Annotated in this window: 27 protein-coding genes and 1 other RNA gene; 10 read left to right on the forward strand and 18 right to left on the reverse strand. The window is 58.5% G+C overall.

Translation table 11 applies throughout. From position 1 onward, the window contains the following. Together QEH54_RS21205 and QEH54_RS21210 are read right to left on the reverse strand one after the other, a co-directional pair. On the reverse strand, positions 1-1,446 hold a 1,446-nt coding region (locus QEH54_RS21205; RefSeq protein WP_309020726.1), incomplete at its 3' end, for a VCBS repeat-containing protein. A 240-nt stretch (positions 1,447-1,686) separates the two neighbouring features. Next, a complete protein-coding gene (locus QEH54_RS21210; RefSeq protein ID WP_309020727.1) occupies positions 1,687-5,436 on the reverse strand; it encodes a TonB-dependent receptor plug domain-containing protein in 3,750 nt (1,249 codons plus the stop codon). A gap of 462 nt (positions 5,437-5,898) precedes the next feature. Between QEH54_RS21210 and QEH54_RS21215 the strand changes: the two genes are divergently transcribed. Next, on the forward strand, positions 5,899-6,447 hold the full coding sequence (locus QEH54_RS21215; RefSeq protein ID WP_309020728.1) for an AAA family ATPase: 549 nt from the start codon (positions 5,899-5,901) through the stop codon (positions 6,445-6,447). Between the two features lie 20 nt (positions 6,448-6,467). Here QEH54_RS21215 and abc-f read toward each other — a convergent pair whose 3' ends face one another. Together abc-f and QEH54_RS21225 are read right to left on the reverse strand one after the other, a co-directional pair. Further along, positions 6,468-8,093 (reverse strand): ribosomal protection-like ABC-F family protein, encoded by a 1,626-nt coding sequence (gene abc-f / locus QEH54_RS21220; protein WP_309020729.1) that lies wholly within the window; start codon positions 8,091-8,093, stop codon positions 6,468-6,470. Between the two features lie 99 nt (positions 8,094-8,192). Further along, positions 8,193-9,296, reverse strand: coding sequence for a fatty acid desaturase (locus tag QEH54_RS21225; RefSeq protein WP_309020730.1), 1,104 nt, complete (start codon positions 9,294-9,296; stop codon positions 8,193-8,195). A 184-nt stretch (positions 9,297-9,480) separates the two neighbouring features. Between QEH54_RS21225 and QEH54_RS21230 the strand changes: the two genes are divergently transcribed. Beyond that, complete coding sequence (locus QEH54_RS21230; RefSeq protein WP_309020731.1) at positions 9,481-10,137, forward strand: HAD family hydrolase; 657 nt, start codon at positions 9,481-9,483, stop codon at positions 10,135-10,137. A gap of 168 nt (positions 10,138-10,305) precedes the next feature. Further along, on the forward strand, positions 10,306-12,513 hold the full coding sequence (locus QEH54_RS21235; RefSeq protein WP_309020732.1) for an ATP-dependent RecD-like DNA helicase: 2,208 nt from the start codon (positions 10,306-10,308) through the stop codon (positions 12,511-12,513). Positions 12,514-12,540: 27 nt separating this feature from the next. On the opposite strand, the gene QEH54_RS21240 is transcribed toward QEH54_RS21235, so the two are convergent. Together QEH54_RS21240 and QEH54_RS21245 are read right to left on the reverse strand one after the other, a co-directional pair. After that, the gene (locus QEH54_RS21240) at positions 12,541-13,809 is read right to left on the reverse strand and encodes a beta-ketoacyl-[acyl-carrier-protein] synthase family protein (RefSeq protein ID WP_309020733.1); all 1,269 of its coding nucleotides are present in this window, start codon (positions 13,807-13,809) and stop codon (positions 12,541-12,543) included. Positions 13,810-13,962: 153 nt separating this feature from the next. Continuing rightward, a complete protein-coding gene (locus QEH54_RS21245) occupies positions 13,963-14,838 on the reverse strand; it encodes a phosphopantetheine-binding protein (protein WP_309020734.1) in 876 nt (291 codons plus the stop codon). A 201-nt stretch (positions 14,839-15,039) separates the two neighbouring features. Here QEH54_RS21245 and QEH54_RS21250 point away from each other — a divergent pair, with 201 nt between their 5' ends. Together QEH54_RS21250 and QEH54_RS21255 are read left to right on the forward strand one after the other, a co-directional pair. After that, complete coding sequence (locus QEH54_RS21250) at positions 15,040-16,230, forward strand: glycosyltransferase family 4 protein (protein WP_309020735.1); 1,191 nt, start codon at positions 15,040-15,042, stop codon at positions 16,228-16,230. Between the two features lie 31 nt (positions 16,231-16,261). Next, entirely contained in the window at positions 16,262-16,672 is a 411-nt protein-coding gene (locus QEH54_RS21255) for a thioesterase family protein (protein ID WP_309020736.1), read from the forward strand. Positions 16,673-16,738: 66 nt separating this feature from the next. On the opposite strand, the gene queG is transcribed toward QEH54_RS21255, so the two are convergent. After that, positions 16,739-17,932 (reverse strand): tRNA epoxyqueuosine(34) reductase QueG, encoded by a 1,194-nt coding sequence (gene queG, locus QEH54_RS21260; RefSeq protein WP_309020737.1) that lies wholly within the window; start codon positions 17,930-17,932, stop codon positions 16,739-16,741. Continuing rightward, on the reverse strand, positions 17,929-18,468 hold the full coding sequence (locus tag QEH54_RS21265) for a shikimate kinase (RefSeq protein WP_309020738.1): 540 nt from the start codon (positions 18,466-18,468) through the stop codon (positions 17,929-17,931). The genes queG and QEH54_RS21265 overlap by 4 nt, the downstream gene beginning before the upstream one ends. Before the next feature lie 57 nt (positions 18,469-18,525). Here QEH54_RS21265 and QEH54_RS21270 point away from each other — a divergent pair, with 57 nt between their 5' ends. Next, on the forward strand, positions 18,526-20,223 hold the full coding sequence (locus QEH54_RS21270) for an FAD-dependent oxidoreductase (RefSeq protein WP_309020739.1): 1,698 nt from the start codon (positions 18,526-18,528) through the stop codon (positions 20,221-20,223). Here QEH54_RS21270 and QEH54_RS21275 read toward each other — a convergent pair. From QEH54_RS21275 to QEH54_RS21315, 9 genes are all read right to left on the reverse strand, one after another. Continuing rightward, positions 20,201-20,698 (reverse strand): cupin domain-containing protein, encoded by a 498-nt coding sequence (locus QEH54_RS21275; RefSeq protein WP_309020740.1) that lies wholly within the window; start codon positions 20,696-20,698, stop codon positions 20,201-20,203. The two genes, QEH54_RS21270 and QEH54_RS21275, sit on opposite strands and share 23 nt — an antisense overlap. A gap of 100 nt (positions 20,699-20,798) precedes the next feature. Continuing rightward, on the reverse strand, positions 20,799-25,622 hold the full coding sequence (locus tag QEH54_RS21280; RefSeq protein WP_309020741.1) for a PQQ-dependent sugar dehydrogenase: 4,824 nt from the start codon (positions 25,620-25,622) through the stop codon (positions 20,799-20,801). A 366-nt stretch (positions 25,623-25,988) separates the two neighbouring features. Next, positions 25,989-28,181: a DNA polymerase domain-containing protein gene (locus QEH54_RS21285; RefSeq protein ID WP_309020742.1), complete on the reverse strand. Its 2,193-nt coding sequence runs from the start codon at positions 28,179-28,181 to the stop codon at positions 25,989-25,991. Positions 28,182-28,256: 75 nt separating this feature from the next. Beyond that, positions 28,257-28,556: a hypothetical protein gene (locus QEH54_RS21290; RefSeq protein ID WP_309020743.1), complete on the reverse strand. Its 300-nt coding sequence runs from the start codon at positions 28,554-28,556 to the stop codon at positions 28,257-28,259. Between the two features lie 176 nt (positions 28,557-28,732). After that, positions 28,733-28,915: non-coding RNA, 6S RNA (gene ssrS / locus QEH54_RS21295), on the reverse strand. Positions 28,916-28,971: 56 nt separating this feature from the next. Further along, the gene (locus QEH54_RS21300; protein WP_309020744.1) at positions 28,972-29,472 is read right to left on the reverse strand and encodes a hypothetical protein; all 501 of its coding nucleotides are present in this window, start codon (positions 29,470-29,472) and stop codon (positions 28,972-28,974) included. Further along, on the reverse strand, positions 29,465-29,959 hold the full coding sequence (locus QEH54_RS21305; RefSeq protein WP_309020745.1) for a hypothetical protein: 495 nt from the start codon (positions 29,957-29,959) through the stop codon (positions 29,465-29,467). The genes QEH54_RS21300 and QEH54_RS21305 overlap by 8 nt, the downstream gene beginning before the upstream one ends. After that, entirely contained in the window at positions 29,946-30,254 is a 309-nt protein-coding gene (locus QEH54_RS21310) for an ATP-dependent Clp protease adaptor ClpS (protein ID WP_309020746.1), read from the reverse strand. Before QEH54_RS21310 ends, QEH54_RS21305 begins: the two co-directional genes overlap by 14 nt. A gap of 87 nt (positions 30,255-30,341) precedes the next feature. Then, positions 30,342-32,111: a proline--tRNA ligase gene (locus tag QEH54_RS21315; protein WP_309020747.1), complete on the reverse strand. Its 1,770-nt coding sequence runs from the start codon at positions 32,109-32,111 to the stop codon at positions 30,342-30,344. A gap of 154 nt (positions 32,112-32,265) precedes the next feature. On the opposite strand from QEH54_RS21315, the gene QEH54_RS21320 reads away from it, so the two are divergent. Next, complete coding sequence (locus QEH54_RS21320) at positions 32,266-32,988, forward strand: hypothetical protein (protein ID WP_309020748.1); 723 nt, start codon at positions 32,266-32,268, stop codon at positions 32,986-32,988. Positions 32,989-33,122: 134 nt separating this feature from the next. Next, a complete protein-coding gene (gene argA, locus QEH54_RS21325; RefSeq protein ID WP_309020749.1) occupies positions 33,123-34,439 on the forward strand; it encodes an amino-acid N-acetyltransferase in 1,317 nt (438 codons plus the stop codon). Between the two features lie 141 nt (positions 34,440-34,580). Here argA and QEH54_RS21330 read toward each other — a convergent pair whose 3' ends face one another. Next, positions 34,581-34,799 (reverse strand): hypothetical protein, encoded by a 219-nt coding sequence (locus tag QEH54_RS21330; protein WP_309020750.1) that lies wholly within the window; start codon positions 34,797-34,799, stop codon positions 34,581-34,583. 121 nt (positions 34,800-34,920) lie between these two features. On the opposite strand from QEH54_RS21330, the gene QEH54_RS21335 reads away from it, so the two are divergent. Both QEH54_RS21335 and QEH54_RS21340 read left to right on the forward strand, forming a co-directional pair. Then, positions 34,921-35,742, forward strand: coding sequence for a metallophosphoesterase family protein (locus tag QEH54_RS21335; RefSeq protein ID WP_309020751.1), 822 nt, complete (start codon positions 34,921-34,923; stop codon positions 35,740-35,742). Positions 35,743-35,924: 182 nt separating this feature from the next. Next, a partial coding sequence (locus QEH54_RS21340; protein WP_309020752.1) for a putative Ig domain-containing protein occupies positions 35,925-41,308 on the forward strand: 5,384 nt, incomplete at its 3' end.

The following is a 41,308-nucleotide window of genomic DNA, read 5'->3' on the forward strand; positions in this document are numbered from 1 at the left end:
CCCGAAGCTCACGCCCACCTCGTCGAGCCCCCAGTCGCGCTCCACGCGCTCGAAGCGCAGATCGCCTAGGTTGCGGAACGCGAGGTTGCTCTCTTGCATGACCGGGCTCGAATTCATGATACGCATACGGGCGCTGGGATGCTCCGCTCTGAAGATCCGCTGGCGCAGATCGTCATTCTGAAACTCTCGCACCATGCCGTTGGTGACGTGCAGATCGATCAGCCCGTCGCAGTCGAGATCCTCGAAGCGCACCGACCAAGTCCAATCGGTACGGGCCAGCCCGGCCAGCCATGCAGCTTCCATGGTCACGCCCAAGCCCGTGTTGAGATGAAGCACGTTGAACATGAACTGGGGGGCGCCCTCTTCGCCTTCGTTGACATCACGCATGGTGTATCGAGTGACTCCCATGCCTCTCATATCCATTTCATGGTCTGTCGGAGCCATTTCTGCCACCAGCACGTCTATGTGACCGTCGTTATTCACATCGCCAAGATCGGCTCCCATGGATGAATGCGTTTGACGACGCACGACCTGATCGACCACTTCGACAAACCGGATTTCGCCGTTGGCGCACTCGTTGCGATAGAGCTGGTCAGGCGCTGCGAAATCGTTGGCCACCAGCAAATCTGGCCAGCCATCCTCGTCGTAGTCCCACCAAGTCGCGGAGTGGCCTAGGGTTTTGCCGCTAACGCCCGCTTGCTCGGTCACATCCTCAAAGTATCCGTCTCCAGTATTCAGATACAATCTATCGCGACTGCCTTCCGGACTCTTCCTGGCATCGAGCATATTGGTCTGCACATAAACGTCCAGCCATCCGTCGCGGTTGAAATCGCAAAAGTGCCCCATCCCGCTGGCGCTCGTCAGGTCAAGTCCTCGCCCGCCCTCGGCTTCCAGGAAAGTCCCATCTCCTTGATTGATGAAAAGCTGATTTGGAGCATCGAACCGGCAGACGTACAAGTCGAGCCAGCCATCATTGTCGACGTCTGCAAAGGCGGCGCCCTGTTTCCAAACGCTTTCTCCCTCCGCTTTATCATCGGAACCAAACCAGCCGGAAACCGAATCGAGCCATCCGCCTGACTTCTCCCCAAGCCCAGCCTGCTCCGTTACCTGCTCAAATCTCCAGTCACCAAGATTTCGATACAGTTGCGATTGGCCTGTTTTGTTGACGAGAAACAAGTCCACGTTTCCGTCCTTGTCGTAGTCGGCTACCGCGACGCCTGTTCCGATGGCGCCAAGGGCGAACTCGTTATAGAGCTCGTTCCACATTCGCGAATCCGCGTATTCGTTCACCATGGAAATCCCCAGGGCTTTCGGATCGAGCTTGGTGAAGAGCGTTTTCCCTTCGCTCTGGGAACGCGGATCCAAAGCGTAGGCCTCCAGACCAGGCATCGACTCGACCGACTCTGTGGCGCTGCAAAGCCCTGCTCCGGCAAACAAGGCTGTCATTGAAAACATACTACGCATCATCATACGAAGAAATAGAGAAGGCATCGGCAGAAACGATTCGTCATGAGAATAAAAGGACAATGGAGAGCCGGTCCAGTTCATCCGGCTTTCGAACTAGGCGATCCTTGAAATTGGGGCTTTGATTGCAAACTGGTTCGGACCGAATCCCTGAGCAGATCAAAAAAAAAGACGCCCTTGGCCTAAACCAAGGGCGTCGAAGAATCAAATCGGTCAGCCAGTCTAGAAACTAAACGTATTTCTGACCGACCATGTCCGTGCCGGGGCTATGCGGTAGCCAGCTGGTGTACCATCTGGTTGCACCGTGATCGGAATCAATCCCTCATCTGAGAACGCGTTTCTCACGTTGAGCTGGATTCTCCAATCTAGCCTATCGGTGAGCGCCTTTTCATAACCGACCCAAAGGTCCACATTCGTCTCCGATGGTCCTGTATATGGGTTGTCGATTTCGAATCCGGCACTACCATCATCCTGATAGAATGGAGGATAGCCGATAACGATTTCGTCCTGCCAGCGTAGACCACCACCAACACTCAGGCCCTTGAAGGCGCCATCCGTGAAGTTGTAGTTGGTGATCGCATTGGCACGCCACTTACGAAGCTCAGGAACGTTAGTGCCTTCCTGCAACGCGCGCTGGGTCCACTCGGAACCAACGTTACCGTTCCACTGGAAGAGCGCGGTTTCATTACCAGCGCCACCCCACCAGATACGGAGGTCGCCTGCAGCGGTTGTATTCAGAGTTTCGCTGTAAGCATTCATGAACTCAGCGAGGTTTGCACCACCGATATTCTTACGAGACGCTTCCGTCTTGGCCGCATTGAACGCAATGCTCCAGTTTTCAGTCGGGTTAGCGAGAAGCTCAAACTCATAACCTTCAGAGGTGCTGTCTTCTGTCAGAGCAAATCCGTTTGGAGCACTCGCAGACATTGTTTCACCTCTCAAAGGAGCTTCCAAGTCGATCCCCCAAGCGGCATAGAAACGAGGGTCGACTTCGCCCTGCCACTGACGCCATGCAGCGATTGCCGCCGCCTCACGGGCTTGAGCGTCTTCGAGTTCCTCGCCAACGTCCACACCGTAGTTGTACATGGAGTTGCCAGGATCAGGATCCTCTACAGCATTATCGATCGTGTCACCAGTCCAGTCATACTCGAAGCGGTTGACCCAATTTCCGGACCAAACCTGAGAGTTACCGATGAACCACGCGCCGTCGAGACCACCGCTGTTCGCGTTGGTCGCTTCAGTTTCATACTTGTTCACGCGGAGCGAGTAGCGGCCGTCCTTGGTCGCCAAGATGAGACCGATATCTTCGGTTTCACCTTGCGGCAGAGGAATGCCCTCTCCGTACACATCCGTACGAAGCGCTTCCGGCTGGAAGTTGGTGGAGTGGCTGTAGCTCAGGGAGATGTCGATCGGAAGGCTGTCATTCAGGAACTCGTTCAAGTGAGCGACTGCGCTCCAGCTAGTCGATGTTTCTTCGACAACACTGTAGCTAGCATCCGGCGCTTGAAGGTTGTAGACGCTGGGATCGAGGTTCAGATGCTTGTACTGGAGCAAGTAACGAGCTGCACTGTCGGTGTTTTGGGAATGCTCCCAACCTTCAGCAGTGTCCTCACGACGACCGTACGTACCGACGAGAGCTCCTCCGAAGAGGTGTCCCTGCCAAACGAGGGCCTTGGTCTCGACCTTGCTTCTCTTAAGCTCAGCGCTTGTGGTGAGAAGATCACGATTGGCTTGAGAGTCTTCAGCGTGGGTTACGTTGAAGGGTACTGGTCTCCAACCAACGTAGTTCGCTGGATTCCTGCTCTGGGTCGAGTAGTAAGGACCACGATCGTCCGGATCATCGGGATCCCCTTCTTGGAAGAGAGGATGATCGGGGCCTACGTGGTAGTTATTTATCCATTCGGCCGCGGGATCGACGTATCCTGCCGCATTCGGATCGAGCGGATGCGCCCAAGTCGAATCAAAGGCCATGATGGTGCCTGAGTTCGGACGGTAGCGCGTCTTGGTCGCTGGCAAGTTAGCGCCCGAGAGACTGCTGCGATTGCTCAGGTTCGGGCCCATGTAGATCACCGTATTGACGGCAAACAAGTTGCTGTCGAAGTCAGCTTCGGAGGGCTGTGGAGCGATGAATTCACGATACGCCTCATCTACGATGGCATAACGCAAGAAGTTGCGTTGGTCCGTATCGCGTTCATCACGGCCAAGCAGACCAGTGAAGGTATGCTTGCCGAGCAGCTTGTTGAGGAATGAGTCGCTATCGTTTTCCTGGAAGTCGTAGGTCGCGAACGCCGTCATACGGGTAGCGCTACGATCAGACAGGAACGTATTGTTGCCGAACTGGCCACGGTCGCTGATGAACGCACGGCCCACGTTTGGATTTGGAGTACCGTCCTGGAATGGCTCACCATTGAGTCCTTCGGGAGTACCATCCGCGTGAACAGCCATCATATCGATGTAGATGGCCTGTTTAGAGCCAGACAGGAGGCTGTACTGCCCATTGTCGTAGCTCTGCGTGTGGTGCGACAATTCCCAACCAACCTTGTTGTTCAGGTAAGTCTGAGCCAAGCTGGCCTGGAACATGTCGAAGTTCTGGAACTCGTTCTTGTTCGGACCATCTAGGAGGTTGTTGTAGAAGTCGAATGCAGTCGGATCAGTGATCTGGTTGTTCTTGTAAACACCGAGATCAGCGTACGGCTGACCGGAGTTGAACGCCCAAGCCGACTGAGTCGCGATTCCCACCGGACGGTGGAACGACACGATCCCTTGGTTGGGAGTAACCACGCCCTCTTCGTTGATACCACGGCGCTGCCGCCATTCCTGCAACCAATAGGTGGGATTTTCCGGATCGCCAGTGAAGTAACCGAGCGGGCCACCAAAACTATCAGCGAAGTTGCCGACGTATGGATTGTACGCTGGGTTCGGCTGACCTGCATTCGGTCCACCATTGATGGTGGGACGCTGCTGGCCATGGTTCGGACGACCTGTGTTGTCATCCTGCACCTGGAACGGGTTGTAGGTAGCGCGATTGATGTGATTGAAAGTGCGAGTCCCGTCTCCGTTTTGGTAGGTGCCAGAGTAGAACCAAGGGCTGATCAAGTCGACTGGTGGCAGGGAGCGAGGGTTGTTGCTCTCTACTTCTCCAGTTTCGAACTTGGCCTTGAAGTTCGTCGTCATGTTTTCCCCATTCAGGAAGCTTGGGTCGTAACGCAGAGCGGCGAACAGTCGCTCGTCGAGATTGTACGCGGGATCCTGCTTGAACTTTTCGTCGTCGCGAAGGGCCGTGATACGAATCGCAAGTTCATCCTCCAGGATGACCTTGTTGAAGTCGAACACGGTGCGAAGACTGCCGTGTTCGTCGAAACGAAGTTCCACTTCCCCTTCGTTCTCCCACGAGGCGTTCTTAAGCCCGACGTTGATCAGACCGGCAGGACTTCCCAAACCGAAGAGAATCGAGTTAGGACCTCTCTGCAGCTCGACGCGGTCCACGTTGTATCCATCCCAAGGAATGTCGGAGATGAAGTAGTCGCGAGAGTTGTCGGCGTTGGTCAGTCCGCGGACACGCGTGTTCGCGTTCGGGTTGATGAACTTGCTCGACTCGTCGAGAAGAGCCGAGTCGCCGGCCCCTGCATAGTTACCCTCGATACTGCCTACTTCCGTACCGACGGTGTACTGCAGAAGGGTCGTGTTGTCCGTGGCGCCGGTGTCCTCGAGAAACTGCTCCGTTACCACCGAGATGGCGCTACCAACGTCGCGCAATTCGGTGTTGAGGCGGTTACCAGCGAGGGTGGAGACGGCTCGATAGCCCCCTCCTTCTTCTGCCGTCACCTCAAATGGCGACAGCTCGAATATTTCCTCTTCCTCATCTTCTTGAGCATGGACAAGAGGGGCTACTAGGAGCATGGCGCCGCAGAGCATCGTCCGGGTGCCGTACCTAGGTAGGTATCTATTTGTCTGTTTGATATGTTTGTTCATGGTTGTCTTTGCGGTAGCATGGAGCCTTCGCCACATGAACGGGCCGAAATAAAAAGCGGCCGATCCATGGCGAAAGCGCCAAAGAGTCATCAGGGTGCGGGGTAGATCGTACTCAGGTAAAGGGGCATGTAAGTTGCGGCAGTCTGAAGATTTTCCGAGGTAGCGTCAGCGAGGAAAATCAGAGACCTAGATCTTCGAACGAAGGCCATTGAAAGGGCCGCTATTTAGGGGTGTCAAACTTTATGGCCGGGCGGGACTCCTCAATCATTTAGACGTTCAAAGAAATCCTAAACATTTCGTATTACGTTGTCATACAGCGACTTGGAAATCTGTTTTGTAAAAACGATTTAACGTTAGAAAACCCTCGTTTTCTCTAGATTTCAAACTTCTATGAAAGCGTCCTTACTCACACATTAGAATAGTGGATACCCCGAGATTTTCAACCGGAGACAAACGAAACTCATGATGAAAAAAGCGCTAAATTTGGTGGTCGGAGCGCCAGCTTCAGGTAAAACCACCTTCGCTCGAAGGCTCGCGACTCGGCGCAAGGCGGCGCTATTCGACATCGACGAATGCACCGAAACCTTGGTCCGAGCGGCGCTGACGGCCATGGGAGAATCGCCCGACGATCGCGACAGCCCAGTCTTCAAGACAACCTTCCGCGACCCGATCTACCAGAGTCTCATGGACATGGCTCGAGGCAACCTCGGCCATGTCGATGTGGTCGTCTGCGGACCTTTCACCAAGGAGATGCGAAATCCAAACTGGCTGCAGGATGTGCAAGCGCAAATCGGGCTGCCCTGCTCGGTCCGGGCCTACTTCGTATACTGCGACTCCGAGGTCAGGCGCAGCCGAATGCTCGCTCGCGGAAACCCGCGCGACGCATCCAAGCTGGCGGACTGGAGCGCCCATGAAGCGTACTACTTGGGAAGCCCGTCCCCTCTCTACCCCCATGTCGCGGTCGATACCGCTAGCGAGGAATCGATCGAGCGCTCCCTGAGGGTAGACTAAGCGCCCACTGCCATCGTTCGCTAGCTACCGGATTGCTCCTGCTGCAAGCGCTCGATATATTCGCTCACGTTGCAGGTGAGCAAGCGGGTGCCGTCCTTGCGGACCTCGAGCACCTTGTTCACCAAGGGGTCGAGAAAGTCGCGGTCGTGGCTCACCAGAATCACCGTGCCATCGAACTCGCGAATCGCGTCCTGAAGCGTTTCCTTGCTCAAGATGTCCAAGTGATTGGTCGGCTCGTCCAAGATGATGGTATTGGCCCGCCTCATGAGGATCTTAGCCAGCGCCAGTCGATTGCGCTCTCCACCGGAGAGCACCGTGGTCGATTTGAAGACGTCGTCCTTGCGAAACAGCAAGGCGCCCAGGACGCCGCGTGGATTGGTATCCTCGTGCCCGGCTTCGGCAGCCGCTTCCTCGACCTCCTCGAGCACGGTCTTTTTGGGGTCCAGCTCCTCGGCTTGCTGCTGGGCGAAGTAAGCGAGCACCGTATTGATTCCTACAATACGCTCCCCTTCTTGAAACGGCTCCACTCCGGCGAGCACGCGAGCCAAAGTCGACTTGCCCGCGCCGTTGACGCCCACGATCGCGATGCGGTCCCCCTTGTCGATGTGGAAGTTGAAATTGTCGAACACCGTGAGGTCGCCATAGCGCTTCGACATCCCAACCAGCTCGATCACCTTTTGACTGCTCGGCGGCGGTTCCGGAAAACGGAAGAAGATCTTCTTCTCGAACTTCGGCAGTTCGATCGGTTCGATTTTCTCCAAGGCTTTGATTCGACTTTGCACCATGGAAGCCTTCTTCACGTTGGAACGGAAGCGATTGATGAAATCCTTCTGACGTTGGATCTCCTTCTCCTGATTGGCCTTCTGCTTGCGGAGGGCATCCAATCGGGCCTGCGACTCCTTCACGTAAAAGCTGTATCCACCTTTGTAGGACTCGATGCTGCCCATGCTCAAGTGAAGGGTGCGATCTGTCACCGTATCCAAAAAAGCCCTATCGTGCGAGATCACCATGATGGCCCCCTCGTATCGGGTGAGGTAGTCCTCGAACCAGTTTTGGGCGATGATGTCGAGATGGTTGGTCGGCTCGTCCAGCAGCAGCAGCGATGGCTGGCGCAGCAGCAGCTTGGCTAGGGCGATACGCATCTGCCACCCGCCGGAAAACTCTCCCGTATCGCGATCGAAGTCGCTCTTCTCGAAACCGAGGCCCATCAGCACGCGCTCGATCTTGGACTTCATCTTCTCCGGCTCGTATTCCTCCAGCTTGTGCTCCCAGCCCCCGATCGTGTCGATCATGTCATAGTACTCCTCGCTGCTGGTATCCATTTCGGCCAGTTTCTCGTCCGCCTCGTCGATCTTGGCTTGGAGCTCCAGGGCGTCGTCGAAGGCGGTCTCCACCTCGGCGTACAGACTGCGTCCGCGAACTTCGATGCCATCCTGCGGCAGGTAGCCTAGGGTGACCCAATCGGGCCTTTCCAATTCTCCCCCATCGATCTCCACTTCGCCAAGCATAAGCTTGAGCAGGGTGGATTTGCCCGCCCCGTTGGAGCCAACGAGTCCAATGCGGTCACGCGAGTTGATGGTCAGCGTGACATCACCGAAAATGACTTTTTCACCGTAGCGTAGATGGAGATTCTTTAGACCGATCATAACTGAAAAGCGGCGACCTTAAGAAGGCCGTATGAAAAAACAACGGCTCATTCGAAAAAATGAGCCGTCAAAGTAAAAATGGGTGAAGCGCCTGGGAAGCTAGTGAGCGTGCCCGAGCTCGTAGCGAGAGGACATGAACTCGGTGAGCGAGATCCAGGACTTCCACATGGCGTGCAGCTCGTGCTTGAGCTGCCTCACCTCGATCTCGAGCAGTTTGCGACGCTCCTCGGTGGCGTTTCGCATCTCCTTCAGCTTGGCCATCAGGGCCGCCGCCTTCGACTCGAAGCTTTCAGAGAGGTGCTCCAATCGATGCTGCAGCTCCTTCGAGGTCTCGTCCAACTCCTGCCGGATGCGATCCATGAGCAAACTCTTGTCCTTCTTGACCAGGATTTGGCGCAGTTTCACGTCGTTTACCCAACGCAGATCCGAAACCAGTCCCAGCTTCGAAGAGAGCCAGATCAGCCACTTGGTGGGATCGAAATGGTACCAGCGAACGCCGTTGCGGTAGTCGTTCGCCATGGTGTGGTGATAGTTGTGGTAGCCTTCTCCGAAGGTGAAGATGGCGAGAATCGCGTTGTCCACCGCGGATAGCTCCTTGGCGTAGGTGCGAGCGCCCCAAACGTGGCAGAGGCTGTTGATGAACCAAGTGCAGTGGTGAATGGCGAACAACCGGGCCACGCTGGCGAACAGAGCCGCCACTGGATGCATGAAAAGACAGCCGAGGCCGAAAACCGCCAGATTGACGAAAGCCGTCATCAGGATGTAGTGGCGATGCTGGAACATCACGCGAGGATTCTTCATCAGGTCCTTGACCAGTCGCTCGTCTATCGGCTCGTCATAGGTGAACATCCACCACATGTGGGCATACCAGAAGCCCTTCTTGATGCTGTACGGGTCCTTGTCGGTATCCACGTGGCTGTGATGGATGCGGTGGTCGTGCGACCATTGCAAAGCCGAGGCTTCCACGGCCAAGCTCGAAGAAAGCAGGCAGCCCCACTCGTAAACCGGTTTCGCCTTGTAGGTGTTGTGTGAAAACAACCGATGGTACCCCGCCGTGATGGAAAAGACCGAAATCGCCCAGGTGACGGCGAAAAAGATGACGGACGCCCAGCTGAAATGCGGCAGGTACGCCGGCACGAGAGCGATCAGCAGGACGTGGTAGCCTGCTACAAATGCGAAAATTCCCCAGTTCTTGATACTCATTGGATAGTGACGAAAAGCGATAAGAGGGCATGCATTCACGCCCATGGCCAGCTTATCTTGTCCATAAGATAATTATTTAACAACTTTCCCTGAGCCTCGTTCCACGACTTATCGGCTTTCGTCCGGGCAAAACGATTGCCATGCCCTGCGATCCGCGCCACCCACAACGCGAATCGTACAAGCCATGCTCCCAGACGCGAAAGAAATCAAAGGCCTCCTCTTCGACATGGACGGCACTCTCATCGATCACCTAGCGACCTTGACGCGCTGCTTCCAGCTCGCCTGTTCCGAGCTCGGCTACCCGGAGCCCTCGCTCGATCGCGTGAAGCGAACCATCGGCGGCTCCATGCCGATCACCATTCAGAAGTTTCTCCCCCCCGAGAAGGTCGAAGATGGCAAACGCATCTGGACGGACGCCTTCGAGCGCTTCCACCTGGAAGGTGTCGTGGTGCTGCCAGGAGCGGAACGGTTGCTGAACCTTTGCCGCCAAACCGGTCGCAAGACCGGCGTATTCACCAACAAGACCGGTCGCCACACCCGGGCCATTCTGGAAAACGAAAACCTGCTTGGCCTGGTGGACTTCGCTCTGGGAGCCGAAGACACGCCCTACCGCAAGCCCCAGCCGGAGTACTCCCAAGCCGTCATCGAAACGATCGCCCTTCCGGCCCCCCAAGTCGCCATGGTGGGCGACTCCCCCTTCGATATCCAGGCCGCTCAAGCCGTCGGCATGCGCTCGCTTTGCGTCACTACCGGCTCCCACACCCGCCAGGAGCTCCAAGAGGCCGGCGCCGATCAGGTTTTCGAAACCATGGAACAGATAGCCGACTGGCTGGAGAGCTAGATTCATTTTCATTCTCACCCCCTTCCCCGCGGCAGGCCACACCCAGGGCCACGCATTTCACGTAAGACCACAACGCTGCAGTCTAGCGCCGGGCTCCTAGGCGTCTCCTGGGGCGCGAGGCGCAGCTAAGGCTCGCGTTGCAAGATCCCGCTTGCCGCGGGGGCGCCCATGTCTTCTTTTGGAGCCACCTTGCCAAGCTCCCCGCAAAACTCCGATTCCCTTTCCGGCGTCCTGGAACGCATCATCTTCTTCAACGAGGAAAACAACTTCACCATCGCCGAGCTTCGTCCGGAAACCGGCAAGGACAAGGTGACCATCCTTGGACCGCTGGGCGGCGTGCAATGCGGCGAAACCCTGAGCATCCAAGGAGCCTGGTCGAAACACCCGACCCACGGCCCGCAGTTCAAGATCCAATCCTTCGAATCTCGGCTGCCCGCCTCCATCTACGGGATACGCAAATACCTGGGCAGCGGACTGGTGAAAGGCGTTTCCAAGGGTCTCGCCGAGCGCATCGTCAAGCGCTTCGGCAGCGATACCCTGCGCGTCATCTCCGAGGAATCTGCCCGACTGCAGGAAGTGAGCGGCATCGGCAAGCAGAGAGCCCGCTCCATCAAGGAAGCCTGGGACGAGCAGGTCATCCAGCGCGAGCTCTTCATTTTCGGCCAGACCTATGGGCTCACACCCTCCCTGTGCCTTCGCGTCTTCAAGCAGTTCGGGACCGAAGCCGTATCCGTCCTGCAAAACGAGCCCTACCGGGCGGCCCGCGAAGTGCACGGAGTGGGTTTCAAGACCGCTGACAAGATCGCCATCAACACCGGCGTCCCAAACGACAGCCCACAGCGCATCGACGCTGGCATCGAGTTCGTGCTGCAGGAGCTGCAGGACGAAGGCCATACCGCCTTCCCTATCGAGGAACTGGCCAACCAGACCTCCGAAACGCTGGATACGGACGTCACTCTGGTGCAGGACGGCATCGAACGGCTGCTCGAGTCGAAATCCATCTGGAAAACCGATTCCCACAACGGCATCGCCTACGCCCAGCTTCCGCACAATTTCTTCGCAGAGGAAAAGATCGCCAACGCCGTCCGGCGCCTGAAGGAGACGCCCAGCGGCTTGCCGCCCATCAAGCGCGAGATCGCCGTGGACTGGGCCCAGGAAAAGGCGGGTTTCGAGTTCGGCGAATCGCAAAAGGAAGCCGTCAAGGGCAGCCTCGCCCACAAGGTCTTCATTCTCACCGGCGGTCCCGGCACCGGCAAGACCACCATCCTCAGAGCGGTCGTTTCCATCCTCAAAGCCAAGAAGGCCAAGATCCTGCTCGCCGCCCCCACCGGCCGAGCCGCCCAGCGACTGTCGGAATCCACCCGAGCCTACGCCCAGACCATTCATCGCCTGCTCAAGTTCGATCCGGCGCAGGGCGGATTCGTGATGAACGAAAACAAGCCGCTCTCCGCTGACGTGGTCATCGTAGACGAAGCCTCCATGCTCGACGCGCGCCTCGCCGCGGCGCTGTTCCAAGCCATCCCATCGAAGGCTCACCTGATCCTCGTCGGCGACGTTGATCAGCTACCGTCCGTGGGAGCGGGAAACGTTTTGAAGGACCTCATCGCGTCGAGAACGATTCGCTACGTGACGCTCGATGTGGTGTTTCGTCAAAAGAAGTTCAGCAGCATCGTTCACTACGCCCACGCCATCAACCGCGGCGAAGTCTCCTTGCCGACACCACTGGAAGACCCGCGCCAGCTCGACCCGAAAAAGGACTTTCAGTTTCTCGCCGCCAGCGACCAGCAGGACGCGGCCAACAAGGTCGCCGCCGTCTTCAAAGACTTCATCGCGGGCGAGCTGGCCCTCGATCCGATCTCCGACGCCCAAACCCTCGCCCCCATGCACAAGGGCCTAGCAGGTGTGGGCAACCTCAACCAGACCTTGCAGGAAACGCTCAACACCCGCAGCGAGGCCATGCCGTTCGGAAGCCTCAAGTTCAAGGTCGGCGACAAGGTCATCCAAACCCGCAACAACTACGACAAGAACGTCTTCAACGGCGACATCGGCATCGTCAAAGCCCTCGACGGCGTCAACGGACTCATCGACGTGGACTTCGACGGCACCGAAGCCACCTACGACAAATCGGAGATGATCGACCTGCAGCTCGCCTACGCGGTGAGCATTCACAAGTCTCAAGGCAGCGAATACCCGGTTGTGGTCATCCCCCTCCTGAAAGCCCACTTCATGATGCTGCAGAGAAATCTGATCTACACCGCGGTGACCCGCGGAAAAAAGAAGATCGTCATCGTAGGCGAGTCCGCGGCCTACGCCATGGCCGTTCGCAACAGCGACGCCAAGTCTCGCTGCACCTTGCTGCAGGAGTTTCTGCGCTAGACGGCGCGCTCGCCCGCCCTTCGCCCCCTACACCTTGCGGAAGGCTAGGGTCACATTCGCTCCGCCAAATCCGCTGCTGTTGCTCAAAGCGACTGCGGGCGCGACCGCTTCGGTTTCGCGAATCACATTCAAGTCGCCAAAGACCGGGTCGAGCTCCTTCAGGTGGGCCGAGCCAGGCGTGATGCCTTCTTTCATGGAGAGCGCGACGAAGGACGCCTCCAAAGCGCTCGCCAGCGAAAGCCCATGCCCAGTCAAGGCCTTGGTGCTGGACACCTTCGGTCGGTAGCCACGCTTTCCGAAAACCTCCGTCAAGGCCTTGCCCTCGCTCAAGTCGCCGATCACGGTCGAGGTCGCATGGGCATTGACGTAATCGACCTCGCCCGCTTCCAGACCGGAGCTCTCAAGCGCTCGCCTCATGGCCTCGATAAGGCCTAGCCCTTCGGGGTGCGACATCGCCACGTTGTGGCCATCGCTGGCCTGTCCCCAGCCGAGAAGCTCCGCGAACGGGGCCACCCCTCGCCGCGTCGCCTCCTGCTCGCTCTCCAAAACGAGCACCGCTCCCCCGCCCGTGCTGACAAATCCATTCCGCTCCTTGTCGAACGGACACGACGCCCGCCCAGGATCGTCCTTCAACGACAAGGCCCGCATACCGGCAAAAGGAAGCACGCTTTCGTCGTTCAGGTCCTCGCCAGCCACCACGAACATGCGCTTCTGGCGCCCTAAGGCGATATCGTCGAACGCGTAGCCCAAGGCATGCCCCGACGAGGCGCAGGCGGACGAGAAACCACAGGAGTTTCCTCGGATCTTGAAGGCCGCCACAAGATTGAAGCTCAAAGTGCCAGCGATAGAGGAAACAATGCCCGTCGGAGGGCAACGCATGGGACCGAGCTGATGCATGCGCGACATGTTGTTGTGCACCAGCCGCATCGAACCGCCGGACGCTGTGTACATGCCAGTATCCAAATTTGAGATATCATCCTCCTGCAACCTGGCCGATTCGATGGCCTGCTCGAGGGCTGCGTAGGCGTAGACGCCATGCGGAGGCAGAGAGCGCAGCTTGTCGCGGCGAATCCTGTAGCGGGACGGAAACTGCCAGTCCTCGAAGTCGCTCGAACTCAGGTCGAAATCCTTCACCGTTCCAGCGAGCTTGACCTCGCCTTGCAGCTTTTCGTTTTGAGGGATGAAAGGGGCGAACCCATGGGACAGGTTTCGCAGGCTCCGCAGGACGCTGCTCACGTCGTTGCCGATGCTGCTGATCAATCCAATGCCTGTTACAAAAACCCGTTGTCGACCCATAACGCTATTATCGAAAAGATGATACGCTCGCTAGAGCAATCGATCTCTTCCTCACAAGTCGAGGTTTTATCCTCATCCCCGGGAAGTCGCCCCGAGTCGCGAAAAAAGCGAACGGCTGCAATCCGTTCGCCATCAAAGCCCGCGAGCTCCTTCTCAGGACGCGGCAGCGCTTTCGCTGGCAGTCTCGTCAGCGAAGACCAGGGTGATCTCCTCCGCGGTGACCGCTTTTTCGTCACCCACCATGATCTTGCCCGAGTAGACCACCATCGGATCGCGGCGACGCTTCAGCTCGATCGAAAGAGCCAGGGTTTCGCCAGGACGGCAAACCCTATGGCAGCGCACTCCGTCGGCCCCAGTGAAGTAGATGGAGAGCTTATCCGCAGACGTCTCGCCTGCTTGCGTCTTGAGGAAATGAAACACGCCGAGCTGACCGAGCGACTCCAGCATAATGGACGCGGGAAAGACCGGATCGTGCTTGAAATGCCCCGCCAAAAAGGCTTCCGAACCGGAAATCTCGTACACGCCGCTAGCCGTTTCCCCAGAAATCTCCGCAGACTGCAAAAAGAGAAACGGCTCCTGCTGGGGCATCGTCGCCGCGACCTGCTCGATCGGGTAGAACTTGGCGCTTTGAACAGTCTCCTCCCCGGTGATCTTGGACGCGATGAAAACCTTGAGGTCGCCTACCGTACGTAGATCCCACAATTCCTCATTCTTGATGCTTACCCCCAGCGATTCCTCCACCATCATGATGGCCTCGAACATGGTGAGCGAATCAAGGCCCAAGTCCTCCATGAACTTGACCGAATCATCGCCGTTTTTGAGCACGTCCACCATTTCCGGCTCCAAGAATCGCTCCACGATCCCCAACACCACAGTGGGCACAAGAGACACGTCACCCGAAGATTTGAATGCCAAGGCAGCCTCGATCGTCTCGGGCGAGCAGCGTTTGAGCGTCTCCCTCAAGACCTCTTCCGCAGACGGCTCCGCCGCTTGAGATGTAACCTGTTTGTTTGTTGCCTCGTTTGACATTTCTGCCGCTAAGAAAGGTCGGCCCCTTCAGAAAGTAAACAGCAAAAACCGATGGCGCTTACCTTTGAGAGAACGCCCGCCGATTCGCTTTGCGCTCGCCAAACCGCATAGTTCCCTATGAATGGAGGTGAATTAGATTGATTAGCGCAAATACTTAGCATGCAATCTGCTCCCGTTGCACCCGCAACGCCAAACGCTTCTATGGAACTCAGCTCCAACGCACCCATACTCATCCTGACCCACGAGTTCGCGCCGACCAAGGGTGGCATCGCCACCTTCACCGAAGAGATGGCGCGGGCCGCGGTGCAGCTGGGGCGCAAGGTGGAGGTCTGGGCCCCGCGCGGGTGCGAAGAGCGAGGAGACGACTACCCCTTTCCGGTGCGACGGCTGGACCTGAAGGGGTCGCAGGACGTCTCCTGCCAGATCAAGCTAGTGCGCGAGCTCATTCGCCAGCGCCGCCGCGTGCGCAAGGCCATCGTGTACATCTGCGACCCTGGCCCAGTGCTGGCCATGTGTTACCTGCAGTTCTTCAAGACCTTCAAACCCGGCAAGCTCATCCTCACCTTTCACGGCTCTGAAATAAAGACCTTCGCCGCAAATCCCGGCAAGCGCATCGCGGTCAACCAGCTGATCAAGCGAGCCGACCGCATCAGCACCCCGTCCGAATTCACCCACGGGCTGCTCAAGTCGAACTTCCCCGGCGCCAAGAAAAAAACCTTCCTCACTCCCGGAGCCCTGCGCTCCGATTTCGAGGAAATCGAATCCCGCAACGCCCGCTCCTCCAAGAAGGTGCACATTCTCACTGTGGGGCGTCTCCACCCCCGCAAGGGCCAGGCCTTCATCATGCAGGCCCTCGCCCAACTGCCTCGCCAGCTGCGCCGTCAAGTCTCCTTCTGGATCGTCGGCACCGGCAAGAAATACGGCTACGAGACGCAGCTGCGCCAGATGGCGGAACAGGTCGACTTTTCGGTCACCTTCTTTGGCGACGTCACCAACGAGCAGCTGGAGGACTTGTACGCCCGGGCCGACCTCTTCTCCATGACCAGCGTCAACTTCCGCAAGAGCGTGGAAGGCTTCGGACTGGTCTATCTGGAAGCCGCGGCCCACGGTCTGCCCATCGTGGCCCACAAGGTCGGCGGCGTGGCGGAAGCGGTCTCCGATGGTGAAAACGGCATCCTGGTAGAGCCGGAAAACCTCAACCAGCTCAGCGAGGCTTTCGCCCAGCTGATCCAAGACCGCGAACTGCGTCTCAGAATGGGCCGAAACGGAAAGCGCTGGGCCCGACGCAACAACTGGATCCAGTCCGCCGACCTGCTTTTCAACCGCTGGGACATCAGCATCGATCCATCTCTGGAAGAACCGGAGGACGCCCTGCAGTTAGTAGAGGCTTGAAATCGCCCTGTCCACCTGCCCTCCTCGTGGCATGATCGAAAGCGTCTCCGAAATTCAAGTACGCTACGCGGAAACGGACATGATGGGCATCGTCTATCATGCCAACTACCTGCCTTGGCTGGAGATCGGACGCACCAACCTGCTTCGCGAAAATGGCCTACCTTACAAGGAGCTCGAGCAGCGCGGCTTCCTGCTGCCCGTGCTCGAAGTAAACCTCAAGTACAAGCAGCCAGCCCGCTACGACGACCTCGTCACCATTCGCACCCGCATGGCCGAAAAGCCCTTTCTGCGCATCCGGTTGGACTACGAGCTGAGCCGCGGAGAAACCCTATTGGCCAGCGGCTACACCGTGCACGCCTTCATGAACAAGGACGGCCAACCGGTGAAGGTCCCCGCCTTCTTTCGCGACGCCATGGCAGACGCTTTCGCTGAAAAATCGTAGCCGCGCCGCCACTACGCGCGCTTCCCTCTCTACCCGCGTAGCCGCGTTTCCAGCAAACGCGCCCCTTCAGCAGTGCTCCGCCAGCGCCTGGGGATCGGTTTCCTTCGCCCGGGCCGACGCCAGCCGCTCGCGAGCGCTCTCCTTTCCGACCAATCGGTACACCGCCCACACCGCATGGGCCCGCACGAGCGCCTCGGCATCGTCGGCAGCCAGTCCCTCCAAAGTTTCGAGCACCTGCTCGAGAAAAACCTCACGCCCCACGCCCTCCGGCCACCAATCCTCGCACACCAGCAGGTTTCCAGCAGCGACGCAGGCGTTTCGCTTCAGTCCTCGCAGCTTGGTCCGCTTCATAGGCATCTTGCGGAATGTTTCGCGAAAGGTTTCGACATCCATCCGCAGCAAATCGAGAAGACCGATATTCGCGATTTCGTAGCGCGTCTCCAAAAGCTGGGCACGCCCCGCTTTGGCGAAACGGTTCCAAGGGCAGACATCCAGGCAAATGTCGCAGCCAAACACCCGACCGCCCATGCGTTCGCGAATCTCGTGTGGGATGAAACCTCGATTCTCGATGGTCTGGTACGAGATGCAGCGTCGCGAGTCCACCACGCCTGGCTCCACAATCGCATCCGTCGGGCATGCATCCAAACATCGGGTACACTTTCCGCAGAGGATCCCGACATCCGGCTTCTCGATCCGTTCGCCGTCCGACTTGGAACGCAGCGGGGGATCCGGCTCGAATTCCAAACGGCAGTAGATCGCGCTGAGAAACAGCCAGTTGCCGTGCGTCTTAGAGATCAGCATGCCGTTCTTGCCTTGCCAGCCCAATCCCGAGCTCGCCGCCCATCCACGCTCCACCACCGGTCCGGTATCCACATAGTAACGGTAGTCGCGCGGCCCCAAAGCGAACCGCTGCTGCAGCAGCTCGCCCACTTTCTTCAAGCCAACCAGCAATGTGTCGTGATAATCTCGATACAGCGAATACTTCGCGAATCCCGTCTGGGAGCGGGCCTCCGTTTCCTCCCTGGGCAGGTAGTTCGCGCCCAGCAGAATCGCGGACTTCGCTCCCTCCAGCACCAAGTCCGGATTCTTCCGCTTTTCCAAAGACCGGGCATACCAGTCCATGTCGGCATGGTAGCCTTTCTCCACCCAAGCCCGCAACGCCGCATCGTCTACCTGCCCCAGACGGGCGAAGCGCGCCTCGTCAAAACCGATTTCCCGAATCGAGGCCCGTAGCTCCTCCTTCTGGCGCGAACCGATCATAGCTTGCGCTGAGCCGCTTCCAGCTTATAGGAGCGACACACGTGGGCCACCACATCGTTGACGTGACGCCCCTCGGTGAGGATCTGCACGTGGGCCTGCCGATAGATCGGATCGCGGGCCGCCATCAGCTTGGCGATTTGCGCTAGCGGGTCCTCCACCTGCAACAGGGGGCGGTTCGAATTGTGGCGCGTGCGCTCGAACACCCCTTCGGCCGTGGCGATAAGCGAAAAGACCAAGCCCTTCCCCTTCAAGGTCTCCATCATTCCGGGCTGGATCACCAAGCCGCCTCCGCAGGCGATCAGGCAGCCTTCGCCAGGGTGGCCGTTTTCCACGAACGCGCGCTCCATTTCGCGAAACGCCGGCTCACCGTCCTGAGCGAAGATATCGGGAATGCTGCGGCCCTGCTGGGCTTCGATGGCGTGGTCGCTATCCATAAACTCCAGGCCAAGACGCTGCGCGGCCAGGCGGCCCACAGTGCTTTTGCCAGTTCCCATAAATCCTGCGAGGTAGAGGTTCGGTTTGCGCTTCCGGTTCATAACGAGCAGTCTTGCACCCATAAAGTCCCGACACCTAGAGTCTACTCTATAATCCGCGTGCCGCCCAACCCTTCAAGCCACTCAACCGCCCCCCGCTCCAGCTACGACGCCCTGATCTTCGGCGGCGGACTCGCCGGCTCGCTTCTGGCGGAGCGCTTTCTAGCAAGCGAAAAACGCGTACTGCTCGTCGACGATCCCAGCAAGTCCAGCTGCTCTCGCGTCGCCGCAGGCCTGATCAATCCCATCGGAGGCAAGCGATTGAAACGCGTCTGGCGAGCGGAGGACCTTCTCCCCCACGCCCTCGAGGCCTACTGCCAGCTAGAGGCGAAACTCAAAACCACGATCTTCCACCCCCGGCCCATCGCTCGACTCTTCGCCAACACCCACGAAGCCCAGCTTTGGCAGAAGCGCATCGCAGACCCGGCCTACCTTCGCCAGACCCGCTCCCTGAGCGCCCTCTCGTTGCCGAAAGCGTTTTCTAGCGATTCCGGATTCGCAGTGATGGAGTCTGGCTACCTCGACACCAGCTCCCTGATCGAGCGCTTGCGCGACGCCTTCCGGTCGCGAAGCGCTCTGCTCGAGCAAAGCTTTCGCTACGAGGACATCGAGATCGGGCCAGACAGCATTCGCTATCAGGAACACAGGGCTCCCATCGCCGTCTTCGCCGAGGGACACCTCGCCACCCGCAACCCCTGGTTCTCCTTCGCCCCCTACAAGCCAGCCAAAGGTCTGATCGCCACCGTGCGCCTATCGCCTGAGCACGCACGAGACTTCTGCACCAACTCGCCGATCGTAATCAAATCCAAGTTCATCGTGCCGCGCCACGACGGCCGACTGATCGTCGGAGCCACCTATCGATGGGACGACGCGACGGATTCTCCCGATCCAGAGGGCGAAGCGGAACTGGCGGACTTTCTCGATGATCACTTCGGTAGCGGAAACTGGTCTTTCGAATCCGTGCAGGCTGGCGTTCGCCCCGCCACCGCGGGGGCCTATCCGATCGTCGGCCCGCACCCCACGCTTCCGCAACTCCTATCCTTCAACGGATTTGGCAGCAAAGGCTCCCTGCAGATCCCCTTCTTCGCCGACGCATTGCTGGAGCGGATTTATGAAAACAAGGACCTTCCGCCCGAAGTCCTGCCCAAGCGCTTCATAAAAGCTCCAGCTCTCAAACCAAGGCGTTGGATCGCCACCGAGGTGGTTCGTGAGGTGATAAGCCATCACGTGAATCCCGGAGAAACCGCCATCGACGCCACTGCAGGCAACGGGCACGACACGGTGTGGCTGTGCGAAAGCGTCGGAGCCAGCGGTCATGTATTCGCATTCGACCTACAAGCGCCGGCCCTCGAAATAACGAGGGGACGCCTTCGCAAAAGCAGCCTCGCCAAGCGAGCGACCTTGATGCAGCGCGGCCACGAAACCATGCTGGATTCCATCCCCCCCGAACACCGCGGCGGGATTTCAGCGATCGTCTTCAATCTCGGCTTTCTGCCCGGTGGCGATCTACAGGTCGTCACCCAGCCCAAAACCACGCTGCAAGCCCTGGATGCGTCGATGGTTCTGCTGAAGCCGGGAGGAATGCTCAGCATCACGCTCTATCCCAGCCATCCGGGTGGCCAGGAGGAAGTGGATGAAGTCCTAATCTGGATACAAAGGCTCGCCTCAGATCAAGCCGAGGTTTGCTTCGAGCGGCACCCCACCGGCAACCGCAACTCCCCCTATCCCGTTTTCATCAAGAAACGCTCGCTCGCGTAAGTTCGAGGATCCTCGCTTCGAATTCCGGATACGCAGCGATCAAGGCCCCGCGACTCCCGATCTCAAACCCCTTCCAATCGAATCCCGGCGTGACCACGCAGCTCATGAGCGTCCAACCGTGCGACCCGCCCAAAATCGGTTTTCCGCCAAACCAGCATCCTGGCTGAAACACCAGATGCGGGCTCTGCCCCTTGTGGAGCTCGCGCCCGAGAACCTGCGTTTCTCCCACTCCGTTCTCGCCCAATCGAAACACCTCGAAGGCATCGCCATCGAGAAAAAAGAACTGCTCCACCGCATCGAGGCGATGCAAAGCGGAAAAGTCCTCACGCGTGAAAAGGGCGTAGATCGTAGTGCTCGAAGGACGACCTGCATCGGCCGTAGCGCCCGTGTGAATACGTTTGAACCAACCTCCTTCGTGATCGAGACGCTCCAGCCCGAGCCTTTCGATGATCCCCTCACTCTCTATCGAAGCCATAACGGTCCTCTTCACTAGCGAGGAGCTTCGCAATTGCAACTCGAGAGCTGGAGCTCGCGGCAAGAAATCGATCCGTATCCAGAAACAAGGAGCCGTCGCGCTATCTGACGATGTACTTCCCGAGAAGGTAGGCATTCACACTGCTTCGCTCCGCAGCCGTTAAGGCGCGATTGTATACAAGAACCGCGGCGATCTCCATAGACACGTTTCCGAGTCCTCTTATTTCCTCGCCCAATACGATAGATCCAACCGACGTCTTGTAGGAGTGGGCGAACTTCGCGATCTCCGTGCCGTTTCGATAGAGGGTGCCGACGCTGGACGACAGCATGCCCGACTGCACCAACCAGCCGCCTCCATTTCCTACGGTTGTGGATACCAGGTCGTTCCCCGTGCCCCAGCCTTGCAGGACAAGCTCTCCTCCCGGCTGCTTGGCGACCAGCCCGAAGGCAGCGTTGCTCGCCCCGGAGCCATAGGAAAAACCAGCCCAGGCCGATCCACTGTTGTATTTCGCCACCAGAAAAACCGTTCGATTGGCATTGCCAAGCGGCAGGTCCTTGATGGGTTCCAAAGCGTGAATCCGGGCCAAGCTGTCGTCGACGCCGTCGAACCTGACGCTCGCCTGACCAGTTGGGGTCCCCAAGGCCACACGAACCGGATTTCCTTCCGAAACAAGATCGTTGCCTCGACCGGATAAATCACGCCAGACCGTCACCTGCCCATTGGAATCAGTGAAAAGGGACTGGTCCGACTCCAGTTGAAATACCAAGCCCGAAGTCACCGGGACTGAGATGGGATTTGTAATCGTTATCTGAATACTCGAAGACGAACTCGCGTTCATGCTATCGCGAGCCGATGCGCTGATGGTATGAAGGCCAGGAGAAAGCGAACTCACCGAAAGGGAGGCCCCCGTTCCCAACAACCCATCCACACTCGACGTCCACTGCAAGGTGGAGCTCAGATTGCCATCCTCGATATCCTGAGCGGTTCCGGAAAAGGCTACTGCCGCCCCTCGCAAGAACGTCGATCCTGTCGCAGGATTCGAGATCACCACCACCGGCGAAGCGTTCGAGGTGATGTATTTAGTAGTCAGATACGCACTCACCTTGGCTCGCTCCGCTGCGGTCAATGCTCGATTGTAGATCAATACCGCCGCAATCTCCATATCGGCGTAGCCGAGACGAGCAATCTCCTCCCCGATGACCAGCCGAGTCAAGGTGGTCGCGTAGGTGTGAGTGAATTGGGAGACAAGCGTCCCGTTGCGGAATAGCTTGCCCACACCCGATTCCAGAAGGCCTTCCTGGACCTGCCAGCCGCTCGCCTTCACGGTACCAGTCAGGTCGTTGCTTCCACCCCAGCCCTGCAACGACAACTCCTGCGTCGCGGGTTTAGCGGTCAGGCCAAAGGCCTTGTTGCTCGATCCCGTTCCATAGGCCACGCCTGCCCAGACGGGCGAGCTGTTGTATTTGATGACTGCATACATGGTTCGGTTAGCGTTTCCAGTGGGCAGGCCACCCAGAGGACTCGTCTGATGCGAGCGCTCCAGCTTGTCTCCGTCACCATCGAAATGGATCGCCGGCAACCCGGAAGGAGTTCCGCGAGCGACGAGCACCGGATTTCCCATCGCCACCAGGTCGTTGCCCAGTCCCGACTGGTCCAGCCAGCCAGCGACCGTGTTTCCGGGACCGGCGGCTATGTTACGGTCCGATTCCAGCTGTAGCACCAGCCCATTTAGCGGGAGTCCGCTGGCAGGATCCAGAGCGATAGTGAAAGAAACCGAACTGGAGGCGGAGGCGCCTTTCGAATCAGTCACCGAGGCCGTGACGACATGGGTGCCCAGGGGAAGCGTCGAAAGGGTTATGGGAGAACCCGTCCCCAGCATTCCGGAAAGCTGAGAGCTCCAAACGATCTTGCTGGTCAGGGAACCATCTTCCGGATCGTTAGCCGCCGCCGAGAAGGAAATTGATTGGCCCAACGAAAACCCGCTACCCGAGGCCGGACTAGTGATGCTGACGCTGGGAGCCTTGTTCGCCAACGAACCGTACCGAGCCAGGAGATAGCTGTTGACCGAGCTTAGCTCCCCTGCCTCCAAGGCCCGATTGAAAACCATGATCTCCGCCACGTCCATGTTCAGATTCTTCGCTCCGTCGAGCTCCTCTCCCACGCGGACCGTCCCGGAAGCGGTCGCGTAGGTGCGCGTCGCAGTTCCGATCGGCTTGCCGTCCCGGAATTGACTGACCACTCCATTCTTGAGCACTACGGTATGGGTCAGCCAACTACCGATGCCGTTCTCGGCGGGGTTCGACGCGACGTCATTAGCTGCGCCCCATCCCTGTACGCCGAGCGTTCCTGCAGCGGTCAGCGTGGCGCCGAAGGCGGCGTTTGTCTTTGGCGCTCCGTAGGCGAATCCAGCCCACCCGCCCCCTGTGTTCGTCGCATTGTAGCGAACGAGCATCACGATCGTTCGGTTGGCGTTCCCTGTTGGAAGCCCGGCGGCGCTCAAACTGTAGAGGGCGTCGGCCACTCCGTTGAAGCGAATCGATGGTTTTCCGTTGGGGGCGAGCGCTTGCAGCTGAGGAGCGCCTGCCGCCACGAGATGGTTCAAGTTGCGCGACTGATCTTCCCAGGTGGATACAGCGCTACCGTTTTTCACCACCCCTGAATCAGCCGACAAGTGCAGGGCGAGAGCATCGGAGGGAATGCTCGAGCACAGCCCATTGGCAACGTACTTCGCAACCAATAGGGTATCGGTAGTCGGAACATTGAAGACCTGTTGCGGGGCGCTTACGTTGTTCGACCAACCGGCAAACTCGTAGTTCGTTCCGTTCACGCATGCGGTTTGAGGCGCGGTGATCGTGTGGTTGAAGTTGACCAGCGTATCCAAAACGTAAGGAGCTGCCTTGGCGGTGTTGCCGTCGACTTGAATCAGCATCCCGGTGGGCTCGCTTCTCAGGTCGATGTTGGCCTTTTGAGGATAGACCTCGATGGTAGAGGTAGCGCTCAAGCCGCTGGAGTCGGTGACCGTGAGGTAGCAGCGGTACAAAACATTGCCGCTGAATCCTTGCCCTTGGTTCGGGATGGGGAAGCTGATCGATTTGACTCCCGTGACTGGTCCCATGGAAGGATGAGCGTTTCCTGGTCGGATGAAGAGCACCGACCAGCTGTATCCACTGGCGGCTACGCTGCCGTCCTCCGCATCGGTAGCGTTGGCGGAGAACGTTAGCGTATCGCCGTATCTGAATACATTGTTCGTCGAGCCTGGACGGCTGTTGCTCACCGTCAGCGAACCAATGATCGGTCGGGTGCCAACCTCCACTTCGGTCGTAGATGCGGCGGTCGAAGTCGGATCCGAGACCTCGAGCGTAGCCGTATAAAGCCCATCGCGGGAATAGGTATGCGTTACCTTCCTACTCACTCCGTCGCTCAAGCTCGCCAGGCTGGTAGAGGTCCCATCGCCGAACCGGATAAGGTACTGCATAGGGTGCTTCTCAAAGTCGCTCGCCTTGAGGGTGAATTCCGTGACAAGCGGCGAAACGCCAGACTTGGGCGTCGCCTGAAAGCTGGAGATGACCGGCCGATTGTTTCCTCCTTCGTAAACGTAGCGCCGCACTGCCCCCAGCACGGAGGGATTGCTCTGTCCGTAGGCCCCTCCCGAGTCGGTAAAGCTCACGTAGTATAGAGCTCCATCAGGTCCCGTATCCAAGCAAGTGATACGACCAACCGGAGCGAGATCGAATCCGTAGCTAATGGCGTCCGGGTTCTTGATCGAAATAGCCCCTGGGCTAGGATTCGGCGCGATTCCCCCTTTCGCGTCGAACTTCAAATAGCGAATGAAGTCGCGCGTCGAATCGGCGTAGAAGTAGGCGCCTTGATACTGGGCTGGAAACTGGTTGCCCCGATAGACCACGCCCCCATTGATGGCAGAGGTGTTTCCGCTGTGGCGATACGCGAAAATCGGCTCTCCGACTGGACTGTCGATGCTGTAGCCAGGAAAGTCGGTGAACGGCGGCAATCCTTCCACCGTCGGCCATCCGAAAAAGATCCCGTCGAAGCGAAAGTTGTCGCCCGCCGTCCCGTAGTCGTTGTCCACGATCTCGCCGGTAGCAGGATCGTAATCGATAACGTGCAAATCCTCCCAGGCGATGGGCTGCTCGTTTCCTCCCACCTCCGCGATATAGAATCGGTTGGAAGGCAAGTCCCACCGCGCCCGAAACGGATTGCGCAGACCGAAGGCGACAACGCTGTCCACGTTGGGACCGTTTCCGTCCCTAAACGGATTAGTCGCCGGGATGCTGCCGTCCTTCGCGAAGCGATGGATCTTTCCGCCGGCATGGGCGAGATCGAGGGCGTAGGAGCCTTGGAAATGGTCGCCGGTGGCGAGCCAGAGGTTTCCATCCGGGCCGAAGTCGAGCCCGCCACCGAAATGGCAGCAGGAATCGTAGCCGTCGGTGTCCTGCCAGATGATCGTTTCGCTAGCGGGGTCTCCCCGACTGGCAAGCCCGCCGCCGTTTTCCAGATGCCTGAATCGAGCCACGCGAGCCTTCGCTCCATTAGGGCCTTTTTTCGGGGTGTAGAAAAGATAGATGTACGGCTGGGCCGGAAAGGCTGGATCGATGGCTACATCCAGCAGGCCGCGTTCCTGATCGGCATTGATCCCGTCGACGTGCGAAGACGCAGCCAAGTTCAAGTAGACCTGGTAGCTTGCAGGCCGCGACGCGGTGTTTACGATCAAGATGGTGCCCTTCTTCTGCAGCAGCAGCATTCGGCCATCCGGCAGGAAGCGCAGCGAAATCGGCTGGTCCAAGCCTTCCACGACGTTCTCGAGAACGAAGCTAGCCGGCGGAGCCCCATAGACTGCAATCGCTTGAGCGATGAGGACATACACGAGTCCAACCCGCCTGAGGCAGGTCCATAGATTGTGACGCATACGAAAAAGTTGTAGGAGTTGGCTGAAACCGATTAGCAGCCTCGCTACCAGATTCCGATCTAGCAAACTTGGTGAAATGGATCACCTTAATTATATCTCGATACCTCGCGAATAACACGAGTGTTTCCACCAAGAGAAGTCTCATTTCATCCCTTGCGTACCCAAGTTTTCGATACTGGAGAAATCAGAAATTCCCCGAGGACAAGTAAAAAACCAGGTCTTCGAGGTTTCGAACTGGGCCCTTTTCCAGCACCATGAAGCGATTTTGGGGCGCCAAAAGGGCTTTTCGGGCCGCAACCGCCCATTTGGGCCAGCTTGGCCAGCTCACTTTTCCGCAGCGAGCGTCGCTCGCGACGAGGCGCCGGACTAAAACAGCTCTCCTTGACTTAGGTCGCTTTTCATCTCGGGGCAGAATGGCAGGTATCGCTTTCGCCAGTCGTCGAGCTTCTTCAGGTAGTAGCTGGGATCGTATGGCATGGTCTCTGGATCGTACTGATCTATCGGATACGCTCGCTGCCAGTCGGAGGTTTGCCCGCGTTCCTTCGGTCTAATAAAATAGCTCACGCGATCTCCCATGCTCAAAGAGCCATCCATTTTCAGAGCGACTTCGAGCGACGCCCGCCTTGGCTTTCCTCCCGCGTCCATCTTCTTCTGGTAGGATTCAGGATTCTGGCTCAGCACTTCCGACTTGGCGATCTTCGACACCGGAAGTCGCTGCTGGGAAATCAGTTTTTCAACCTTCATCGCCTCTACCGCCGGATCAGCCCCCGTCGCCCCTAGCAACGAGTGGATCAAGGTCACCGTCAGGTCCTTCAAAAACGGCTCGATGCCGCGCGAGCGCAAGGCGGAGCCGCGAATCGTCACCTTCGCCCCATCGTAGAGGGCATAGTTCTTCGCCTTGTAGCAGAACATCGACTGGTACCTGCCATCGTACTCCAGCTCGATCCCCTCTGGCAGAATCGCTTGAGCCTTCTTCAGCAAGGCATCCGCCTCGTCGAAAAACCTTCCAGCGCAGACATAGATCCCATCGGTATCCGCCTCCAGCGGGGGGCAACCGGCTTCTTTGAAGAAGGCGATCAGCGACTGCAGTATCTCGCGTCCTTTCGCGGTAACCTCGGATGCTAGCTGGGCGTCTCCGAATCGAGCGCCCGAAAAGCCCAAATAGCCGTAGAACGAGTTGATAAGAATCTTGAAGCTGCTTTGACGGGCGTTGTATTCGCCAGCCAATGACGGATCTTCGGTCTCACGCGCTAGGCGCTTGTATTTCAGCCGGTATTCCCGCAAGCGCTTGAGCATGGGAATGAATACGCCGAGAGAGTCGCGCTTGGGATTGCGTCCGATCATCAGAAGCAGGCTCGGGTAGAGAGAGGCGACGTCGAAATGTAAAACTTTCTCGAATATACCTTCTTCGAAACTCGCGGTGTAGCCGCCTTCGAAAGCAGTCGTATCGCCTGGCGCCGGACAGGCCGCGCGAGCATGAAAATACTCCTCCTGGAAAACGAGGTCGACCTTGCCCGCGGAACCGCGCAGACAGGCTTCCTGCAAGGTGGTGGGAAACGCCTTCGCTTGCTCGAAGTAGGTCGGCAGCAGTTGATCCGCCACCCCGAGCGTCTCACGCAAATCGTCTTTCAGATATTCGAGAAAGGTTTCACGATCATCGTCGAACATGCGCTGGATCTGGTCCCCAGCGATGTAGGTTCGCTCATCTCCCTCTTCCGAGGTAACTCCGAGGTAGCGAGCCACATCCTTAAGCCCATACGACATGAGCTCCCGGGTGGATATGTCGTAGATCTGTATCAGCAGATACGTATCCACGACCGCGCGCCCCGGGATGTCGCAGCGCGGGTAGTCGATCCAGCGCTCCGCAACTCTAAGTCGCGTATTTCGAAAGCTCGCTTCCTGCCCGAAGCGTCCCCAGAGCGGAGCGAGCCTAAAGCGCTTGCAACGGCGGCGAAGATAATCGAGGTCGAACTTGAATATGTTGTGCCCTTCGATTACGTCTGGATCCAGTTCCTGGATACGCCGCCCCAGTCGCTTCAGCAGCTCGCGCTCCGCGGCGTCCGTTCGTTCCTCAAGAACCAACGTTTCGATCTGGTCGCCGCAGCGAAGGCCGATCGCCAGCACGCGATCCCCCTTTCGAGTCGGACTGCTAAAACCGCCTTCCACTTCGCATGCGGTTTCGATGTCGAGTTGCAGTCGACGCAGGTCGCTGTAGCGCATGCCGTCGAACAATCGTAAACGCTCGCTGAGCAGAAACTGGCTTTCCAACAGGCGTATCAGGTCGATAGATCCCGTTCGGCCATGTTCCTTCACCAGCTCGGCATAGGCCTCCAGCGATTCGAAGCGCAGCAGCTGATTGTATTCGCCATCTCCTGACAGCGACTCCGCGACGACGCCCGGAGCGGACCCCAGCCTCGCGTACTTTCGCGCCCAGACAAACGCGGAAAAGGGACGCGTCTCCTCGCGTCGTTGTCCGTTCTCGTCGCCCAAGCAGAGATGGGCGAGGCCATCGGGATCGATCCAGACGCCGCAAAGCGATTCCTTGGTAGAGTCAGCCATATCGAATAAAAAAGCGCGGGAAATCCACCCCGCGCTTCATAAAAGCTCTTCTTTGGATGTGACGGCAACGCCGAATCAGAACGGCTTGAAATAAACCATGTAGATGGCGATCACGCTGGAGACGATCAGAGCGGTGGTGACGAAGCCCTTCGACTTGCGATAGGCCATTCCCGCAAGACCGGCCAAAAACAGCCAGATCACCGCCTTGACGATGAACCAGCCCGAGGAGTAGCTGTAGCCAAACTTCGCCATCAGTCCGAATCCTGCCACCAGCGCCAGAAGACTGAGCACGCCAGTGATGATCATCATCTTCTTTTTCTTATGCTTCTGCGGATTGGCAGCGATGTAGAAAATCGAGCCGATGAGCATCAGCATCGAGAAAACATGAATTACGGAATAAATGCGCGGGTCCATATAAGATGAGCAATACCAACGCTTTTCCCGTCAGGGCAATCGTTAAAAACCGCGCGGACGCACTTCGTTTCGGCCTCTTGGCGGAAACGGATACCCGAACTGAGTTTCGCTCTAAAAAAGAAACTTGGGGAAAGGTCACACGTCCCACCCTTGTGCCGTATGCCGAAGGGGCTCATGGTCCTGTGTACATACAGGTGGGCGCCATCCTGACAGCTTCTACTTTCCGGTTTACGGCTTAGTATCGGCCATCATTCACGACTCCCGTAAAGGTAAAGTAGGCGATGAGCTGGTTATCAACACCTCGAACACGGCAGGACGTGCGATCAGCTCTGTTACAAGTTCAGCCAGCCAAATGGTCAATAGCAATGCGGCGCCCTCAGCGCTTTTGCGTCTTTTTTGACGCTCGCCCCTGCCAGAGGCCACGCGTTAACCATGCCACCGTCAGCAGGTTGTAGATCAACAAGCCCAAGACCTCCCCTGCGGCCATCATTTTGGAAAAAACGGCGTAGAGAGCTACGCTGCCGAGAAGGATGCCCCAGAAGCCGAGCTGATCGAGTCGGGTCTTGGGCTTCGCGACCGCGAAAAAGAGGAAGCTGGCCAGCAGGACCAATGCCCCTGCGCCCATCGAGCCCATCTCGAAGAGACTGGCCGAACGAAGATCGCCCTGGCCCCGAGCCAAGCGCCCCATGCCGAAAAAGAGAATCTGGTTGAAGGCGATGAAACACCAGCCCAGCAGCACGCCGAGCTGCCAGGTCGCCGGAAGGTCCTTTTCGCCGAGCGGCAGGCGTCGGGCCAAGTCGCAGGCCGCAGAGCAGTAGCCTTGTCCTGGCTCCGCCGGCGACGAGCAGTAGTGGCAACGCTCCTCCTGATCACTCATGCTCGCCCTCCTCGTCCTCCTCCAAGTCGCTGGGCTCGGATTCGCCGGAGAGCTGACTGACGATGAGCTCCTGCAGGCTAGCGAAAAGCGAGTAGGCGGCGTAGCCGATCTGCAGGCTCTCCGTCCAATCGACTCCATCGAGATTTCCCTCTTCCAAGGCCTCGTCGCTCAATCCGCCCAGCACGGCCTCACGCAAGCGCAAACGAATGGCCGAGCAGGAGCGAATCACCCGATCCATCTCGTCTGGCTGGATCAACGCCCGTCCCGTCTCCATGAACGATTCGTCGAAAAGACGGGAGATCACGGTCAACTCCTCGCGCTGGGACTTGAGCAGGTCGTTTTTCCAAAAGTCCTCCAGCACTTCGTCCTCTTCCGGCAGGACCACCGGAGCGGCCAGCTCGTTCTCCAGCTGCTCCAGCACGGGACTGATCGTTTCCAGCAAGGTTTCGACCAGCTTCGGATCCAGCCTGATCTCAATCGGACTCATCGCGCTCGAGGATTGCGGAGAGGTGCCACTCCTGCAGCTGGAAGACGTAGGTCTCGGCCTTCTCCCGTTCGCCGGCCCAAACCACCGAACGGCCGTCGCGGTGGACTTCCATCATGTGCTTTTCCGCCTTCGACTTGGACATGCGCAGCACGCGCTCGAAGACCATGGTCACGTAGGACATCAAGTTGACCGGATCGTTGAGCACCACCACCTTCCAGACGTCCGAAGTCTTCGTGGCGTCCTTGGTGTCGGTCTCCGTCGCGGGCGAACCTACTTTTGTCGCAAATGCTACCATCGTTATTAGACTATTTTATCTCTGCCCAGCAGGGCAACCCCAGCCTTCGCGAAGTCCGGCTCAGCCTCGGGGCTCGCTGCCGCGAAACTAATCCTGGGCCTTCGATTTGATCGCCTCGCGGAGCGTCGCTTCCGCATCGGCGATAGCTATCTTCTGCACGTCGCTTTCGTGGCGCCACTTCATCTCGATCTCGCCGTTCTTGAGGCCGCGACCGCCGATGGTGAGACGAAGGGGGATGCCGATCAGGTCAGCGTCCTTGAACTTCACTCCGGGGCGTTCGGCGCGATCATCGACGAGCACGCTAGCTCCCTCGGCTTCAGCGACTTCGCCAAGGCGAAGGGCGAGCGAATCGGCCTCTTCCACTCCGGGATCCAAGACCGTGATGAGGATCTGGTACGGGGCTACGCTCCATGGCCAGACAATGCCGTTTCCATCGTGGCACTGCTCGATGACGGACTGCAGCGTGCGCGAGATGCCGATGCCGTAGCACCCCATGACCGCGGGCTGACGATTGCCATCCTTGTCCACGAAAATGGCCCCGTACTGCTCGTTTTCACTGTACTTGGTGCCCAGCTTGAAAATGTGTCCCACTTCGATGGCGCGCTGGATCTCCAGCGGCTTTCCCGAACGCGGACAGGGTTCTCCAGCCTTCACCTTGCGGAAATCGCCGAAGCGATCGATATCGAGATCGCGCTGCACGCTCACGTTTCGCAAGTGGAAGCCATCCTCGTTGGCGCCGGTGACGCCATTGCCGATCAGGCGAATCGCTTCGTCCGCATAGATGCCATCGATGGCGGTGCGATCCTTGATGGTCCCCTTGGCCACACCGAGACTGCCCGGCTTGGCCCCGAGCAAGGACTCGATCTCTTCCGGAGTCGCCGGACGCGCCAGCTGGTAGCCTAGGGAACCGAGCTTGGCCTCCTCCAGTTCGTCGCATCCGCGCAGGACCACCACGAACGGCTTGTCGTCGCCGATGAAAACCAGCGTCTTGAACTGAGCCTCGGCCGGAACCTCGTAGGGCGCCTTAGCCAATCCGGCGATGGTAGTGACGCCGGGCGTTTCAAACTTCTCAACCTCTCCCGCTGGAGCCGCGTCTTGGAAATCGTCCGGCACCAACCCGCTGGTAGCCTTTTCCACGTTGGCCGCGTAACCGCTCTCGAGGTTGTAGACCACGTCGTCGTCGCCCACATCCGCCGGCACCATGAACTCGTGCGAAAACGCCCCGCCCATCACGCCGGTATCCGCTTCCACAGAGATGAACTTCAGTCCGCAACGGCCGAAGAACCCTTCGTATGCCTTGGCCATGCGCTTGTAGGTCTCGGTAGCTTCCTCGTCGGTGGCGTCGAAGCTGTAGCCATCCTTCATGATGAACTCGCGGGCCCGCATCAGGCCGTAGCGGGGGCGGATCTCGTTGCGAAACTTGGTCTGCACCTGGAAAAACGTCTTGCCCATGTCGCGATAGCTGGAGGCTTCGCCGCCGATGAGCGGGGTGATGATCTCCTCATGCGTCGGGCCCAGCACGAACTGCGGCTCTTCCGGCGCTTCGGCCCCTTCTCCGGCGCTGCTGACCTGATACATGATTTCGCGGGCCACGTTCCAGCGCGGGCCCGCCTTCCAATAGTCGGCCGGCACGATGGCAGGCATCAGCACTTCCATGGCGCCCGCCTTTTCCATCTCTTCCCGGCAGATGCGGGTCACGTTTTCCAGAGCTTTGCTGCCCAACGGCAAGAAGGCGTACATGCCGCTTCCGATCTTCCGAACGAGGCCTGCTCTCAGAAGAAGCTTGTGAGAGTCGATCTCCGCCTCCGCGGGGCTCTCCTTCAGGGTTGGGATATAATGCTTGCTCCAGTAGTGCATGGTGAAGGGCAAGAAATGGAGTTCGGATTTTCCCCGCGCAATGAGAAAATCGCCTCAAAAGGCCCAAAGTTCCCCCCTCTGGAAAACCGCCTGATAGCCCGACCGCCATTTCGTGCTTTATCTCGCCCACGTTTCGCGCTCCCTAGGCGAAATCATGAGCACGCCGGAACGCCCCGAGCCAACCAACAAGCACCTTCCCCACTCCATGCGGACCAGAGAGCCCTGGCCCATGTGGCCGATCGCCCTGGCTATCGTTCTCTTCATCGGCGTCTACACCTACATCCAGCTGAGCTTCCGCAAGGAAGGGCCCGCCTTCGAGCCCTTTCAAGCCATGATGGACCGCAAGAACGCCGTGGTGGAAAAGAACATGTACGACTGGTACGGATTGACCGCCGTTCGCTCCTCGGACCAGGCCCCGATCCCCTCCCCGGCGGAGGTGAGCTCCCGCGCCTACGAGGAGGTGCTGGACGAAGTGGTGCCCGAGCAGCTGAAGTACTACATGCCCGGCAAGCCCATCCTGGTGCCCGGGTTCGTGAAGGTCGAAAGCCCCTCCACGCTCACGCCAGGAGAGCGGCTTCGCCTCCGGCTCTTCCTGCCCGAAGGCATCGCGAACGACGAGCGGGTGAACCTGCTAAGCTTCTACAAGGAAGGAGACCTCTACCTGCTGCCAAGCTTGTTCGTGGAAAAACGCGAGCTCGTCGCGAACGAATTGCTGCAGGGCGAACCGACTCCTGTGGCCTTCGAGTTCCCCACCGACCCGATCGACGCGGATACCGTGACGGTCCGCTTCCTCACCGAAGGACGCCTTTCCACCTGGAGCATGGCCAACCTCGATCCCTCGGCCGCGATCGTCGAGCAAGACCAAGGCGACTTGTAGCCGCAGTCGCCGGGCACGCTGCCATTCGGCGCCTCCCTTCCGGCCCTCGCTCAATTTCCAGCAGCTCCCAACAAGCCAAACCTACGCTTGCTTCCCGAGTGCTAAGCGATTGAATACGAAGCTGAACCGCGACTATGGACGCTAGCGAACCGCAACAGACCATCAAGCCCGCCGACTTGCGCGGCATCCTGAACTACGTACCCAGATTCCTGGGACAAACGTTCGTCGTGGCTCTCGACGGCGCTATCATCGAGCACGAGAATCTGCCCAACGTGCTGCTGGACATCGCCGTCCTGCGTAGCCTGCAAATCAACGTGGTCATCGTGCACGGCATCGGCAAGCAGCTGCGCGACCTCAGCTCCCAGCGCAACATCGAAGCCACCGATTTCACGGGCAGCGGCCCTACGGACATCAAGACGCTCGACCTCGCCATCCGGGCCTCGTCCCGCGTTTCGCATCAAATCCTCGAAGCCCTCACCAAAGCCGGCCTCAAGTGCGCCATCACCAATTCCGTCAAAGCCAAACCGGCCGGAGTGCTCAAAGGGGTCGATCACCTGTACACCGGCAAAGCCGACCAGATCGACGCGGATTTCCTCAACCACCTGATATCCAAAAACATCATACCGATCATCCAGCCGATCGGGTTCGATCGAAACGGCCATACCCTGCGCGTCGACAGCGACGCCCTGGCGGTGGACACGGCCATCGCCCTAAGCGCCACCAAGCTCCTGTATCTCACCGAGCAAAACGGATTCACCCAGGACGGACAACTCACGCAGCAGATCCCGGTAGCCGAACTCGAACGCATGCTGAGTTCCGAAGCGTTTCAAACCAACCACGCTCCGCTGCTGAGCAAATCGCGCAACGCCCTGCGCGGCGTGAAAGCGAATATCTCGCGTATCCACATCCTGGATGGACGCATCCACGACGGTCTGATTCGCGAAGTGTTTTCGAACGAAGGCGTGGGCACCTTGATCTACGGAAACGAATACCAGCAGATTCGAAAGGCCACCCGCGACGAAACCGCCCTGCTCTACCACCTGACCCGAAGCGGCGTGGCCAAGGACGAGCTGATTTTCCGATCGATGCAAACCATCGAGACCAAGATCGACAATTTCTACGTCTACGAGGTCGATGGAAACATCATGGCTTGCGTGCTCCTGGATACCATGGAGGGCGATCCCACGATGCGCGAAATCAGCTCGCTCTTCGTTCACCCGCTCTACCAGCGCCGCGGCATCGGCCACAAGCTGGTGCGCTTCGCCTGCCATCGGGCGGAAGAGGAGGGAGCGAAGCGCGTCATCGCCTTTTCCACGCAGAGCCACGCCTTCTTCAAGGGCGTGTCCGGCTTCGAGGAAACGACTCCCGACGTTCTCCCGCCTGCTCGCCGAGCCGCCTACGAAGCGAACCAGCGCAAGTCGAAGATCCTGCTCAAGCAGGTCGGGGCTTGAGACGCGAAAACGCTCTCTCCCGCAGGCCGCAGGGCATCGGCCACAAGACGGTATAAAATAGATGGCCCGGGCACGCCAGCGGCCTCCCGACGCGCTTGTCGCGCGGGCGGTGGAGCTGCGGAAGGCGCCCTCAGACCATATCTAGTCGAGATGCTTGGAGCTAGCAGCGTCGAGGCGGAAGCGAGCCAGTTTTCTCAGCTCATCGTCGTTCGCATGGCGCACCGCCGTTTCGAACAGGGCTTCCTCTTCGCTTTGATCCGCAAAGCGCAGCGCCAGGGCGTTGAGGCCCGACATGGCATCAGGAGAAAGGTGAGCCGCCTGAGGTCCGCCGAGAAGGCTTTCAAACTTGTTTGTTTTCATAGCTGAGGTCGGTCCCTTTTCTATCGGATTGCTTTCCCCCGTCTTTAGTGAGTTGGATAGGCGCCGTTCAAGCTAGTGTCCCACAGCGCCTTGCTCTCCCGCTCCTCCAATCCACACGCTCATGAATCGCAAAATCAGGATCGTTTCCGACCTGCATATCGGCCACCGAGCCAGCCTCATCGAACATGCCAAAGCCATCGCCCCGCTTGCCGATGGCGTCGAGCGATTGGTCTTCAATGGCGACACCCTGGAGCTGAAATACGGCGACCTCGAGAGCTCACACTACAACGCCGCCGAGCAGAAGAGCATCTTTCTGGAGGAGGTTTCGAAATGGGGCGTGGAAACCACTTTGATAACCGGAAACCACGATCCAGCCATTTCCGAGGTCCATTCCGCTTCCCTGCGGGACGGGGCGGTTTTCGCCACCCACGGCGACGGTCTCTACAAAGAAATAGCCCCTTGGAGCTCCAGCATCAAGCTGCTGCGCGCCTGCTCGAAAGGTATCGACGAAAACCAGACGGGACGAACGGCCGAGGACCTGCATCGCTACCTCAGCCTGCACAAGCAGGTCAGCATCAAAGCTCACGAAATGGACGAAACCTACAACCCGACCCTGTGGGGCAAACTGCGTATCTTCCTGCACCAGGCCTGGCCGCCCGATACGCCCTTTCGCATCCTGAAGTGCTGGAGGGAGACCCCGGATCGGGCCGTATCGCTGGCCGAACGCTTCGAAATACAAGCCAAGTTTCTCATCGTAGGGCACACCCATAAGCCCGGAATCTGGCAGCGCGGAGATCGATATGTCATCAATCTGGGCTCCTACTTTCCTTGGCCGGGCGCCTACTGCGTCGACATCGCGGACAATCTGCTAGAAGTGAAGCGGGTTCGAAAAGGAAGAAACCGCGTCACGATCGGAGAAACGATTCGAAGCTTCGAGCTCTAGACTTGGCCTAAGGCTTTTTCTCTAGAGGTAAACCAGAAGTTTTCTCCAGTTTCCCGCCGAGTTCCACCCAATTCCTAGGTCGTTGGGGAATCCGACGGATTGCGATAAGTTTCGTTGGCAACTGGTCGATGAAGATATGCCGCAGTGCGCGCGCGGCTAAAAAGCAACCGATCGATCAGCATATGAGCCTCAATATAAACCATTCAGGGGATTCGCAAGATTCCCGCGAGTACACTCTATCCCCCGGCCAATCTATCGACGTCTCCCAAGGCGATAGTTTCCAGATCAGAAACCCGGAATCCATCGCCAACCTCATCCCGCAGGGAAAGGACGTGCTTGTGCTGACCAAGGACGGCTCCTCCTACCTGCTCAAGAATTTCCTCCTGCACGACGACGTCCAGCTCGACCTTCCCGGCGGTGGCACCATCACTGGCGGATCCTTCACCTCGCCGGACGACGAAAATGAGCGAGATGCGGCCCCTCACGCCATCGAAACGCGCATCGATGACATCGACCCCGCCGCCCTACACGCCTTTCAAAGCGTCACCATCCTTTCGGTCATCAGCCAGCTCTCTCAAAACACCTCCGCTTTCGAAAACCTGCCGATCGATCCGAACGGAGAAGCTTCCGATGAGCTGAGAGACCGATTCCAATCGCTCTCCCTGGCGTCCTCCAGCAGTCAAACGACAACCGAGGCCCCTCATTCCGCTGCCGCGCAAACCGCCTACCAGTCCTTCGACCCAAATCCCTTCGCCCGAAACGGTTTCGAGGACAGCGCTGTCGAGGAAGGCTCCGAGTCCAACGAAAACGATGCCGAAGACCCCGAGGAGAGAGAAACCTCACCGGTCGATACGAACGAAGGAAGCGTCGATCCAAACGCCGTCGAAACTACGGTCGCCTCGACGTCCGACGACTCGGATGAAGGGGACAACGACGTGACCGACTCCGACGAAACCAAAGATTTCGGCGACGAATCGACGGAGATCGTCAACGAGAGCGAGGACGAAAACGCCCAAGACGCGGGAGAATCCGATGGGACGGACGATTCCGGCGATAGCACCGTGATCGATCGCGCTGACGTGAACGCGAACAAGCCCGATCCCTTCCAAGAGACCAACCTCTCGCTTTCCATCAGCAGCTCCGAGGTGCTGGAAAACCAGGAAGGCGTCACCGTCGGCACTCTCGATGCCACCGGCGTCGATTCCGAAATCCAAGGCCCTTTCACCTACTCGATCGCTTCGGATCCTACGGGCCTCTTCGAAATCGTAGACGACGCGCTGAAGCTCAAGCCGGGCGCGGCGATCGATTTCGAAACGGCTCCCGCGGACTACGGCATCGTGGTGCGCATCGAGAACGCACGCGGCGAACAGATCGACAAGCCGCTCACCCTATTCCCAGCTGACGCCAACGATGCGCCCGAGCTATCGGCCCTTAGCGCCTCCGCAGCCGAAGATGGCATCATCGCCTTCGATCAGGCGACCTTCGAACAGGCCTTTTCCGACATCGACAACGACGATTCCCTGCACAGCGTGCGCATCGATTCCCTGCCGGAAAATGGCGAACTGCGCCTCGGCGAAACGCCCTTGAAAGTCGGCGAAACCATCGCCGTGGATAGAATCTCAGAGGTGGTCTTCGCCCCTTCAGAAAACTGGCACGGCCACACCGAATTCAACTGGAGCGGCTTCGATGGAGAGATCTGGTCCGACCATCCCGCCACCGTGTCCATAGATATCGAATCGATAAACGATAGCCCGGTCGCCACCTTCTCCATCGCCTCTCAAACCACCAACGAGGACGCGGCCTTCTCCTTCGACCTGCCCGAGGGGCTCTTCTCCGACGTCGATGCTGGCGACACCCTCAGCCTCTCCGCCGACCATCCCGGTTGGCTGAGCTTCGATCCGCAAACCGGCTCCATCACTGGCACGCCTTCGTATCAGAATATTGGCGACCACCGCATCACCATCCACGCCACCGACTCCAGCGGAGCCTCCACTAGCGCCAGTTTCGAGCTGAGCGTGGAAAACATAAACGATCGCCCGACCTTCTCCCAAATCCCGGACGTATCCATTTCCGAATACGATGCCATCGATATTGAAACCGCGTCGCGCGTGAGCGACGAAGACCTCGATTTCGGCGATCAGCTTACCTACAGCGCCTCCCTTTCCGACGGCTCCCCGCTTCCCGAATGGCTGTCCATCGATGAAACCACCGGCCGCATCACCGGCACTCCTCCCCAAGGTTTGGATACCGACACCGAAATTCGGATCACCGTCACCGACAGCCAAGACGCCTCCGCAAGCTCCGTTTTCAATCTCCATGTAGCCAACGAAAACGACGCCCCAGTGATGGAGTCCGAAATCGCGGATCAAACCGTCGATGAAGATCAAGGCTTCCATTTCGACATTTCCAGCAGCTTCTCCGATTCCGACCTAGGCGATACGCTTACCTACACCGCCACTCTGCCCGATGGCACCGAGCTCCCAGCTTGGCTGCAGCTCGATCCCGCTACTGGAGTTTTCAGCGGCACTCCGGAAAATGAGGACGTGGGCATGCTGCCGATCATCGTGACCGCTTCCGATGGCAGCCTTTCCGCTCGAGACACCTTCGCCATCATGGTGCAAAACACCAACGATGGTCCCGTGGCCTTGGGCATTGCCAATCAGAAAGCGCCCGAGGACGAGCCGTTTTCCCTCGATGTTTCCGACGCTTTCTCAGACGTCGATCTGGGCGATACGCTCAACTTCTCCGCCTCGCTCACCAATGGCAGCGAGCTGCCGGATTGGCTGGAGTTCGACGAAACCACCGGCATCTTCAGCGGCACTCCGGAAAACGGAGACGTGGGCGAACTTTCAATTCTTGTGGTGGCTTCCGACGGACAGGCCAACGCCAGCGAAATCTTCAGTATCGAAGTGGAGAATACAAACGATGGCCCAGTCGCTTCCTACATCCCGCCGCAGAGCGTAGACGAGGATAGCGCTTTCCTATTCGATGCCGCCGACGCCTTCGAAGATTTGGACTTAGGCGACGAGCTACAGTATTCCGCCACTTTGGCAAATGGCGATCCGCTGCCAGACTGGATCACCATCAACCGCTTCTCCGGCGAGCTCTCCGGCACCCCGCAAAATGCTCACGTGGGCCAGCTCGATATCACCGTCACCGCCACCGACGGCCAAGAGTCCGCCAGCTCGTCCTTCCAGCTTTCCGTACAAAACACCAACGACGGCCCGCTCGTTTCCACTAGCATCGTCGACCAAAGCGTTGCCGAAGACAGCTTTTTCGAATGGCTCGCCTCCGAGTACTTCGAAGATGTCGACCTCGGCGATTCCTTGAGCTACCAAGCCACCTTGAGCGATGGCTCGCCCCTACCGGATTGGATGGATTTCGACCCGCAAACCGGTCGCCTCTCTGGTACTCCGGAAAATAGCGATGTCGCTTCATACTCCATAAAAGTCGTCGCTTCGGATGGCGAAGAGACCGCGGAAACCAGCTTTAGCTTGGAAGTGGAAAACGTGAACGACTCGCCCGTGGTTTGGACCGAGGTGGCAGACGCTTCCGTATCCGAAGACATTCCCTTCGAGATCGATCTGTCTCCAAACTTTGGCGACGTCGACTTTTCCGATTCGCTCATCTTCTCCGCTACTCTGGAAAATGGCGACCCGCTGCCTGATTGGCTCTCCATAGATCCCGAGACCGGACGCCTAGTCGGCTCCGCATCGAATCAGGACATCGGCGACCTTCAAATCACCGTCACCGCCTCCGACGGGCAAAGCTCCGCTTCCGACACCTTCACCCTGAGCGTCGAAAATACCAACGACGCTCCCACGGTCGTCGCCAATATCGTCGACCAAAGCATCGACGAAGATGCGTCCTTCTCCCTCGAGACCATCGGCACCTTCGACGATGTGGACGCTGATGACGTGCTCACGTTCTCCGCCACTTTGGAAAACGGCGATCCACTGCCCGAATGGCTCTCCATCGATCCCGAAACCGGCACTCTTTCCGGTACCCCGGAAAACCAAAACGTGGGCCAAATCGGCGTGAAGGTCATCGCAACCGATTCCGATGGGGAAAGTGCTTCCCAGACCTTCCGTATCACCATCGAGAATACAAACGATCAGCCAGTCGTTACTTCCGCCATCCCAGACGCCACAGTTGACGAAGACACCGCCTTCTCGCTCGACGCAGGCTCGCGCTTCGGAGACCACGACTTTTTCGACACTCTCACCTTTTCCGCCACGCTGGATAACGGCGATCCGCTTCCCGAATGGCTTTCCTTCGATAGCAATACCGGCGAACTATCAGGCGCTCCAGAAAATGGAGACGTCGGAGAGATCGCCATCACTGTCACCGCTACCGACCAGTCGGGGGCTACCGCACAGGAAACCTTTTCCCTCACCGTCGAAAACACCAACGACGGCCCAATGGTCGTTTCCGAGATCACAAACCAATTCGCCACCGAAGACGCGGAATTCGTTCTGGAAACCATCACCAACTTCGCCGACCCCGACATCGGCGATTCCCTCACTTTCTCGGCCAATCTCGCAGATGGCTCCCCTCTCCCCGATTGGCTGTCCATCGATCCAGAAACCGGCACCCTCTCCGGTCTGCCGCAAAACAGCGACGTCGGCCAGCTCGCCGTCAACGTCACCGCCACCGATTCCTCCGGTTCATCGGTGTCCGAAGCATTCCGTATCGAAGTTGAGAATACAAACGACGGTCCTGTCGCCACTGCTATCATAGACCAGACCGCAACCGAGGACTCCGCATTCTCCCTCGACGTCTCCGGCAACTTCTCCGACGTCGACGCGGGCGACACCCTCACCTACTCCGCCACCCTGGAAAACGGCGACCCCCTGCCAAACTGGCTCTCCATCGACCCAACGACCGGTCAGCTCTCCGGAACCCCCGAAAACGGCGACGTGGGCGACATCGCCATCACCGTCACCGCCACCGACCAAACAGGCGCCACCGCTCAAGAAACCTTTGGTATCAAAGTTGAAAATACAAACGACGCCCCAACTGCCTCGCTCATCGATACGCAAAGCGTAGACGAAGACTCCTTCTTCTCACTTGACGCCTCATCGTACTTTTCCGACCAAGACCTCGGCGACACCCTCGTTTTCGAAGCCACACTCTCGGATGGCTCCCCCCTTCCTGCTTGGCTTAGCTTCGACGAAAACACCGGACAACTCACCGGCACCCCAGACAATGAGGATGTTGGCTCTATCGAACTCACCATCTCCGCCACCGATGGCGAAGAAATCGTAGAGCAAAACGTAACTATCCAGGTGGCCAATACCAACGACGGCCCCGTCGCCACCGCTATCACCGATCAGACCGCAACCGAGGACTCCGCATTCTCCCTCGACATTTCCGGCAAGTTCTCCGACGTCGATGCCGGCGACTCCCTCACCTATAGCGCCACCCTGGAAAACGGCGACCCCTTGCCCAGCTGGCTATCCATCGACGCAACCACCGGACTACTCTCCGGCACCCCTGAAAACGCCGACGTGGGCGAGATTGCGGTCACCGTCACCGCCACCGACGCCGCAGGCGCCACCGCTTC

Source organism: Pelagicoccus sp. SDUM812003, from assembly GCF_031127815.1.
Classification (GTDB): domain Bacteria; phylum Verrucomicrobiota; class Verrucomicrobiia; order Opitutales; family Opitutaceae; genus Pelagicoccus.

Excerpts from the sequence above, each read along its gene's own strand:
- QEH54_RS21210 (WP_309020727.1), bottom strand. The coding sequence starts at position 5,436 with ATGAACAAACATATCAAACAGACAAATAGATACCTACCTAGGTACGGC.
- QEH54_RS21215 (WP_309020728.1), top strand. The coding sequence starts at position 5,899 with ATGATGAAAAAAGCGCTAAATTTGGTGGTCGGAGCGCCAGCTTCAGGT.
- abc-f (WP_309020729.1), bottom strand. The coding sequence starts at position 8,093 with ATGATCGGTCTAAAGAATCTCCATCTACGCTACGGTGAAAAAGTCATT.
- QEH54_RS21225 (WP_309020730.1), bottom strand. The coding sequence starts at position 9,296 with ATGAGTATCAAGAACTGGGGAATTTTCGCATTTGTAGCAGGCTACCAC.
- QEH54_RS21230 (WP_309020731.1), top strand. The coding sequence starts at position 9,481 with ATGCTCCCAGACGCGAAAGAAATCAAAGGCCTCCTCTTCGACATGGAC.
- QEH54_RS21235 (WP_309020732.1), top strand. The coding sequence starts at position 10,306 with ATGTCTTCTTTTGGAGCCACCTTGCCAAGCTCCCCGCAAAACTCCGAT.
- QEH54_RS21240 (WP_309020733.1), bottom strand. The coding sequence starts at position 13,809 with ATGGGTCGACAACGGGTTTTTGTAACAGGCATTGGATTGATCAGCAGC.
- QEH54_RS21245 (WP_309020734.1), bottom strand. The coding sequence starts at position 14,838 with ATGTCAAACGAGGCAACAAACAAACAGGTTACATCTCAAGCGGCGGAG.
- QEH54_RS21250 (WP_309020735.1), top strand. The coding sequence starts at position 15,040 with ATGGAACTCAGCTCCAACGCACCCATACTCATCCTGACCCACGAGTTC.
- QEH54_RS21255 (WP_309020736.1), top strand. The coding sequence starts at position 16,262 with ATGATCGAAAGCGTCTCCGAAATTCAAGTACGCTACGCGGAAACGGAC.
- queG (WP_309020737.1), bottom strand. The coding sequence starts at position 17,932 with ATGATCGGTTCGCGCCAGAAGGAGGAGCTACGGGCCTCGATTCGGGAA.
- QEH54_RS21265 (WP_309020738.1), bottom strand. The coding sequence starts at position 18,468 with ATGAACCGGAAGCGCAAACCGAACCTCTACCTCGCAGGATTTATGGGA.
- QEH54_RS21275 (WP_309020740.1), bottom strand. The coding sequence starts at position 20,698 with ATGGCTTCGATAGAGAGTGAGGGGATCATCGAAAGGCTCGGGCTGGAG.
- QEH54_RS21280 (WP_309020741.1), bottom strand. The coding sequence starts at position 25,622 with ATGCGTCACAATCTATGGACCTGCCTCAGGCGGGTTGGACTCGTGTAT.
- QEH54_RS21285 (WP_309020742.1), bottom strand. The coding sequence starts at position 28,181 with ATGGCTGACTCTACCAAGGAATCGCTTTGCGGCGTCTGGATCGATCCC.
- QEH54_RS21290 (WP_309020743.1), bottom strand. The coding sequence starts at position 28,556 with ATGCTGATGCTCATCGGCTCGATTTTCTACATCGCTGCCAATCCGCAG.
- QEH54_RS21300 (WP_309020744.1), bottom strand. The coding sequence starts at position 29,472 with ATGAGTGATCAGGAGGAGCGTTGCCACTACTGCTCGTCGCCGGCGGAG.
- QEH54_RS21305 (WP_309020745.1), bottom strand. The coding sequence starts at position 29,959 with ATGAGTCCGATTGAGATCAGGCTGGATCCGAAGCTGGTCGAAACCTTG.
- QEH54_RS21310 (WP_309020746.1), bottom strand. The coding sequence starts at position 30,254 with ATGGTAGCATTTGCGACAAAAGTAGGTTCGCCCGCGACGGAGACCGAC.
- QEH54_RS21315 (WP_309020747.1), bottom strand. The coding sequence starts at position 32,111 with ATGCACTACTGGAGCAAGCATTATATCCCAACCCTGAAGGAGAGCCCC.
- QEH54_RS21320 (WP_309020748.1), top strand. The coding sequence starts at position 32,266 with ATGAGCACGCCGGAACGCCCCGAGCCAACCAACAAGCACCTTCCCCAC.
- argA (WP_309020749.1), top strand. The coding sequence starts at position 33,123 with ATGGACGCTAGCGAACCGCAACAGACCATCAAGCCCGCCGACTTGCGC.
- QEH54_RS21330 (WP_309020750.1), bottom strand. The coding sequence starts at position 34,799 with ATGAAAACAAACAAGTTTGAAAGCCTTCTCGGCGGACCTCAGGCGGCT.
- QEH54_RS21335 (WP_309020751.1), top strand. The coding sequence starts at position 34,921 with ATGAATCGCAAAATCAGGATCGTTTCCGACCTGCATATCGGCCACCGA.